Source organism: Calothrix sp. UHCC 0171, assembly GCF_034931845.1.
GTDB lineage: Bacteria > Cyanobacteriota > Cyanobacteriia > Cyanobacteriales > Nostocaceae > Brunnivagina.
The window spans coordinates 22,891-80,561 of record NZ_JAYGHN010000006.1; the positions used below are offsets into that span (position 1 = coordinate 22,891).

Below are 57,671 nucleotides of genomic sequence, written 5' to 3' on the forward strand. Positions count from 1 at the left end.
CCCATCTCCCCATCTCCCCATCTCCCCATCTCCCCATCTCCGCGTCTCTTTGAACACTTCACAACTTCCCATAACATAAATTAATATTCACAATTTGTAATAAATATCTCTCCAGAAGCATACGAGAATTAATAATATGGAGATGGTAAACAAGCAAAAAATCACAACGACCGAGCTTGTGGGTTTTTTGGTTTTCGCAGATATTACGGACAATTAACTCTTTGTTATTTTTTTTAATTTATCTTAACATCTATCCATAAACTTTCTCAGGTAATATTTTTGTTAATTGGGAAAGATTCTTCAATGGCTTTTGCTTCAGTATCACGATTAGGAGTTGCTTTATTTGAGGAAATATTGATGAAATATTGAGGATGCAGCTGCTGTTGGACTTGTCACCAGGTTGCTCCAAAAAGAGATACAAATCAGAAATTACTGGGTAATGGCAGAATGATGTTCAAGTCGTAATTCAATATTACGGAGATTGAAAACATCAAGTAGCGAGTGGGTAATTGGTAATACTAGTGAAGCACATAAAACTAGTAATTAATACCCAATATCTAAAATATTTATTAACCACTAGTTGCCCACACTTAACTAAGTAACAAGCTTAAATATCACTTTTAATCAGTTGATTTTTAAATTGACAAAAGTAACTAGCACATTGTCATTAAAATCACAAATTTCTGTGATAGACAAATACGCGATCGCTTGGGAGATATTGAGTACAATGTTAGTTAAGTAGCTAGGTTTAATTAAATATCAAACCCCAAGAGTAATTTAGTATGCCCCCTCTTGATTAGTTTTAATTTTCACCATGTACTTACCAGCAAAGAGGGCAACAAATCCAAAATATTCAGCGTATTAGGAGGAAAATTATCAGCGTTGCTGAAATTAATTAATGTTTTGCGTTGAGTTAACTGCTGACAAAATTGAGTATTAATTTGATTGTTAACGAGATTGTGAACATTTGCTTCACAATTCAATGACTAGTCAAATAAGCAGCTTATACTGTTACGCGCAAATAGAATCATATTACGTACAAATCAAATCTTCATGAAATTAGAATCAAGAAATTCAGCCAAGATTCTAATTGACGGGACAACTGCTGTGCTATGTCAAATTTTTCTGCGATCGCTCAGTCAGAGTACGTAATATTAATGACAGTAATTATTCCTTGGGAGGCAATTTAGATGTACGGTATAGCAAGTGACTACAACAGTCGTACAGTGTTGGTGGAAGTGACGGGTGCTTCACACAAACAGGCGCGAAATAGCAGCTACACGCTTAAAGTTCCTTTAAATCGGTTGTCTCAAACTATGCAACGTATTGCCAGGACAGGGGGAAAAATAGTCAATGTCATCATGCCTTCATTGGAAGTTACAGAAATAAATCCAAAGGTAGAAACCCCAGTACATTCACAACTTTTAGAAGTTGAAGTTTCCCACTCAGAATCAAGTTCTGAAGTCCCAACAACAGAGGAAGTGGCGACAGTACAGACAGCACAACCAGAAATAGAGAAAACAGAAGCGAAGAAGCCAGAAGCGAAAAAAGCAGAAGCCCAAAACAAGAGTTCTCAAAGTTTGGCAAAAAAATTGAGTGAGAAACTACCAAAAACGAGTAAACGTGCCAAAAAAACTCGCAGTTAATTGTATTACTCGATTTGATTTGGTTTGCTCGAACAGTTCCGTTATAACTTTTATTTTCAGCTTCTGAGACTAAGTTAAATATGGGCATGAGTTCGAGCGAAATATTCATTTCCGAGTCAAACAAGTAAAATCTATAGATTGGGAAAACAAAATACTTAAATCTGACGAATAGATTTAGTCTGAGCAAATATAAATTCAAAAACACAGGATTGTAGAATTTTAAGCTACTGTTTCAAAACAGTTTTGTAATGAATATTACCGAATTCTTTGAACTTTCATTTGGAAGATGGCGATCGCAAAATAGTTGACATCACCTTGCTTTAGCTTCTTTGGCATCATAAATTCGCTCTCCTTCTCATATTTAATGCTCTCTCATCTGAGAATTTTGAATAGTTGAGAATCCAAAATTTACAATCCAGAATTTCCGATGAATAAGTGCATTTACTCCGTTATTTTTGAGTAGTAAGTTCAAAAAAGATAGATTATCTACAAGAAAATAACTTTTTACGGTTATTCGCAATTATTGAATATTAAGAAGCATTAATTCTCACCCCTGACTTCTACCTCTATTTAGGCTAAAACATTATAGGAAGAACATATTTTTTGCTTTCTCCTCTAAAGGGATAACATGACTATATCGTTCAATAATCATGGAACAAACACAAACACTAGTGATTTAATTGTCCTCACACAATGGATGGCTGGAGATTGTAGCAATCAAAAGCAAGCATTTGTAAATCCCACACAATATGCTCACATCCATATCTTTTCTCGTCTATTACCATTTGAATTTTCTTCAGGAATTGGTTTTTATTCCTGTCTAATTCCCCGTAATGGTTGTCAGACACATTTCGTCAGTGAATTGCAATTGACTGAAAATACTTGGAGTAGCCTTAGTAAAGGCATGGATATCGAAACTCACGAACAGGTTTACTGTTCGACTGCTGAACCTTTATTTTTTGAAAAGAAACAAAGCTTTGCGGACGAAATATCTGTAAGTAATGTGGGTGAAACACTATGTTAATCCAAGTTAAATCAAATGAAATTGTATTTCATGAAATTCCATCTGATGAAATTAAATCTCATGAAATTAAATCTGATGAAATTAAATCTCATGAAATTAAATCTCATGAAATTAAATCTGATGAAATTAAATCTCATGAAATTCCATCTGATGAAATCAAATCTGATGAAATCAAATCCGATGAAATCAAATCCGATGAAATTAAATCTGATGAAATTACATCTGATGAAATTACATCTAGTCAAATCAAAATGCTACCTCCACAGGCTGAAAAAAAGATGCGCTGTTGGATTCGTACCCGGCATTTAATTTGTTCTGGTCATTTCTTTATTCTGGAAACAGTTGAATATACAACAATTGAGCGATTCGCTGAATGTGTCAAATCTTTAGGAGGTACTTTAATATCGGTTGAACCGATTAATAAAATTTGGATGGGGGCAAACCGTAAAGTGATTTTGTATCAAGCAAAAGCTAGTTTACATACTCCTCATCACACGTTAAAACAATACTGGATTAAATACGGTGGTTTCTATACACGATTTGATGAGCGTTGTTAATGATTAAATAGTTTGATAAATCGCTAATAAATAATAGCTGATTATTGTTTTTATTTACTGAATAAAATTGAATGATTTGTTATTATTTATTAGCCCAGTTCAATTTGATTATATTTTGTCATTATTTTAGATATAAGCTTTGCTTAATTCAATACATAATCAATAAATAATATTGGTAAATGCCATCGATACAACGCAATATTTGATTCAAACACCAAAATATCTAAAGATTTGCAAGATATAATTTGCAAGATATAAAATGGGAATTTTTGATTTTTTCTTATTTTTTTCAATTAAATTATAGTTAATCTACCCTTCAGCAAAAGCTACAGATAAAAACTTACTTTTCCCTGGATTCATTAAACCATAAGGGTCTACCATTTCTTTAAATTTTAAATGTTCTGGAGCAATAACTCGCTTCCAACCGTCTTCAATGAAGTAACTATGAGGATTAGCAATAAATACCCCCTTCTCTTCGTGATAGCGAATAATTTCATTTAGACGCTCCTCAGAAGTATATCTGACTAACTGTAATGCCGGATTCGCAATTTTACCACCAGCACGAATAAACTCCAAATGCATCATCACTTCATCACCAAAATGATGATACATATGCTCAATTGTTTGCAGATTATCAGTAGGAAATATACTTTGTAGATAGGTGATAGAAGAGTCTACAGTTCTCGCATGTAAAGTTGTATGATTCCAAGTATATTCTGCTAAATGGCTACCTTTTAAAGCTTCCTGGGCTGATTTCTGATATGTAATTTGTCCTTGATATTCCTGGATTAAGTTCGGCAAAAATTCTAAACTCGGTTCTGCAATAATTAATAATGCAGCGTGTTTATCTTCAGGAATGTATTGGCGTAAACCAGTAAAATATTGGGGAATTGGCTGGGCAAAAACACCAATTTCTTTTTTAATCATGCCATCAGATAAAGCCAATGCTTGCCCAAATTTTGCCGCTTGCATAAACTCATCAAAAGTGACAATGAGTTCAGCCCAAGGATATGCAGGTGCGAGGGGAATTTCTATTTCTGTAATAATGCCATTAATACCCCATGCGTGGTTAGCTTTTTGCACTTCGTCTCCCCGTAATTCGATAATACGGGGTTCATCTTCGAGGGTGACAATTTGCAACGCGATGAGATTTCCCCTTTCTCCCATTAACCCATAATTAATCGAACCGATTCCCCCACTACCTCCAGCTATAAATCCACCTATTGATGCTGTACGGTAAGTAGAAGGAGCCATTCGCATTTCCCAGCCAATCTCATGGGCTTTTTTGTCGAGTGCAGCAAGTTTCACTCCGGCTTCAACTCTGGCAATTCCTGGTTTTACCCAGCAGATATTGTGCATTTTGCTCATGTCTAAAATTACGCCACCATACAGAGGCACACATTGCCCATAATTGCCTGTACCTGAACCTCGCGAAGTGATGGGTATTTTGTACTTAGCACAGGCTGCTGCTACTTTTAATACTTCGCTTTGATTCGCTGGACGAATGACAATATCTCCAACTTTACCTGCTAATTTGGCGGTGAGGATGGGGCTGAAGGTATGGTAGTCTTGGGATAATTTGCTAACTTGAGATATATCAGTAATAATTTCGATGTCTGCGAGCGAGGAGACTAAAGCCTCGATGTTAAATCTTTTTGGTGTATTCACTATAATTTTGCCCCTGCTGTGCTGCCGATAATACCTAATATTTTGGCAGAGTTATGAATAAAAGAATCATTAATTTTCATTTTTAATGACGCTTTCATGCTGCTTACTTAGAAGCGGAGCGCAACGTATTGACTGCATAGGGAAATCAATTGCATTCAATCCATTTACTTTAGGTAGATAATTATAGTCTTGGTAGATGCCTGTAGTTACAGCTTCATAAAATTCCCCATGTTGGGCTGACGCGAGCCAATTCGTTCCAAAGGTTTTTATCTAAATTTTTTCCCGATACTGGCTCTGAAGATTGATTTTGTTGCCCACAAGCTGCAATCATAGCTGCTTGTTAAAAACACCGAACCATACTGAAGAAAATATCGGTGCTTGATACTATTAATTGCTGTGACATACTTGTTACATACTTTTTATTTATACCCGTGGAGGTTCTGAATTTTAGCCCTAACTCAAGCGCATCGTACATTCTAAAATCAATTTTTGATTTACCAGAGAAAAAGGTTGAATTTCTAATGCTCGACGGAATGATTTGATTGCTTTTTCATACTCACCAGTGGCAGCATAACACAAACCCATACCATGAAGTGCGCCAAAATGTACGGGGTTTAAAGCCACTACTTTTTGACAGTCAATTAACGATTTTTGATAATTGCCAGTCGTGTAATAAAGAAATGCTCTACGATTCCAAGCTTCAGCAAAATCGGGCTGTTCACGCAGTAATTTAGTCAGTGCGGCTTCGGCTTCCGCAACTTTTCCTGCATCTAGCAGCTTTTGGCTGCGATCAATCATTTCCAAACCTTTAACTCCTTTTTGCTGGAACCAAATTCGCCATAGCTTGCGAGTCGCCTGGTCGCGAACAGATTCATCGGGATTTTTCAAATCTTCAAGTAACGAATTGATAAATAAAGAATCCATGAATTTGACAATCGCTATAGTACACTTATAATTCAATTTCGCACAAAAATCCGTAATAAAACCCTTGTTTACTTACTCTTAAATTTTCTCCTCAGAATTGCAAAGTCTAGTACGTGGTTTTTCTGTGTTCTATAATACGATCTTGCGATCGCATTGACCGATAGAGTCATAAATAATCATTCTGAATAGTTCCCCGATTAATTATCAATGATTGGTCTGGCATACTACTGTCTTGACAAAAACGCGAATAAACTATTGATAGTTGATAAATCCCAATTAACTTAAATAAACAATCAAAAAATAACTAAGCTCATGACAATGCCAAAACAAAAAAACGTTTCCAGGCATATTGTTCTTACTTCACATCCCAGTAGTTTTGGACCTAAACCTGTTCCGATCAAATGGGGGGCAGCTGACCCAATGGAAAGGGGACCCATTATTGCTACACTAACTAAGCAGACGCACCGGAATGTAATTGGTACTCATTCTGGAAGTTATGCTATTTATCGAGCGCTGGCGGTAGCAAGTGGGGCGCTGCAATCTGACCATCGAGCGGATTTGACCAACACATCACCTGTTGCCCGTATTGGACCTCATCCAAGTTGGTTTGATGCCGAGAAAATTGTTTCTCTTGACCCTTTTGGGGCGATTATTGGCGAAGCTTTCCCATCATACTATGAGCAGGGTTATGATATTCGCCCGACGATCGCCGTTACCCAAGCACATATTAATATGCCCGAACTGCAAGAAGCCGCAGCCAAGGGACGCTTGCAAATCGACGGGAAAATCATGAAACCAGGTGGTGATTTAGTTGTCACCAAAGCTGCGATCGAACCCGTGTGGTATTTACCAGGGGTCGCCAAACGCTTTAATATCTCCGAGGGTGACTTACGCCGTGCCTTGTTTGAGCAAACTGGGGGAATGTTCCCAGAGTTAGTTACTCGTTCCGATTTAGAGGTGTTCTTACCTCCTATTGGGGGTGTAACTGTATATATTATTGGCGATGTCTCCGCAATTACCGACCCTAGTAAGCCTGTGGCGGTACGTGTCCACGATGAATGTAACGGTTCTGATGTCTTTGGCTCCGATATTTGCACCTGTCGCCCCTATTTAGTTCATGGAATCGAAGTCTGCGTGCAAACGGCTCAGGAAGGTGGTGTTGGTATTATTATTTACTGCCGTAAGGAGGGGCGTGCCCTGGGGGAAGTCACCAAGTTCTTAGTGTACAACGCTCGCAAACGTCAGGAAGGTGGAGATACCGCCAATGCATATTTTGCGCGGACTGAGTGCGTTGCTGGGGTACAGGATATGCGCTTCCAAGAACTCATGCCCGATGTATTACATTGGTTAGGTGTGACGCGAATCGATCGCATGGTATCAATGAGTAATATGAAGTTCAATGCAATTACGGAATCGGGAATCGAAATTGGGGAACGGATTGCAATTCCTGAAGATTTGATTCCTCAAGATGCCCGGGTGGAAATCGAAGCAAAGAAAGCCGCAGGTTATTATACAGAGGGTGAGGTATTAGATGATACGGGTTTGTCGGAAATTAAAGGTAGGGAATTAGTGGATTAGGGGGAATGAATATTATCATGTCCGGCTGAATACTTATGATTAAGACTGACACGGAGACTTAGAGACGCGGGGACGCGGAGAAATTTCAATTGTCAGTGATTAGCCGAACACGATAGAACTTCTAGTTTCTAACTTTTGTGGGTGTCATCGATACGGGAGTAGTTAACAATGGAAATGGGAATTGCAGTCAACCCAACAGGTGAAGCAACTGCGAAATTAGTTGCTTATTTACGATCGCCTCTAGCAATTCGGGCGCGATGTCGGTTATTGTTTGAGTATGCGATCGCTGGGAAGTCGCGTTATTTCGATTGTGATTTGACACAAATAGAACATGTTGCCGACTATGTGATTGAGGTGATACGTTCGGATTACCCAGATTTGCAGATTCCTTTCCATAGTCGTTGGCGACATTTTGAAGTTGGGGGCATACCTCGTCTAGCACAACTAAATGAACAACTCGCAGGATTGTCAGCAGAAGCGAAAGCCATAGCTAAATACGATTTAGCAATCATTAGTGTGTTGCTGGATGCTGGTGCTGGAAATAATTGGTACTACCACGAACAAGATACGAATTTAGGTTTTAAACGTTCTGAAGGTTTGGCTGTTGCTAGTTTCCGCATGTTTTGTGCAGGCGCATTTTCCAACGACAAAAATCAACCTTTACGTGTCGATGCTGAAAAATTACAAAATCTCACTCACACAGAATTGAGTAACGGCTTCCAAGTCACAACCGAAAATCCCCTCGTTGGTATCGATGGCAGATTAAAATTACTACAAAAATTAGGTGAAGTTGTCGCCGCATCCCCACAATTATTTGCTGATTTTGGTGATTTGGATAAATCAGGTAAAAACAACCTTCGTCCAGGTAATCTAGTTAAATATTTAATTAACCAAACTAGTAATCATCAAATCGCCGCAGCAACGGTTTTAGAATCAGTATTATCTAATTTTAGTGAAATTTGGTCAGGCAGGCTGAAAATAGCGAATGTTAACCTGGGAGATGTGTGGTTTCATTCCCATATTCAGGAAGTAGAAAAAGATGGCTTTGTCCCATTTCATAAATTATCCCAATGGCTCACCTATTCTCTTCTCGAACCTCTAGAAGAATTAGGATTAGAAATTACAAATTTAGATGAATTAACTGGACTACCTGAATACCGTAACGGAGGTTTATGTCTAGATTTAGGATTGATTCGTCCCAAGCATCCCCATATTCTTCATCAAACTCACTCTATCGCATCGGAAATGATTGTCGAATGGCGTGCCCTCACAGTTATTCTCTTAGATGAAATTGCCAAAAATATTCGCCAAAAGCTAAAAATGGGTGACACAGAACTGCCATTAGTTAAAATTCTCCAAGGAGGCACCTGGACAGCAGGTAGAAAAATCGCCGCAGAATTACGAAATGGCGGGTTTTCTCCATTACAAATAGAAAGTGATGGTACAGTATTTTAGGTGAGAGTTATTAATAGTTGATTAATAATTAGTAATTAATTGTATTCGTGTAAAAATAAATTGAACAAGTAGTGTGGAGAGGAGTTTCCGGGGAGATGTTCTTCACGGAAAAATCCGGAGCCGGAAAGCCCACCTTTGGGAAATAGCAAGCGAGACGCTTATACTACTTATTTTTACATGCTTAATTATAAACATGTACTTACCCCATAGCGAATATTCAAACATTTAATTAATATGAGCAATCAAGTAACAGTAATTGAGCATCCATTAATCCAACATAAATTAACATTAATGCGAAAAAATGAAACCAGCACTGCAAAATTTCGCACCTTACTCAAAGAAATTAGCTTACTTTTAGCATACGAAGTCACACGAGATTTACCATTAAAAACAGAACTAATTCAGACACCTATTGCCGCCATGCAAGCCCCCGTACTGGCACCTGATAAAAAATTAGTTATAGTAGCTATTCAACGTGCCGGACAAGGTATTTTAGATGGGATGTTAGAGTTAATTCCTTCCGCACGAGTCGGACATATTGGCTTATATCGCGACCCCAAAAGCTTAATTCCTGTAGAATACTATTTTAAAGTTCCCCATGATATCGACAAACGCGATATTCTACTAGTAGACCCCATGCTGGCAACTGGAAATTCGGCGATCGCAGCTGTGGAACGACTCAAATCTACTAATCCCCAATCGATTAAATTTGTTTGTTTATTGGCAGCGCCAGAAGGGTTAGAGCATTTCTGTTCCGTACATCCCGACATTTCCGTATACACAGCTGCGATCGATGACAAACTTGATGAATTGGGCTATATCATACCAGGCTTAGGTGACGCTGGAGATAGATTGTTTGGCACCAAATAATTGATGTCTAGCTATTAACATTATTCCCCAATATTCCCCAATATTCCCCAATTAAAGTTCTGGATAATCATGGGAAACAAATGGTATTTCCACAACTTCCCCTTCACTATCACCAACTGTTACTTTTAAACCAGCACCACCAGCCTTGCTACGAATATAACCTAGTCCAAAATATCCATCGGGAGTTTCCGTAATACTAGTCAAAACACCGACTTTTTCTTCACCGGAATTAATCATATTTCCAGGTTCGACTAATGAATTTAATTTAATTCCCCAAAGATATGTTTTCACCCCTTTATATGTGTTTAATCTAGCAATTGTTTCTTGTCCGATGTAACAACCTTTATTAAAGGAAACAGTTTGCCATAAACCAACTTCCAGGGGATTATAATCATCAGTTAATTCCTGTTCAGGGATGGGACGACCTTGAGTTACCCGTAGACTTTCCCAAGCTGTTTGAGTCATTTCCAGCGCCCCCATTTCTAACAGTTTATTCCAGACTATTTCTCTATCGGTGACTGGAAAAATTAAGGTGTAGCCAGGAGATGCCAAACCACTACCAACAGCGATGCGAACTCCTTCTGCAACCCCTTTCTCTCCAGAGATGGAGTATACTTTATGACTATTTTGAGGTTGGGCAATTAATTCGCCTGCGGTTAATTTTTCGATAATTTCGTGGCTTTTAGGACCAATGAGACTAAATGTACAAGTATATTTTGTAATATCTGCAAGTTCTACTTTGTCAGCAAAAAAAATGTATTTATCCAGCCATTGCATCAGATATTCGCGACGATTTGGGGAGACGACGAGAATTACGGCATCATCGCGGACGTAGGCTGTTGCCAAGTCAATAGTTCTGGCTGTGGAAGTGACAAAAACAGTATCACAACCCTGTCCGGGTTTAAGACTTTGAAAATCATTCGTACTTTGGTTATGGAGAAAACGGAGTCGATCATCACCAGATATTTTAATCCGTCCCCAGTGAGTGCGATCGCATATGACAACGCTTTCATTAGCAGCTTTAATTGCTATTATGTCTTGTGTATTCATGTGGTATGTATTTGGGATATGTGTATTTGGATATGTATATCTTAGATATGTGTATTAGATATGTATATTTAGATATGTCTTTCTAACCAATCTGCTAAATTGTCTAAGACCTCTTTATAATTTAAATCATCTTGGATGCAATGATAACTTTCTGGATATTCTTGTAATTCTTTATCTGACAAATTTAGCTGTTGAAAAAACGCGCGACTATCTTCTGGAAAAGTCACCTTATCTCCCCCAGCAATCACCATCAAAAATGGTACATCTAACTCACTAGCATGTTCTTTTACCCAAGCCAGAGTGCGAAAAAATTCTGTAGATAAACGTGCAGTTCCCATAGTATGTCTTAATGGGTCTTGAGCATAAACCTTGACAACTTCTGGATCACGAGACGCTAGGCTTAAATCTATGCCTGTATTGAGGGAAAAACGGGGATAAATACGTGATAAAAGTTTCCCCAATAACAGCTTGATGAGTGGAACTCCAGGTTCACCTAATGCCGGAGTTAAATTAATTAGACCTTTAATTTTGGCTTGCTTTTCTATTTCACCAGCAGAATGCAATACATAATCTAGAACTATTAAACCACCTAAACTATGACCCAGTAAAAAAATTGGAATCTCTGGATTTTGACTAGCAATAAATTTGAGAAAATTACTGACATCATCACGATATTCATCCCAAGAATTAATATAACCCCGTTGACCAGATGACTTTCCATGTCCACGTAAATCAACGGAGTAAATTGCAAAATCTTTGGGTATTAATTGATGAACAATATTACCGTATAAACCACTATGCCCACCCAAACCATGTACTATGGCTAGAATTCCTCGTGGTGCATTATTTGGATGCCAAGACTGGTAGTATAAACACATACTACCATTGGTAACTATATTTCCTTCTTGATGCTGCATAAGGGTTTTCCGGTGATATAGGGTAAAAGGTAAAAGAGGAAGGAACTGTTTACATCCTTGGTGATGAAATTTTTGAGCATGGCTAACTCCTAAATTCTTATAGGAAATAATACATTAGAATTTTTGAATATAGACATAGGAAACAGAAGAATGTCATTTTTGGACGCAAATGCAAGTAAAAATCATCCTATCAATACGCTGGTGATTGGTGCTAGTCGAGGTATTGGTTTAGGCTTTGTGGAAAAACTCTTGTCAGATAGTAGAATTAACAAGGTCTATGCAACTTACCGCAAGCCGGAATCTGCATCTGGTTTATTAGCGCTTGTAGATGCTTATCCACATAAATTGACTTGTATTTTAGTTGACATCATTGATGAGATACAAATTGCTGAATGCGTCGGGAAAATACGTGCAGACACCGACAAGTTACATTTTGCGATTAATTGTGCCGGATTATTGCATGACGAGAACCTGCAACCAGAAAAAAGTCTGCGTCAAATTAATCTCGACAACTTAACCCGTTACTTTCAAATTAATAGTATTGCCAGCGTACTGTTAGCAAAGCATTTACAACCACTTTTCAAGCATAAAGAAAATAGTGTATTTGCCAGCATTTCAGCAAAAGTTGGTAGTATTGTTGATAATCAACTTGGTGGCTGGTATGGTTATCGTGCGTCCAAAACTGCATTAAATATGTTGATGCGAAATGTGTCGATTGAATATGCGAGAACCTGCCCCAAAACAATTGTCGTCACATTACATCCCGGCACAACTGATACAAATCTTTCGCGTCCATTTCAAAAAAATGTCGCACCAGAAAAATTGTTTACAGTCGAACGTACAGTCAATCAATTACTAACAGTCATTGAACAACTTGAACCAAGTGATACAGGACATTTTTTCTCATGGGATGGAAGTAAATTACCTTGGTAAATTTTCATCCTCATTCACAGTTAAATCTGACTATAAATATGAACCAAATAACTATATTAAAATCAACAAAATCGCCAACTTCAACTAGAGCAAATTACTATCCTTTAAGTATCGCCCCAATGATGGATAGAACAGACCGTCATTATCGATATTTTATGCGACAAATTACCCGCAGAACTTTACTTTATACCGAGATGGTGACTACTGCGGCAATAATGCATGGAGACAGAGAGCGTCTTTTAGGCTTCTCACCCGAAGAAAAACCGCTTGTTCTGCAAGTAGGAGGAGACAAGCCCCAAGAACTCGCAGAATGCACCAGAATTGCCGCAGAAATGGGCTATGACGAGATTAATTTGAATGTAGGTTGTCCGAGCGATCGCGTTCAGGATGGTAATTTTGGGGCGTGTTTAATGGCACAACCACAAAAAGTAGCTGATTGCGTGGCGGCAATGATTGCGACTGCAAATATTCCTGTTAGTGTCAAACATAGAATTGGAATTGATGAGCATGATAGCTACGAAGATATGTTAAATTTTGTCCGTGTAGTTTCTGAAGCTGGCTGCAAAATATTTAACGTTCATGCTCGTAAAGCTTGGTTAAAAGGATTAAGTCCGAAAGAAAATCGCGATATTCCACCTTTGCGTTACGCTGATGTACATCGTTTGAAAGTTGATTTTCCGGACTTATTTATTGAAATTAATGGTGGATTAAAAACTGTCGAACAAATCAGCGAACAATTGCAATTTGTGGATGCTGTAATGGTAGGGCGTGCTGCTTACGATAATCCCTATCTTTTTGCTGTTGCCGACTCACAATTTTACGGTGAAAATATAGCACCACTCACACGTCATCAAGCAGCTGAAGCGATGTTTCCTTATATTGATAAATGGGTTGAAAAGGGGTTGAAATTGAATAAAATTACCCGTCATATGCTGCAATTATTTGCGGGACAACCCGGAACTCGTGCTTGGAAACAGCATATTACTGAATATTCTTGTCGTCCGGGAGCCGATGCAAAAGTCGTAGCGCAAGCATTAGCCTTAGTTCCACATTCTGTAGAGGTAGGTATGATTATTTAAAGAAAAAAGACTAAAGAAAAAAGGCGATGAAATCATTACCATGAAATCAGCCTTTTTCCTGACTATTTATAGTATTAGTTGGCGATAGTTGACTAGAGTTTGCGATCGCATTTACTGCAAATATTTCCTGGTTAATTCGTTTTGCTCAAAAATATCCATATCATAGTCAACATTATCCAGGAGAATTGAAAAATTCGTGCGATTATATTCGCCTTCAAAAAATGTTTCCATAATTAAGTTTGTCTCCTCCTCGTCTTCACTAATATATGCTTTGATGAATATCAATTCAGAATTAAGTTGGTTTACATATTCCAACAAATTAATTCTTTTAACCTCTGGCTCACAGGAATATAATGTACTGATTAAGACACCCCTATCCGCCACATGTCGAACAATTAAATTTGGTTTACGTGAATGACGACATATCAGTAATTCCTCATCTTCTTGTATCTGATAGCCGTTAAATTCGAGATGGTTAGAATATTTGGCGAGAGGATGAGCAGTCGTATCGCTAATATTGATGTTTGTCATTGATTTTTTGTAAATATTTTGTCAAAGTATTTTTTAGCTTTTTTAGCTAATCTTAGTATTCCCATCTAGTCACCAATTACAACATGGTCTGTTTAAGCAATTATTGGCTGATGAAGTCAGAGCCCGATGTTTACAGTATTACCAACCTTGAAAAACAAGGTAAAACCGTTTGGGATGGCGTACGCAACTACCAAGCGCGTAACTTTATGCGACAAATGCAGCCAGGAGATTTAGTCTTTTTCTATCACTCAAATACCAATCCTCCTGGTATTGCTGGGTTAATGCGTGTCGCCGAAACAGATATTATTGATCCGACTCAATTTGACCCCAAGAGTGAATATTACGACCCCAAATCAACCCCAGATTCTCCACGATGGCAGACAGTTTTAGTTGAGTTTGTGGAGACTTTCCCTCATTTAATTTCGTTATCAATATTGAGAGAAAAGTTTAACTCAGATGAACTAATTTTATTGAGGAAAGGAAATCGCTTGTCAGTAATTCCCGTGACAGAAGATATCGCTACCCAAATTTTAAATATGAAAAATTAGAATTAAAAATGAAAATGAAAAATTAAATTCAAATAATTATCAAGTCCAGCTAACCAGCTATGATTAATTTCTCTCCGCGTCTCCCATCCCCCATAAATTTTATTATCATGATTTCAGCGAACCTGATAAGCTGTCGCGTATTTAATTTGTATATGAGACGCAGGCAAGATGCCCCGGAGTTTTCCGTGAAGAACATCTCCCCGGAAACTCCTCTCTGCACTACAGTAATTTGACGTTTTCGTCTTATACAATTTAGCTGCACATCAGCTTATCACCTCTTTCCCACAAACTCCTTAACTATATCCATCGCATCGGCAGGAATTTCTGTAACTAAAAGGATAGGGAATGCTTCAGTAGAGGAAAACTTAGCGTAATCAGGAGTGAGAAACACTTCGTAATTTTTGGCATCCGGTGTCAATTGAGCCGCAAATGCCAATATCACCGCTTTGATATACTTGCGAACATCTGCTGCTTCTGCCCCGACAATTTCCCCACCACTAATGGGAGTGTTGATTTTACCACGTTGATCGATTGTAGCACTGGGGTCTTTAACACTGAGATGGGTGGCTCCAATTATACCCACAAGCCATTTAAGCGATCGCATTTTTTCAAAGCCAACTATTTGTTCTGTCAGTGCGGGTGTTGTTTTATCCGCAGATGCCGCCAACATCAGTGTCGGAATTTCGACTTTACTTAAGCCTGTATTGCCAAATAGAAGTGATGTTGTGGGGTTAAGGGCAATAATTCGTTTGACTCTGGCATCACGCCATTGATAGTTATTTTCGGGTAATTCTTGGGCAATACATTGGATTCCTTCACCCAAACTGAAAACGGCGATATTTTCTTGACAGCGTTGTTTGAGTTGTGCGAGTTGATATTCTGCGCCACCAAGAACTAGGGCGGTACTTCCCCCAAATGAATAACCAAGGACTAATGCATTGTTAGTTGCTAATTTACCCGCCAGGGGAAAATTGGGATGGCGATTTTTGGCTGCCAGTTCGTCCAAAATAAAACTAATATCCTGGGGACGTTCGAGAAATTCTGGCGGCTTCATAATACGATTTTTACCAGCAAGCGCCGAATTCAAGTATGCTTCATTGCTACCGGGATGCTCGAAGGCAACGACTGCATACCCATGTGATGCTAAATGTTCGGCTAAATATTTGATTTCGCTACGCACAGAACCCAAGCCATGAGTAAATATAATTACAGGCTTGTCGGCATTGACATCACTCGACCAATATAAATCGACAGGTAATAATCGCTGACGTTTTTTGTCATTCAATGTCAAATTTATTACCTCAATCTGCGCTTTCCCCGGTTGCGAAGGGTCAAAAAGTAACTTTAAATCGGTTTTACGACTACTGAGACGAGGTGCGATCGCTTCCATAAAGCGCTGTGTCTGCCAAAATGCTAAGTTAAAATTACCCGCTACTTGAAAAGCTTGTTGTAAGTCAATTTCTAACTGGTTGCTGGGATAGGCAGCAATAAAAGACAAAACTGATAATCCTTGGGGTGTAGAGGAACCCAAAACTAAACCAGCACGTAATGCTTGTAAACCAGCATTATCTTTCCGCCTCACAACCTTGCTTAAGTCGCTGAGAATGGTTGTACCGATGCGAGTATTCAACAGCCGATTCACGGTGACAACACCCACAGGCATATTTGTTTGCAGCGCGGAAATTACTTGACTACGCTGCTGAGGCGAGAGTCGTTTCGTGTAAATTTCGTAACCCTGGGGAAATTTTCCAGTTTCCGCGATCGCTTGTAGTTCTGCTAATGTAATTGATTCGGAAAAAGCACCAAATCTCACCACTAACCTATCTGCTGCCTTTACTGGGGAAATTCCCCAAATTTGGATTCCGGCACATGTAGCCAAAATACCCGCAATGAACTTGATTATTTTCCGGCTTTGTCCCATGAATATTGTCACCCTGAACTGAAGTTAAGACCGCAAAAATACGTATTTCTTGCCGCAGCACCGGAATTATATAATCAGTATTCTCTTTATGTCCACTACATAACACCCATCTCCTCTTAAATCTGTCCAAGTGACGTTAAATTTAATTTTTCTGTGCGTTCCCCCATCTCCCCATCCCCCCATCTCCCCATCCCCCCATCTCCCCATCCCCCCATCCCCCCATCTCCCCATCCCCCCATCTCCGCGTCAACTTGATCGTAATTATTTCAGACGCACCTCATATTATTCTGAAATTCTGTCTTGGTAATACTACTCGAAATAGAGGGGAACACCGAACCAGTTAATTGCACGCCTCTCTTTACAATAAATATATAAAGAATAAATATTACTTATCTCCTCACAGGCAATTAAGCCTGCTGCCTCGTATCCTGGTAAAGCCTATGCAACCTACTAACCCGAACCAATTTACAGAAAAAGCCTGGGAAGCGATCGCGCATACACCCGATATTGTCAAACAATATAACCAGCAGCAAATTGAAAGCGAACACCTCATGAAGGCGCTGCTGGAACAGGATGGTTTGGCAAACAGTATTTTTACTAAACTCAGTGTGAGTGTGCCCAAGCTCCGCGATAAAACTGACCAATTTATCCAGAGACAGCCAAAAGTATCGGGAAGCAGCACTTCAGTCTACTTGGGACGCAGCCTCGATACATTATTAGACCGCGCCGAGGGCTACCGCAAAGAATTTCAGGATGAATTTATTTCAATTGAGCATTTATTACTTGCTTATGCCAAAGATGATCGATTTGGCAAAGGTATCTTTAAGGAATTTGGTGTAGACGAATCCAAACTCAAAAATACAATTAAACAAGTGCGGGGGAGCCAGAAAGTGACCGACCAAAGTCCAGAAGGTAAATATCAATCCCTGGAAAAATATGGGCGTGACCTCACTGAAGCTGCCCGTGAGGGTAAACTAGACCCAGTAATTGGACGGGATGATGAGATTCGGCGCACAATTCAAATCCTCTCGCGGCGTACCAAAAATAACCCTGTACTCATTGGTGAGCCTGGTGTTGGGAAAACTGCGATCGCTGAAGGTTTAGCACAGCGTATTGTTGCGGGTGATGTGCCCCAATCCCTCAAGGATCGTCAATTAATCGCCTTAGATATGGGTGCATTGATTGCAGGGGCAAAATTTAGAGGCGAATTTGAAGAACGCCTCAAGGCTGTGTTAAAGGAAGTTACCGAATCCAACGGCAATATTGTTCTTTTTATTGATGAAATTCATACTGTCGTTGGTGCGGGTGCCACCCAAGGTGCAATGGACGCAGGTAATTTACTCAAGCCGATGCTGGCACGGGGTGAATTGCGCTGTATTGGGGCGACAACCCTGGATGAGTACCGTAAATATATTGAGAAGGATGCAGCCCTAGAAAGACGTTTTCAACAAGTATACGTAGACCAACCCAGCGTTGAAGACACAATTTCCATTCTGCGTGGGCTCAAAGAACGTTATGAATTACACCACGGTGTCAAAATAGCCGATAATTCTTTAGTCGCAGCCGCCACATTATCTAGTCGCTATATTAGCGATCGCTTTTTACCAGACAAAGCGATCGACTTGGTAGACGAAGCTGCCGCACGCTTGAAGATGGAAATTACCTCCAAACCGGAAGAACTCGACGAAATTGATCGCAAAATTCTTCAGTTGGAGATGGAAAAGCTATCTTTGCAAAAAGAAAGTGATGCCGCATCTCGTGAACGGTTGGAACGGTTGGAAAAAGAACTGGCAGACTTGAAAGAGGAACAGCGTACTCTTTCGGCACAATGGCAATCTGAGAAAGATATCATTACCAAAATCCAGTCGGTAAAAGAAGAAATCGATCGCGTCAATTTGGAAATTCAGCAAGCCGAGCGAAATTATGACCTCAACCGTGCTGCCGAATTAAAATATGGTAAACTCACCGATTTGCATCGACGTTTGGAAGAAACCGAATCCCAACTTGCCCAAGCACAAGGTAGCGGTAAATCTTTGTTGCGGGAGGAAGTCACCGAAGCGGATATTGCTGAAGTCATCTCCAAATGGACGGGAATACCCATCAGCAAATTGGTGGAATCCGAGAAGGAAAAACTATTACACCTTGAAGACGAATTACATCACCGCGTTGTCGGACAGGATGAAGCAGTCACCGCAGTCGCCGATGCTATCCAACGTTCCCGTGCGGGACTTTCCGATCCCAATCGTCCCATTGCTAGCTTTATTTTCCTTGGTCCCACGGGCGTTGGCAAAACCGAATTAGCCAAAGCATTAGCAGCCTATATGTTCGACACGGAAGAAGCTTTGGTGCGTATCGACATGTCCGAATACATGGAAAAACATGCCGTTTCCCGCTTAATTGGCGCTCCTCCTGGATACGTCGGCTACGATGAAGGGGGACAGCTAACCGAAGCAATACGTCGTCGTCCCTACGCAGTCATTCTCTTCGACGAAATCGAAAAAGCACATCCCGATGTGTTTAATATCTTCCTGCAAATCCTTGATGATGGTCGGGTTACTGATGCTCAAGGTCACACGGTAGACTTCAAAAATACCGTAATTATCATGACTAGTAACATCGGCTCCCAATACATCCTTGATTTAGCTGGAGATGATAACCGTTACGACGAAATGCGGCATCGCGTTATGGAAGCCATGCGAAATAGCTTCCGTCCCGAATTTATCAACCGCGTAGACGAGCAAATCATCTTCCATGCATTGCAGAAGAAAGAACTTCGCAACATCATCAAATTGCAGGTGGAAAGATTGAAAGGAAGATTGGCAGACAGGAAAATGTCCCTCAAACTTGCCGATGCATCCCTTGACTTTTTAGCAGAAGTAGGATATGACCCTGTCTTTGGGGCACGTCCATTGAAGCGAGCAATTCAACGGGAATTAGAAACGCAAATCGCCAAAGCCATATTGCGTGGTGAGTTTAGCGATGGGGATACAATTTTCGTGGATGTGCAAAATGAAAGATTGTCTTTCCAACGCTTACCTGCGGAGTTGATTACCACTTAATGAAGTTGGGTTTTTACCTCACCTCACGTAAAATACCTGGGAGTTTTTCCTCCCTGCGGCTTCAGCCCAGGGAGGAAAAACGACTCGTGCAGATTTATCTGCATTCAAAAATGCTAAACTACTTGTAGCAAGTAGGAATAACCATCTACGTGATGAAACACCCTAGTAAGGTGAAATCCCTGATTTACCTCGTTCCTGAACAAGTTCAGCCCTGGGTAAACAAGCAATGGCAGGATGTTGAGCGTACCAAACTGGCATGGTGATGGACTCGGAACGCAACGAAATTTAAAAAGTAAGCGCAATTGCAGCATCTTTAAAGGTAGTTGTTTTGAGCGTCTAGGGGGATATTTGACTATCCCTTTTAAGCAAGTCTTAAAGAATCTGCCTCTCTTCAGAGGGCAGAGTGTCAAAGAAAAAGCATGATTTTTAGATATCCCTGATTTTTGAAAAAGTCGGGGATATTTTCTATAAAACTGTTTTGTCGTTATCCGAGAAAAGAAGAGAGATATCTAACGATTGAATTGCCTAATTCTTAAGACTGATGAAAAATTGCGATCGCTTCACTTCTATAGTCAGATGAAAGTGCGATCGTGAGTTGCTATCTTGATGGTATGACGCATCTTTTTTTGAAGTTTTATTGATGATCAATACTATCTCAGAATTGTAGAAAATCGAGATATGCAATTAATTAATCATCTTTTTTGGAGAATAAAAAAATGAATAAGCACATTACAAAGTCTCATCATTCAATTCAATTAGCTAGTGCAATATTTGCTGGATTGCTAATTAGTTTGCCGACAATGTTGCAGTCTGCACAAGCACAACAACAAACCGTAAACCGTCCAGGTTCAAAAATTAATCCCTGTCCCAGCATCTTTTACGAAGAACCCCACAATAATCGGGTTCCAGTTCCTCAAGGATGCCCTGCAAATGCATTTACAAATAGAATCAATAGTTCCAGTTCTCCTAGTTCTACTTACAACTCGAATACGGGAATAACTAATACTGAAATCAATCCTTCAAGTTCCCAAATTCAACAAGGGGTTGGTGGCGAAGCGCCTAATTCTAACTCTATGACTCAATCCTCCACCTCTCAAATCACAGTCGTACCTACTAACAGATACAATAATGCAGTTGCGGCAGTTAGTCCAACCAATGGGAGAGTCAGTATCTTGCTAATTAATCAAACTAACGCACCAATTATTTATCAAGCAATTGGTGATACTCAACAACGTATTTTACCAGGGCGATCGCAAATAACTCTACAAAACTTACATACACCTGCCAATGTTAATTTCTACCGTCAAGACAGAGGACTCTTAATGGCGACACCACGAAGTTCTCGCCAAGGGACTTTGCAGCTGACTCTACAAGAAACCACAGACTTCGCCATGGATAAAACCTCACTCCGCATCGAAAATAATGGGGCAGTGTACCTCAATTAGGTGTACCTAAAACTCAAATTAGGGCATAAGGGAGAATAATTATTGAGAATTATTAAGCAAGAAAACTCTCGTTCTTCTCCCCTGCCCCCGCCCTATTTCTTCATTATCTGCGTCAATTTACTGAGCAATATGACTTCTTTCTGACTATCCTCAAGGGTACGAGATAAAACGATCGCTCTTTCATAGAAATTACGGGCTGTTTTATAGTTACCCTGCCGCTCGTAAAATGCAGCGTAGGATTCAAAGGTTCGCAATTCTTCAGGGATGTTACCCAATTCCCTAGCTAACGTCAAACGCTGCGAAAGTAAATCAGATGCTCGCTCCTTCCGCCCTACCGAATTATGTGCAGCAACTAACCCATCAATAGCACGAAATTCATTCATGCGATCGCGTGTAGTTTTGGCTAATCTCAGGGCATAGCCAAATGTACCAATGGTATTTTGGTAATCCCCCACAGCTAGATATGCTTCACCTAAATTATTGTAAGTGTTGATTTCGGCTAGCGGATCATTAACGAGACGGCGATAGGTTAAAGCTGTTTCATAAAGCTTAATCGCCTTGTTGTAATCACCTAGCCTTGCCGTTGCCAAACCCAAATTGCTTAAGGATAAACCCTGAGCCTCATTGTTCTTAATTTTACTAGCTATCTCCACCGCTTCGACAAAAGTTTCTCTCGCCGCCACAGTTGCACCTTGCTGCAACAATAAGCTACCAACATTATTTAAACCAAAAACCTGCCCCCGAAAGTCTTGCGTATCTCGTGCGATCGCTAGTCTACGACGAATTGCGTCTTCGGCTTCCTTATTTCGACCTAATTGAATATAAGCCCTACCAAGTAAATCGTAGGCTAAACCCTGTGCCTTGAGGTCGCGAATCGAATGATAAAGCTCTAGCGCCGCTAATAGGGAATCAATAGCTTTTGCTGGAGTTTGCTGTTTTAACTGTTGTTCAGCAATTTTCACCAAACTATCAGCCTCATTTCTCGCATCCCGCGACACCCGTTGAGATTGTGGGTAATGCAATTGCTCAGTCACATCAGCTGCATTTGCTGCCACTGGCATCAACAAACAAGTAAAAAGAAAGATGTAAAAAGTGTAGATATGCTGATTTTGATAGCGTTGCCACATTTTCAGTGGAAACACTGGCTGTATTTGCCCTGGTAATAAATTTTTTTGTTTCATAAAAAAAATCCCCGTGAGATTTCGGGTTTCAGTAGAGGCTGGAGAATAAATACTTTTGTGACATGAAAAACACCTAAATAAAGTGTTTTTACTGAGTGCTAGCTGGAAGAATATTTTCGCCCAAATATATAGCACGTATGTCTATTGGCAATTTCTCCTCAAGCATACGATAGCCTTCCTGGAGAAAATTGGCTACATCATGTGGAGCAATTCCTTCACCTTCAGCTTGGAGGTACGCAGCAATCCTGGTTTCACTCCAATGAAAAGTTTGCGCCATTAACACCATTAACCGCAGCATTGGTGACAATTGCTCCAAAGACTGTTCCACATAGCACCACAACGGGGGCGAAGTCGCCTTTAAAGAATAATGAATTGCTTCAGTCGGTGGTAGTTCAATTTCGTTAATACAATATGCCGTCATATTAATCAGCCAATTTTGGAGTGTGAGCTTCTCGTTACCGGGCTGACTTAAATTGAGTCCAGCAAGTTCGTTATAGATATGCTTCCAAGTCAAGGCAAACAAATAATCGGCTTGTACAGGAGAGCGAGCCGAATGACGAATCAAAGTGTAAACTATAGGACTATAGCGGCAAAAAATCGCCGTGAAATACTTACCAGAATCAGGGTTAAGCTGAAATAAATTAATCAACTCCAAGTCACTGTGGTGAAATAACGACTTGACAAGGGGATGATTCGCTTCTGGGAAATGGGGAATTTGCATAAACTTGAATACAGTTAGAGTTAATCCTGTTAATATTGACTAAAAATTTAGCAGAGTCATAGTTAATCGCATATTATTTTGATGACGGTAGGATGTTGAGTCAACCGTCAAACTTGTCCATAATTGATACACTGGAAACACAGACTTATAATTTAAGTCCGATTTCATCAAAATTGTCATTGGCTCCCTTGTACAAAAATTTAATGGTTTCATGGATATAGCAGTTAGTGTGACACCGTTCCTGCTTTCGCCTTTCACTTTAGGCTCATTTTTACCTTCATTACCCTTGGATAGCCTCATGTCTACCCAGGGAGTCATGGTGATGTTGTTGGCTGCCTATGCTGGCGCTATGTGGATGTTTTTGACAAGTGCGCCCAAAGTATACACGGTAATGGTGTCGGATTTAGAAATTGCCCGGCAATTATACGAAGGATTGCTCGACTTACCAGCTGCCGAAGTTCCTTTACACTATTACTACAACTACGAGCAAACCATTGGTGCGGCAGGAATTGATCCCCTTTATATGTCCACTAGCCCCAGCTATTCGGGCAACCGCATGACAAATGCTAGCGAGGGACTTTGGTATCAATTAAAGAAAAATACCCAACTGCATGTGATTACAGGTGCAAGTTTGGGAAGTAAAAACCAACAGCGTCACGTCTGTTTTGACCATGATGCTTTAGAGTTAATTTTAATGCGGGTGGAAGTCCGGGGCTTAAAGTTTAAAATTCGCGATCGCAAACCTTTAAATTTCTTGGTTAAAGATTATGATGGGCGTGTTATCGAAATGGCAGAAGTCGCAAATTAATTGATTTTTGTGATTTGGGAAGTGTTTGTGATGGAGAAATCCAAAACATTTACTGTTGGGGTGGGAATCTCTATGTCATCAAGGCAAGAAACTCCTAACCCTATTTATTTTAATATGGCACTTTGCGATTCAATTCAGTACAGAATGTCCCTGAAAAAGCCACGGTATCAAGCCTGTTGACTTCCTCATACTGTATGTTTAGCGATGAGTATACTGTATGTTTAGCGATGAGTATGTTGACTTTTCGTTTACTTGGCACAGACTTTTAGCCAACTGGCAACTACAACAGTAATAACTATAAAAACTCAAAACCCAGACATCAGTAGCAATAATGCCAAAAATATTACAATTATTCACTCCTGAATTTTGGCAGATATTCTCAGTGATTGTGAACGGGAATTATTCAAATAATCATTAATCCTAGATTCTGCGTTCCTGTACTAGCACATGGAATTACTCACTCTAATTTTATCCGGTTTGCTAGGCTCAATTTCCCCCGTCGGACTAATTGTAGAGCAGACTGCTGAAAATGCAATTCGTTCTCAATTTGCTCAAGTCGAAAAATTACAAGTGCGTGTAGATAATGCACCGACGCATCAATTACTACAAGGAAAAGTAGATCGGGTGCGAATCGCCGGACGTTCGCTACAATTAAAGCGCCAGGACATTCGCATCGCCTTGTTGGAATTAGAAACCGACAATATTGAACTTGATACTCATACCATTGGTAAAAAACGACCGAAGTTCAAACAACCATTACAAGCGGGTTTACGGCTGGTTTTAACTGAAGCAGATGTAAATAAAGTTTTGAAATCTCCGGAATTTTTATCCCGTTTGCGAAAACTGAATGTAATTTCTACCAATCCAGCAAATAAGGACTCTAACCCCGTATACCTATTTACCAACCCTAAAGTAAAATTTTTAACCAATCAACGGGTCAATTTACAAGTAGAAATACAGGAGGAAGGTCAAAGTGAATCGGTGTCTATAAATTTAGAAACGGGACTAAACATAATTTCCGGACGCAGCTTGCAGCTCATTAAACCAGTTGCCAAAGTGAACGAAGAGGAAGTACCGACCCGGTTTTTAGATGCTATAGTAAACAACCTCAATCAACGTTTAGATTTACGCAGCTTAGAAACTGACGGCTTATTAATGCGAATTATAAAATTAAAAATGAAACCAGGTGAATTAGAAATAGGTACTTTTGTCAGAATTGAACCATCTGCAAAATTCTGGAAAACTATCAGATTTTAATTGCTGTTGGCATTCAAGCTTACCGCTCATAATTCCAGTTGGCTTGAAGATTGAGAATAAAAACAAAACTACACAAAGATATGGAAACCCTCTGACGCAGGAATGTTTGAATCGTCAGTGATTAGTCCAACGTGATACCACAGGTACATTGATTTAGCGATAAGGAAGGTCGAGTTATTATGAGAGATGAACAAAGAAATAATCGTATCTCTTCAGGTGTAATTGCGGTTGTATCTGCTGCGGTTATAGCTGTAAGTGGAGGTGTTGCTTGGTTTACTTGGAACACGATTAATAATCAAAGTCCAGTTATTGAAAATTCAGGTAATCCGAATAAAAACAATGTTGCCAACGAGCATACAGCAGAAATTTATTTGCTCAAGGATACCGGGAAAAATTTTGAATTAGTTGCTTTGCCGGTTAAAGTCGCTGCCAGCAAAAACCAACCTAATGAATTTTTACAAGCTGCATTTAGTAGTTTGTTGACAGCCAAAAATGATGGCGATACTAGCAGTGTCATCCCATCGGGAACTAAAATTTTAGGTGTAAAAGTTGAAAACGACGCTGTTCGCGTCGATTTATCAAATGAATTTACTAGTGGTGGAGGTAGCGCTTCGATGGCTGGGCGTGTGGGACAAGTTGTTTATACTGCTTCTAGCCTGAATCAAAATGCCAAGGTTTACATTAGTGTCAATGGTAAGGAACTTGATGTATTAGGTGGAGAAGGCTTGGAGTTAGAACAACCCTTAACTCGTGAAGGCTTTAAGAAGGATTATCAATTGTAATTAATGGTTAACGGGTAGTGGCTAATAGGTGATAACCAATAACTAATAACCAATACCCTACTTTGTATTCAGTATCCGAAAATTTTGGGCTTGTTGTTCAAGCCTGGTGGCAAGGCGATCGCACACTCGATTGCATAAATCAAAAATCATGTCGTCCTCAACTCGGTAATAAGCGCAAGTTCCTTCGCTGCGACGACTCAAGATACCAGCCTGCCACATTACCTTTAAATGTTTGGACACGTTTGCTTGAGAAGTCTGTGTTGCCTCCACCAATTCTTGTACACATTTTTCATCCTCCCGCAGTAGATGTAACAGCCGCAAGCGCATCGGCTCGCTCAGTAAACTGAAGTATTCAGCTACTTGTTGCATAACTTCTGGCGGTACAGGCAACATTTGCTTCATTATTGTTTTACCCGCGTTTCCCTAGATTGACATTATTTGCAATTCAAATGGTTAGCTATATAGATTCATAGCTGCTAAAACAATGGATACTTATACCATTATTTTTAGTTTGCAAGCAACCTTGGTGGGTAAGCCAGCAAACCCTTGATACCTCAAGCTGTTGATAGCTAAGGGAAATCTTTATATTTTAAATATTGCCGGTGCTAAGAAAACATCAGCGTTTAAAATAGTACCACTTTTGCTTATGTACAATCTACGCATGGGCAAAGAAGCGCGTTGGCTGATTTTATTGGCGATATTGTCAAATTCTGTTGGTTTTTCAGACCGCATATTCTTGTTAAGTGCTGTGTAAAAACAAGCTTGCGAGTCTGAAAAATTGTGATTTTGCCAGCAACATATTCCGCGCAATCAACTAAATCTTCTGGTTTGATCACATACTAACTTAATTAATCTCTTGTGGAGAAATTGCGCGAATTTGCTATTGCCTAATCGGGATGTATTCTCACCAATGGTTGTCCGTATTCTACAGGTTCACCATTTTCTAAGAGAATTTCTACCACTTGACCTGATATTTCGGTTTCGATTTCGTTCATTAGCTTCATAGCTTCGATGATACAAACTACATCACCTTTACGAACTCGACCACCTACCTCGATAAATGGGGCTTCTCCCGGTGCAGGAGCGCGGTAAAACGTTCCAACCATTGGCGATGACACCTCAACGTATTTTGATTCAATCGCGCTGGGAGGAGGCGAAGACGGTGAAACATCAACGCTACGGCTCGCAGCAGCCTCTGCAATTGGGGGTGTCGGTGGTGCATTGAGCGCTAATCCCGCACTTCCCACACCGCCTAACCCCGCTTGTCCGATGGACAGTATTTGCTGAGGAGCGCTAACAGCTTTGCGTACCGTTATTTCAAAGTCATCACTTTTGAGCGTTACTTCTGCAATATCTGTTTGTGCAATAGTTGTCAATAATTGGCGGATTTCATTAAAGTCCAATGGCACAGTTTTTATTACCTCATGCAATTAAATACGATTCAAAGGCATATTCGTTAAATAGAATCGCAGATGGGGCTAGGAGTTTCCTCCGATTGGTGGGGAAATCGGGATTCGCTCTTTGCCTTGACTACTCCCTACCCATGTATTTATCGTCCCGTGTATCAATGCGGATGCGCTCGCCTTGGGTGATAAACAAAGGAACCATTACCGTTGCCCCTGTTTCTAACTTCGCAGGCTTACTTCCACCCGTAGCAGTATCACCTTTGACACCTGGGTCTGTCTCTGTCACTTCCAAAACTACTGAGTTAGGAAGTTCAACTTCCAAAACTTGTTCGCCCCAACGAATGACGTTCGCTTCCATACCTTCTTTAAGGTACTTGACTTTGTCACCAATTTGTGCAGCGCTCAATCTTCCTTCCTCGTAGCTTTCCATATCCATGAAAACGTATTCATCACCCTCTTTATAGGTGTGTTGCATGACGCTTTTTTCGAGATTTGCTTGGGGAACAGTTTCACCTGCACGGAAGGTTTTTTCTACGGTATTCCCAGTTTGAACGTTTTTCAGCTTTGTTCGCACAAAGGCTGCACCTTTACCAGGTTTAACGTGGAGGAATTCTATAACTCGCCATACAGAGCCGTCTAGTACAATCGAAACACCAGGTCGAAAGTCGTTACTGGAAATCATGAAACTTTCTTTCTTTTGAAGACAATCGGCATTTATTGTACCGCTCAAGCGGTGGATTTAGTCAGTTGTAATGAGCGAATTAGTGGGAAAAGGGAAGTTTGGGGTTGGGAAGAAGCGGTTCAAAAAGTAGGATAAAGGAAAAATGCGATCGCATATGTGTAAGTTTTTACTGTTTTTGAGTGTCGTTTAAGTCGTGCGTGTGAAGAAGATTGCGGCAAGTACGATTAAGCTTAACAGTGTTAAAGGAACCCAGAGGTTAGGTAAATCTGAAAGACTCATTTTTATATGGGGGCTGGTGGAGAAATAAGGAATGTAGATGTCAGGTTTGCGAATGTGGTATTTGCTGAGATAATTTTTCTATACAGCACTGCTGAGTGGGAGAAGGGATGTGGCATCTCCAGATACGGTAATTTGGCTACAGGAACGCACGACTTTAGGAATTTTGTCAGATGAGGTGTTAGGTGCGATCGCATCTGAGATTACGGAAACAATTGTACCTCCAGATACGCCAATAGTCACTGAAGGAAGTCTACCGGAAGCGCTTTATATCATCAAGTCAGGACGCATCGAAGCAACTAGTGCCAACCCAAAAAATCCAGCTTTGTGTTGTGGTTTGCTCCCCGGTACTGCAATTAATCTCAAAGAGTTACTTTTGAATGAAGCGACACCAAGTACAATTAAAACCCTGACGGAATGTCATTTATGGGTTGTTTCAGCCAAAAAATTCCGCCAAATCACCAACCAATATCCAGAAATTGCCCAATTTGTATCTCGTTTGCTCGCAGCCGAAATTGCCCAACTCGCATCAGCCTTTACCTACGAGCAAGAACGTTCTTTAGAATTGCGCCCCTATCTTGTGACTAAAGCGCAACGGGGTATAGTTGGTTCGAGTCGCTATGCCATGAAATTACGTGAGCAAATCCGTGCAGCTGCCAATACTCGCAAGTCTGTGTTAATTTTTGGCGAACCTGGTTTGGAGAAAGATAATATTGCTGCTTTAATTCATTATGGTTCGACTTCCCGTCGCCAACCAATTATTAAAGTTAACTGTGGGATTTTACAAACTAGTGGTGCTGATTTGTTTGGCAGAGTTGGCGGTAAACCAGGGCTATTGGAATATGTGGGGAATGGAACTTTAATTCTCAATAATATTCAGGAATTACCCCAGGAATTATTGCCTGGAATTATACATTTATTGCAAACAAATACGTTTACACCTATTCATCGTTCTGAACAGGAAATTCCCGCATCTCGCATTAGTCATGCCCGCATCATTATTATCTCGGAAAAGGCAATTTCTCTAGTTGAACGTAATGTTGAACATGCCATAAAAGTACCACCTTTGCGAGTCCGAAAAGCGGATATTCAGGCACAAATTGAATATTATATTAGTCTGTCTGCTCGTTATCGCAGGCTACAAAAACCGCAGTTGACACCAGAAGCATTACGCCGCTTGCAATCCTATGATTTTCCTGGGAATTTGCAGGAGTTAAAAAGTCTTGTTGAACGGGCAATAGTCCAAGCCGAAAATGCAAAAGAACTTACGGAAGAAATTTTTTGGGCAGCAGAAACTAAGAAAAAACGATTTCGTGTTAATTTATTGAATCTTTATCCAGGATTACGGAGATTTTTACGAAGTGATTGGTATCCGGATCGAATTAATTATGGTGTAACTACAGTTGCATTTGCTTTTATTGTTGCCGTTTTATTTATCGGACCACAAACAAGGGATAAAAACTTTGTTTTAAATATATTTTGGGATTGGTGGTGGGCTGGTTTTCTATTTCTTTTTCCCTTTTTAGGGCGGATTTGGTGTGCATTTTGTCCGTTTATGATTTATGGAGAAATTACTCAAAAACTTTCTTTAAAATTATTTCCTCGGCAATTAAAAAAATGGCAACGTGAAAAAGCGGAAAAATGGGGTGGCTGGTTTCTTTTTGGCTTATTCAGTTTAATATTTTTATGGGAAGAACTCTGGAATTTAGAAAATACGGCTTATCTTTCGGGATGCTTGCTGTTATTAATTACTGCTGGTGCCGTTATCTTTTCAGCAATTTTTGAACGACGATTTTGGTGTCGATATCTATGTCCTATTGGCGGAATGAATGGGTTATTCGCTAAGTTATCGATGACAGAATTGAGGGCACAACAAGGTATTTGTTCGGCAACCTGTACCACCTATCAATGTTATAAAGGTGGAGTCGCTAAAGGTGAGGGACTGGAAACAAATGGTTGTCCTTTGTATTCTCACCCCGCACAGTTGGAAGATAACCGCGATTGTGTTTTGTGTATGACTTGTTTGAAGGCTTGTCCACATCGTTCAGTAGAATTTAATTTACGTCCTCCGGGAATAGAACTGTGGACAACACATATCCCCCAAAGTTATGAAGTTGCCCTATTGTTTTTACTTTTGGGTGGTGTATTTCTCCATCGCTTACCGGAAATACAGATTTGGTTGGGTTTGAATTTTGGTTTAAATTTTGATTTAAGTAATTTTTGGCAGCATTTAGAATTATCTTTACTCGCTTTGCTGGTTCCGGTGACTATACCTTTTATCGCTTATGGTTTGATGTTGGGTTTTTGCTGGTTGCAGAATCAAGTCAAGCATAAAAACCGCATGGTTAGACAGCAGGGTAGACAAATTCAAATTAAACCGAAAAAATTCGTGGAATTGGCTTATGGCTATTTACCATTGGTATTGGGAGGAAATTTAGCTCATTATTTGCGATTAGCTTTGGGTGAAGGTGGACGAATTTTACCTGTGACTTTTGCGACTTTCGGGTTAAATGGAGGTTCTCTTCCTGTATTGGTAGCACATCCTGCGGTAATTAGTTTTTTGCAAGCAATGACTTTAATTTTTGCTATCTTATTTGCTGTGATATTAACTCAAAAGATTACTCGGCAATCTGTACGCAATTTGTGGTTACAACATGTAACTATAATTATTTTGGGCATTAGTATGTGGGTGATTATTGTATAGTAGTCAGACTTAAAGACTGAATTATTATTGAGTCAGTGTTATGACTTGTTGCATACTTTTAGCAAAGCCACAATTAAATCGAATCAGTGAAATTTAATTTTCTCTAACAAAGCAAAAAATACTCTAGATAGAAAGAGTTTTGTGTTCTTTAATGTAAATAATTGTAAAAATGCTTGATTAGGGACTAGAAAGCAGCTTTTTAGATAGCTACACTAACAACAAGTGTATGTTTGTTCTAGTCAATCCCAATAAAGTCAATTTGAAAAAGAAGGTGTGGCGCGAAAGCCTCAATGATTCCAGTACAACTGACTCTCAAAAACTTCCTTAGTTACCGCGATTCAACATTAGATTTTCGTGGTTTACATACGGCGTGCATTTGTGGCTCAAATGGCGCAGGAAAATCTTCGCTTCTAGAAGCTATCACCTGGGCAATTTGGGGTGAAAGTCGGGCTGCGACTGAAGATGATGTAATTCATACTGGCTCGAAAGATGTGCGGGTTGATTTTGTTTTTCAAACTAACCAACAAGTATATAAAGTGATTCGGACTCGCAACCGAGGTGGTAGCGGTGGGTTGGAATTTCAAATCGAAACGCCCACTGGTTTTAAGGCTTTGACAGGTAAGGGTATTCGAGCAACGCAGGATTTGATTTTAGAGCATGTCAAACTCGATTATGATACTTTTATTAATTCGGCGTATTTGCGTCAAGGACGTGCTGACGAGTTCATGCTCAAACGTCCGGCTGAACGGAAGGAAATTTTAGCGGAATTGTTAAAGCTGAACCAGTACGATGAATTGGAGGAACGAGCTAAGGAATTGTCGCGCCAATTTAAAGTTAGGGGAGAAGAAATTGATCGTTCTTTAGATGCGGTTAAAGGGCAACTACAACAGCGAGAAATTATTACCCAACAACGAACCGATTTAGAAAACGAACTCAATCAACTGCAACAGACGCAACAATTTGAAAATATTCAATTACAAAGTTTGCAGGTTGTCCAGCACCAGAGGCAAAATTGGGAGGAACAACTTGGCTTTGTCAGACAGCAATTTACCAACTTAACTCAGGATTGCGATCGCTTAGAACAAGAAAGGTTAAGTTTGAGTAGTCAGTTGCTAAATCTGGAGGAATTATTAAACCAAACAGAAGTAATTCAAACTGGATATCAGCAATATCAAAATTTACAAGTACAGGAAGAAGCATACGCTGCCAAATTTCAAGCATTTAACCGTGCCCAACAGCAACGACAGCAAAAACAACAGCAACTTCACCAACAAATTCATGCTTTAGAACGACAGCTACAACAAGCTCAAGCACAGTTAGAAGCATTATTACAGCAAGAACGGGATATTCAACAAACCCTAAGTAAAGCAGAGGAAGTAGAAACAGCTTTAGGGCAATTAGTCGCCGCCAGGCAAAGATTACAACATCTTGATGATTTACAAATGCGTGTTTCCCCCGCATTACAGCAACGTCAACAATTACAAAGTCAAATCGATCGCGTCCAGGCAAATTTAGCAGCACGACTCGAACAACTCACAACTAGCGAAAACCAACTCCAACGAACTTGCAAACGCCAACCGCAAATCCAACAAGCGGTGTTAGCAGTGGCAACGCAGATTGAAGAACTGGAAAAAACACGAGTTTATTTGCAGCGAGTTCAAGAAAAAGGACAGGAACGACGACACTTTATTGAACGTTTGCAAGCCCAACAACGGGAATATGAGCGACTTTTAGGGGAATTGGAACAAAAACTGCAAATGTTGCGGACTCCTGATGCCATCTGTCCTCTCTGTGAACGTCCTCTGGAGGAACATGACTGGAACCGCGTTGTTGATAAAACTGAAGCTGAATATAAAGACACTGAAGGACAACTTTGGGTATTCCGCGAACAGATGGCTGTATCCGACCGAGAAATTCAGATATTACGCCAGGAATACCGCGATATTTCCCAAAAATTAGCCCCCTACGATACTCTCCGCGAACAAAGGGGACAATTAGCGGCACAATTGGAATCGAGTAGTGATGCCGAGCAGGAATTACATAATATTGCTGCCGAAAGAGCAAAATTAGAGCGGGCATTACATTTAGGCGATTATGCACCCGATAAGCAAGCCGAATTAAGGGAACTCGACGAATATTTACAGAGCTTAAATTACAACGAAAAAGACCATGCTTTGGCGCGTCACGAAGTCGAACGTTGGCGTTGGGCAGAAATTAAACAGGCACAAATCAAAGATGCAGCCAAAAATCAAGCCAGACTCCAACAGCGCAAACCCGAACTCGCAGCCCAAATTAAAGAAATCGAAAGTCGGATTGCCCAGGAAGCTGTGGAATCGGCAGTCGCTCATGAAATTGCCGAAATAGATAGATATATTGGCGAACTTGGCTACAACACCGACGAACACAATAACCTTCGCAATCATCTACGCAAATCACAGGGTTGGCAGTTGCGCCATCAACAATTAGTCAATGCCCAGCAGCAACATCCGCAATTAGCCGCGCGATCGCACGATTTACAGGAGTCTCTACAAGCCCGTGTGCAGGAACGCCAGAAGCTAGGGGAGCAAATCGCCACTTTGACACAGCAATTGCAACAAACAGCCAACCCCGTCGCCCAAATTCAAGAATTAGAAGCACAATTAGCTCTACGTCGTCGTCAACTCGATGAATACTTAGCGCATTTAGGACGACTCGAACAGCAAACCCAGTATTTGGATAGATTGCAGCAACAACAGCAGCAACAACAGCAAGAACTCCAAGAAACTCGCCAGCAACACCGAATATATCAGGAATTAGCGCAGGCATTTGGTAAAAATGGTATCCAGGCACTGATGATTGAAAATGTCTTGCCACAACTTGAAGCTGAGACAAATCAACTACTTTCGCGTTTGAGCGCCAATCAATTGCACGTACAATTTATTACCCAAAAATATGGACGGAATGGTAAATCCACCAAGAAAAACGCCAAACTGATCGACACCTTAGATATATTGATTGCCGATGCCAGAGGTACTCGTGCCTACGAAACCTACTCAGGAGGAGAAGCATTTAGAATTAACTTTGCGATTCGGTTAGCATTAGCTAAATTACTAGCCCAGCGTGCAGGCGCAGCCCTACAGTTATTGATTGTCGATGAAGGCTTTGGAACCCAAGACGCAGAAGGATGCGATCGCCTGATTGCCGCCATAAATGCGATCGCGCCAGATTTTGCTTGTATCCTGACTGTAACCCACATGCCCCATCTCAAAGAAGCTTTCCAAGCGCGGATTGAAGTCCATAAATCTCAAGGTGGTTCACAAATACAGTTATCAGTGTAATTGCTGGGGAATTTTAGAAGCAGCAATTGGATGATTGAGGCTGAGTTGGAGATGGGGAGATGGGGAGATGGGGAGACGCGGTGATCATTTTTTGCAACTTCCCAAACTATCCGGCAATATGCAATGCCCAGAAATCTTAGTATTTTTGATTTCGTTACATCAAGCCCATGGGACACTCAGATTACAGACACCAAATGGGATACTCTAATTTAGATTTGAGTTATGCTGGTTATGGCACAATACAGTTCAGCTAAGAATATAAATCAATTACTGCAAACAAAACAGATCGACTTTTTTGGAGGGGGTTTGGGGGAGAATCCCCCAAATCTTGGTTCTCAACAAATCGATTGATTGACAACCTTAACTGAAACGTATTGAGTTATGGCAGATTATGGATAAAATTAGCCTTAATTAATTGGTAAAGATTACAAATAATGCAAGTTCTAAAAAGAACCATCAAACCAGAAACCTATATTTCCTTCCTCCACATCTATCCCACTACTTGGGGGAAAGCTGGTGATATCTGTTTAATTCGCGAATCTGTAGCTAATTCCAGTGTATCGAAGTTTGTCGGTCACAAAGTCAAATTAGCAATTCCCAAACGCCTGGAGCGCGATCGCATCATTGGTTTACCTATAATCAAGGTTGCTGGTAATGTCGGTGATGGACATCCTAAAGACCACAAAGATGAATGGGAAGTTTATGAAGGTATTGCCAAGGAAATAGCTATAGCCGCTCTCAAGCCCTGGGGTTTCAAATTAATTGAATCTGAAGAGTAGAGAGCTATTTAATTACAAATGTCACGGTGAGAGCATCAGGCGATCGCATTATTTACGGTATTGTTTTTTAGTTTTGTTGGTTAATCCAAATCTTAAATTTGAGATTTGAGATTATTATTCTCTTTGTGAATTGTACTTTTTCCTGCTTCCCCTTCCGGCTTGACTTTGGTACAATTCATGCAGCAAAAGATAAAAACCATGCTTCAAATTCGTGGGTTAGTCAAGGCTGCTCAGAAAGCACAAGAACAATTAAAGATTGGAGTTGCACCTGCTGAAGTGCCATCATTCCAAAAATTTGTTCTCAGTTCAGTAGAAACTGTAGAAAGATTATGTGCTGACGCGAAAGTAACACCTCATCAATTGCCCGTGCGATCGCGTCACGCATATTATTTTTTAAAGAACATTGATTTACATAATTTACCTGCATCTACATGTAATTTAACAAGAACTCAGGTGCAGACTATAGGTATAAAAAATATTAAGACTCAGCAAAGGGCAATATTGTGGGAGATTTCACAACTAGCAGTTTCTGCAAATCTTGCTTCAAAGCGGAAACAAGAAAGTTTAGAAGATATCAATACTTCCAGATTAATTCACACAATTAACGAGGTTGTGATAGCCATTGAAAATATCTGCACTAGCCAGAATGCCACACCAGCGAATTTGACAAGTTCTTCTCGACAAATATACGCTTGGATGAAGTTTTTGATGGTCGAAGCTAATTTAAAATTACATTTACAAACTACACAGCGTTTGCAGTTAATCGCTCAATCTTTTTGTCGCGATTACGGTCATGATACAGTCAAGCATGTAATTGAAATTACCAATCTTTCCGGCTTATACCGCAGTCGTTGGATTGGGGATAATATTAATTTGATTATGAGTGAGGGTTTTATTAATGCCAATGAAGATGTTTTCCAAGCATTAGTTAAAATTTCGCTGCAAGGAAAAAGCCCAGAAGCGACAAGAATTATCCGTGAGTATGCTAGTTCCGATGAATACAGTGATATTTTATTAGAATTAGATTTGATTACAGAAACATCCACCGAAGATAGCCAAGGAAAGCATTACAACTTAGACAGATTATTTGACAAAATAAATTACGAGTATTTTGGTGCTAAATTAACGAAACCTCGTTTGATGTGGAGTCAATTTCAGACTTACCGTAAGTTCGGACATTATGAACCAGCAAGGGATAGAATTGTCATCAGTTTAGCTTTGGATGAAATTGCTATTCCTGAGTTGGTTGTTGAATTTGTTTTATATCACGAGTTATTGCACAAGTATCATGGTGAAAAGTGGGTAAATGGTAGAAGAATGGTGCATACACCGGAATTTCGCTATGATGAAAGTCAATTTAAGTTTTATGATGAAGCGGAAGCATGGTTGAGTAAATTGGCTTCACGTTGAAACTTTTCCCGCACTCAATTACTTTCCACAATCCCTTGATTCAGTTCCTTACACTTGGCTTCCGCAGCTTGGTGAGCCTCCAAGTAAGCTTTATCACCTAACATTACATCTCCATAATATTCATATGGGGCATTGCCGTAAATTGGCAAAGGGTCATCTTCTGGATAATCTTCTTGGGATTCTTCGATTATGGATTTCAGTTTTTTCACTGATATTGATTGTGCGGCAAAGTACACTAAATCATCAGCATTTTTTTTGATATGCGGTAGATTTGGGTCAATAATTGTGTCATTGACTTCAATCCATGCATGTTCTAGTGGGCGGAATGGTTTACCGACAGCAACTAAAAATCCCTGAACGTAACTTGCCCCTGCTGTTGCTAATGCGGCTTTATAAGCATTATCAAACGGTTTTTTTGACTTACTTTTGATTGTTTGAGCGACTTCGAGAGATAGTGCTTTATCTAATTGTTTACTCATTGCATCTTCATTTCTTAATTGCGAATTGCGAATTGCGAATAGCGAATTGCGAATTATAGCACTTGACACTGTCCATGATTCCTCAATAAATGGTCGCATAATACCAAAGCTAGCATTGCTTCCACCATTGGCACAGCACGGGGTAACACACAGGGGTCGTGTCTTCCTTTACCAGCTAAAACTGTCTCTTCCCCCTCTTTAGTAACCGTTTTCTGCTCTTTACGGATAGTTGCCGTAGGTTTAAATGCTACACGAATAATGATATTTTCACCGTTAGAAATACCACCTTGAACACCACCGGAGCGATTCGTGACAGTACGAATGTCTCCATTTTCATCGGTATAAAATTCATCATTATGTTCAAAACCCGTGAGCAAAGTGCCAGCAAAACCGGAACCAATTTCAAACCCCTTACTTGCCGGAAGCGACATGACAGCCTTAGCAATATCTGCCTCTAGCTTGTCAAAAACAGGTTCACCCAAACCTTTGGGAACGTTGCGCGCCACACATTCCACCACACCACCGATAGAATTACCTTGCCTGCCAGTTTGCTCGATTAATTCAATCATTTTCTCGGCAATTTTGTCATCGGGACAACGAACTATATTGCTTTCGACTTGTGCTAATGTGACATTCCCGGAATCAATGACAGCTTCTAAATCCTTGATACGCTGAACGTAACCGATAATTTCCACACCAGCCACTTGGCGGAGAATTTTTTTAGCGATCGCACCTGCTGCTACTCTACCAATTGTCTCACGCGCCGACGACCTCCCACCACCTTGCCAGTTCCGAAAACCATATTTAGCATCATAGGTGGCATCGGCATGGGAAGGGCGATATTTTACCGACATCTCATCATAATCTTGCGATCGCGTATCTTTGTTACGCACCAAGATGGAGATTGGTGTACCCAGTGTTTTGCCTTCAAAGACACCAGAGAGAATTTCGCATTTATCCTCTTCCTTGCGTGGTGTCGTTATTTTACTTTGTCCTGGTCGGCGGCGATCGAGTTCAAACTGAATTTCTTCACTGGTAATCTCCAGTCGTGGCGGACAACCATCAATGACAACTCCCACGCCACCACCGTGAGACTCGCCAAATGTCGTAATGCGAAACAGATGCCCAAATGTATTGCCCATGATCATTCCGGAAGCGCCAAGCCTTATACATTTTACCGTGATGTTTGCAAATATGTAGCAAGATCGAGTTTTTCCCAGTTTTTCCCAAAAATTGCCGATGAGGAAACAAATCAGCAGAGCTTAACCAGTTGATTCCGCATATTTCATCACTCAATTACCTAGTATTATTACTGATGAGTTTTGTCAAAATAGAGAACATTTCCATAACAGCTTGATTGTCAACCAATAACAGAATATTGCTCAGAAAAATACACAAAATACAGGTATAAATCAAGAAAATAACCTAACCTTTGCTATTCCTCTTTTTGACTGAGAGGTTATTTATAAACAGATGAAGAAAACCTACGCCACAATTGATGGTAACGAAGCGATCGCACGAATTGCCTACAAACTTAATGAAGCGATCGCTATTTATCCTATCACGCCTTCTTCGCCGATGGGAGAATGGGCGGATGCTTGGTCTGCTGATGGGCGCAAAAACCTCTGGGGTACGGTTCCCAGTGTGATTGAGATGCAAAGTGAAGGCGGGGCAGCAGCAGCAGCACATGGGGCTTTACAAACGGGTTCCTTAACAACAACTTTTACGTCTTCGCAAGGGTTGTTATTAATGATTCCCAACCTCTACAAAATTGCTGGGGAACTTACTAGTGCTGTTATTCACGTTGCTGCTCGTGCTTTAGCAACCCATGCGTTATCGATTTTTGGTGATCATAGTGATGTGATGGCTGCCCGTGCCAGTGGTTTTGCTCTGCTATGTTCTGCTTCTGTTCAGGAAGCACATGACTTTGCTCTCATTGCTCAAGCTGCGACTTTGAAAGCACGTGTACCTTTTATGCATTTCTGTGATGGCTTCCGTACTTCCCACGAAGTGCAAAAGGTGGAATTGTTACAGGATGATGATTTAAAGGCGTTAATTGATGAAGAGTTAATTATTGCCCATCGCCATCGGGCACTAACTCCAGACCGTCCGGTGTTGCGGGGAACGGCACAGAATCCCGATGTATATTTTCAATCGAGGGAAGGTGCAAATCCTTATTATGAGGCTTGTCCGGGAATCGTGCAGGAAGCGATGGATGAGTTTGGTTTGCGTACTGGTAGATATTACAAGATATATGAATATTATGGTGCCAGTGATGCGGAAAGAGTAATTATCATCATGGGTTCGGGATGTGAGACGGTGCATGAGACGGTTGATTATTTGAATATACAGGGTGAGAAGGTTGGAGTGGTGAAGGTGCGGTTGTATCGTCCTTTTGATGTCCGCAGGTTTGTTGAGGTTTTACCAGATACGGTGAAGTCGATTGCGGTTCTGGATAGAACTAAGGAACCAGGTAGTGCTGGGGAACCGTTGTATTTGGATGTGGTGACAGCAATTCATGAGGAATGGCTAAAAGACAAGGAGAGAAGGGAAGAAATGTCTGGCTCTTCGTCTTTTCCGAAAATCATTGGTGGTAGGTATGGATTGTCGTCGAAGGAGTTTACTCCGGCGATGGTGTTGAGTGTGTTTGAGAATTTGATGAGGGAATTACCGCAGAATCACTTCACTGTGGGTATTCATGATGATGTGAGTTATACTTCACTTCCCTATGACTCGAATTTCTCGACTGAGTCTGATAGGGTGGTGCGAGCGATGTTTTATGGATTGGGTGCGGATGGAACAGTTGGTGCAAATAAGAACTCCATCAAAATTATTGGTGAAGGAACTAATAATTACGCTCAAGGTTATTTTGTCTATGACTCGAAAAAGTCGGGTTCGATGACGGTTTCCCATTTGCGATTCGGTTCACAACCGATTCGTTCGACTTATCTCATTAACAAAGCGAATTTTATTGGTTGTCATCAATGGGTATTTCTGGAGCGGGTTGATATTCTCAAAGATGCTGCATATGGGGCTACTTTTCTGGTAAACAGTCCTTATGGTGTAGATACAGTTTGGGAACATCTGCCGGAGAAGGTACAGCAACAAATCATTGATAAAAAGCTAAAGTTTTATATCATTGATGCCAATAAAGTTGCCCGTGAAAGTGGTATGGGAGGGCGCATCAATACAATTATGCAGGTGTGTTTCTTCGCCTTAGCAGGTGTATTACCCCAGGATGAAGCCATTGAGAAAATAAAAGATGCGATCGCTAAAACTTATGGTAAAAAAGGTGCAGATGTTGTTCGCAAAAATTTGGATGCGGTTGATAATACCCTGGCAAACCTCCATAAAGTCGATATCAAACCTGTAATTTCATCACTCCCTACTACCCAACAACCTTTCCCTCCTGCCCCCGAATTTGTCCGCGATGTCCTCGGTAAAATGATGGTGTGGGAAGGCGATAGTTTACCTGTCAGTGCCCTACCTGCGGATGGGACTTTCCCCACGGGAACAGCGAAATGGGAAAAACGCAACGTTGCTGAAGAAATACCCGTATGGGATACCGATGTTTGTGTACAGTGCAGTAAATGCGTCATGCTATGTCCCCATGGTGTAATTCGCAGTAAAGTTTATGACGAAAGTCAATTAAGTAATGCACCTGCAACTTTTAAATCTACAAACGTCAAAGATAAAGACTTTGCGGGACAAAAATTTACGATTCAAGTAGCGCCAGAAGACTGTACTGGGTGCGGTATCTGCGTTGATATTTGTCCGGCGAAAAATAAAGCCCAACCGGAACGCAAAGCTATCAATATGGAACCGCAGCCACCTTTGCGGGAACAAGAAAAGGAAAATTGGGACTTCTTTTTGAACTTACCAATTCCCGATCGCACTAAGTTAAAATTAAATCGGATTAACCAGCAGCAACTACAAGAACCATTGTTTGAATTTTCCGGCGCATGTGCAGGTTGCGGAGAAACCCCATATTTAAAATTACTAACACAATTATTTGGCGATCGCTCTTTAATTGCCAATGCTACAGGTTGTTCTTCCATCTACGGCGGCAATCTACCAACAACACCCTATACAACCAATATAGATGGTAGAGGTCCCGCTTGGTCGAATAATTTATTTGAAGATAATGCCGAATTTGGTTTGGGTTTCCGACTTTCTGTAGATAAACATGCAGAATATGCAGGAGAATTGTTAAAAGAACTGGGAAATCAACAAGAGTTTCATAACTTAGCTCATGGGATTCTCAATGCCCCACAAAATACCGAAGCCGATATTTGGGAACAACGGGAACGGGTTTATCTCTTGAAACAGCAATTACAAAATGCTCTGGATACGGGAAAATGGAGCCAAGGAGACAGGGAAAAATCCAAAATCCAAAATCTCCAATCAATTGCCGATTACCTAGTGAAAAAATCTGTATGGATAGTCGGTGGTGATGGTTGGGCTTATGATATTGATTTTGGCGGACTCGACCATGTTTTGGCTAGTGGGAGAAATGTCAATGTCCTAGTTATGGACACGGAAGTATATTCTAATACAGGCGGACAGTCATCCAAAGCCACACCCAAGGGGGCGATCGCTAAGTTTGCAGCCAGTGGCAAACCCGCAGCCAAAAAGGATTTGGGTCTAATTGCCATGACCTATGGTAACATCTACGTAGCTAGTGTAGCAATAGGCGCTAGAGATGAACATACACTGAAAGCTTTCATCGAGGCGGAAGCCTACGATGGACCATCATTAATTATCGCCTACAGCCATTGCATTGCCCACGGCATCAATATGACAACAGCCATGAACCATCAAAAAAAATTGGTAGATTCAGGACGATGGTTACTGTATCGTTACAACCCCAATTTACTCAGCCAAGGTAAAAATCCTTTGCAAATAGACATGAAGCAACCCCAGCAATCTGTAGAAGCATCAATGTATCAAGAAAACCGCTTCAAAATGTTAACCAAAAGTAAACCTGAACTTGCCAAGCGCCTGCTCGATGAATCACAAAATGAAGTGAATGCACGCTGGAAAATGTATGAATATTTAGCAGCCAGACAAGTTGCAGAAGCAAAAGAATAATCAAAATAGCTTGCTTTTATTACTCTCTGCGTTTTCTCCATCTCTGGGGTATAATCTCTTGAATTTTTAAGTTCTGTGGGTAGATATATCTGCCTATTCTTAGTTTTGCTCTATATCAATGCCATCAAAGATTATTCCTATATTTTTGCTGTGTAAGCAGTTGTAAAAGCAGCTTTGACAGATTATGAAGCTGTAGATATTTAGTTTGCAATTCTCATAAAAATATTATTTACAAATTCAGTAGCATTCCTAAGTAACTTTGTTCTCACAAATGATTGAGTTGATTGATTGTTAGGCAATTTACATTGTCAATATATATCTACAAAATTGGATAAATACCTGTAATTGCTTGTCAAATAAACATTCTTCGATTTGACTGGAAGGAAGTAGTCATTTAAAGCATCGGAAATTAATATTAGGTAAAATCACAATTAATGGATTTGATATCTTCAGTGAAGATACGAAAACTCAAAGCTGAATGCTGTTGATAAATGTCTGAAATCAAATATTTTCAGTGATAATACTGCGAATATCCAATCAAAGATAACTAACATAACACTGTAGTAATTGTTTGATTTAAGTAAGAATTCGGAAATCTGCTTTTAATAAATTAAAGATTTTAATTTGCTAATTTATTCCACAAGTCTCTGTATGAAATACTGATAATATGATGCCTGTAAGAAAATTGATTTCTACTTCTAGACATAAGCCTTCAATCAAAACTAAAACAGTGACATATCAAACAAATGATTTGTCACAAACGAGAAGTATTAATCATGAATAACAAACTTTTTGCTGCTTTATTTACTGCCACTGCTGTGACTGGAATGATGACTATTACACCAGCAAGTGCAAGCGCAACTACAACTGTAACCCCGTCTCCAACTATTAAAAGTCGTGACGAAGCACCCGACTATTTCAAAAATAATCTTCAAAACATGAAGGACTTCGTTGGTAAAGAAGCACGTAAATTAGATTTAAAAACAATTAATGCTCAAAAAGTAGACCTTTCCAAGTTCATTTTGAAGTACCAGCATGATGTGAATGTGTTTTTCCTTGGGGAAACTGCGGGTGGATATCGCAACCGTTTAGATTATCAAGCTACTTTCAACGGTAACACTAGTACGGGTAAACTTTTTGGCGATACTTCTTGTAGTAATAAAGATAGTATTACCAACTTTGGTTCTTTTTGTGCTAACCCTAATAATGCTATTGCAGGTCGATCAAAAACTGATAGTCCTTTAAATGTTGGTGACTGGGTAAGTCTTGGGACTCAAAAAGCTGGTACGCAATTAGACTTCTTGCTGCACTCAAACGATATCAACGGTGGTATTTACGGTACAAACGTCAAAACAGGACAAGCAAATACAAAAGGTGTATGGAGTCTCAACGATTTACTGAACCCAGACGGTTTACAACATGCGATGGCTTACTATTACAATGATTTGTTGGTAGTTGGTTTTGAGGATTTATGGGGTGGTGGAGACAAAGACTACAATGATACCGTTTTTGTAATCGATGTAGGTAAAAATAACGCACGGGTACTTGCAGGTATTCAAAGTGTACCAGAGCCTTCTGGAACTGCTGCATTATTAGGTATGGGTGCAATTGGATTTTTGAAATCCCGTCGTCGTTCGACTCAAACAGTGAAAAAATAAGCTTAAATCTGAATAATTAATTGCAATACAATATCCCCGGATTTTCCAGAAATCGGGGATATTCTGCTTCTATTTTGATTTAATTCGCTTTTGGAATCGCATGAGGATTACGAACTACAGGAGGTTGCTCCAACACCACAATCATAGCAGTACGTCCAGATGCTAGACTGGTATGGCTAATTAGTTCGACAATGGGTTTATTAATGACCTCTTCAATTGTATTTTTAATCTGAGGCTTAATAATTTGATCTAAATCACATCGAACCTGTTCTGCTAAATGTTCTTTTCCGGAATTTAAAAGAGTTTGCTCCGCTAATGTCACAGAATCCTCAATTGTAATTGCCAATTGTTTATCAAAAAAATGGCAGATGATTTTGCCGATACGCTGCCCAAGTTGAGCATTATATAAAGAACGAATACGATTTGAAATTTCTCTCTCTAGCTGTCCAATTGTCGGTTGTTCCATGTCTTGTCATCACATTAGCACCATAATACATATACAATATAAACAATCTTTTATACATTTTTAATAATTAAAATATTGTAAATCTTCTGAAGATAGATATTAGAAGAATAGTCATTATTATTTATTAGTTTCCTTTCTTCAGAAACTAGGATAATATTTACATCAACTTGCTTGCCATGATTATGATGTGAATTTTCGCGCAGCGAACATAATCTGTAACATCCCTCAAGTGAATAATCAATTAATTTAGAGATGTGATGAAATAGGATGAAATATGTTAAGGTGGAGAAAAATATAACCCATTCTCTAGTACAATACTTAAAAAAATTAGAGCTAGTTGATTAAATTAATCACAAACTGTCGCCTAGAAGTAATTTAGGCGATCGCTATTTTAATTGTCATTAATATCTATGCTATTTATTAGCAAAATCAATCGATAATTTCCAAATTATTTATTAACTTAATCAGATTTTTTTATCTATTTTCATACTCACCATCAAATAGTTTTTCTCTGCTAGATTATTCTGTCCTCGATTATTTTAATTCTGAATCAAATCAAAATAAGTTTGTTGAAAGACTTGACTCAAGTAACCATTTATTAGCATTATATTTGCTAGACAATTAGCTAGCTTGTAAATTTTCCCTATAAACAAGCGTGAACTAGCAACCTAGCAAGTAAAAGTTAACTCTCTCTCTGAATTCCATTCACATTTAGCTGCTTGGAATTAGACTTATGTATTTTATGAACAGAGAAAGAAGATTTTTAACCCATGCTCTGGTGTCTGTTTTTGTGTGTTCTTGATGTCTCGATTTTATGGTTTACTTATGTCACAGCAACCCAAAATTTTGGTAATAGATAAGAGTCCAAACGACCTGGAATGTATTAATTCTTGTCTCAAATCGTTGAATGTCGCCTGCATTTGTGCAAAAGAAGGAGTCAGAACATTAATCTTAGCGCAGTTACATCAGCCAAATATTATCTTTTTGGATACAACGCTAAGTGATTTAAGCACTTCTAAAGTAGTCAAAAATCTCAGGTCTAATACTAAAACATTAAACATTCCCATTGTCGGTTGTATCCCTGCGAAAACACAGCAAAATATTGATAGTTTGGTGATATCTGGGGTAAATGATTACATCCGTAAACCCTATGATGTCAGCAAAATTGAAGCTTCAGTCAATCATTTTTTAGGTTGGGAATATTCCTGTGTTTAACCTACCAATTTAATCACTGGAACAATTGAGTGATTTCTCAACTAAATTGTGCAGATGTGGTTTGATGATTGCATTTAGTATTCGTATAAAAATAAATTGAACAAGTAGTGTGGAGAGGACTTTTCGGGGAGATATTCTTCACGGAAGACTCCGGGACATCTTGCCCACCTTTGGGAAATAGCAAGCCATACGCTTGGGAAATAGCAAGCCATACGCTTAGTAAATAGCAAGTCATACGCTTGGGAAATAGCAAGTCATACGCTTGGGAAATAGCAAGCCATACGCTTAGTAAATAGCAAGCGAGACGCTTGCACTACTTATTTTTATATGATTCATTATGCGACTTCAGACTACTTCTGCTCAATAAATATAAAAATATAATTAGATATTATTGAACAAACTAAACACAAACGCAAAAATAGGGAACTGAGGAAGAACTTTCGTATATTCCCCAATCCCTTATTACCAAATCAACCAATTATCAGATAGAAATTAATACTACCCAAGCATTCCTACATTACTTGGGGTTCCCAATGTTCTTACTTTTTCAGTGCTGCGTCTTGAGAAGCAATTAATTTTGCTGCATTTTCTTCGCTTTCAAGAATACCAAACTCAATCAACAATTCTTCCAACTCTTCCATCTCGATGGGTGTGGGAATATCTAATTCCTTGTTATTAATGATTTTCTTCGCAAGTGTGCGGTATTCGTTACTTTGGTTGCTTTCAGGAGCATACTCGTTTACTGTCATCCGACGCAATTCTGCGTGTTGAACAATGTTGTCACGAGGTACGTAGTGAATCATTTTTGTATTCAACCGTGATGCTAGGGTTTCGATCAATTCGATTTCCCGGTCAGTGTTACGGCTGTTACAAATCAAACCACCTAAGCGGACACCACCTGAGTGAGCATACTTAAGGACACCACGAGCAATGTTGTTAGCAGCATACATCGCCATCATTTCACCTGATGTGACAATGTAGATTTCTTGTGCTTTACCTTCACGAATAGGCATAGCAAAACCACCACAAACAACGTCACCTAATACGTCGTATGATACGAAGTCGAGGTCTTGGTAAGCTCCGTTTTCTTCCAAGAAGTTGATCGCGGTGATGATACCACGTCCCGCGCAACCAACACCGGGTTCTGGACCACCAGATTCTACGCAGCGTACACCACGGAATCCGGTAAGCATGACTTCTTCAAGCTCGATATCTTCAACTGCACCACGTTCCGCAGCCAAATGTAACACGGTGGTTTGTGCTTTGGAGTGAAGCATTAAACGGGTACTATCTGCCTTGGGGTCACATCCAACAATCAGAATGCGTTGTCCCATTTCAGCCATTGCAGCTAGGGTATTTTGTGAGGTTGTGGATTTACCAATACCACCTTTACCGTAAAATGCTATCTGTCTAATATTGTCTTGCGACATGATGGGTTTTTCTCCTGTAATTGTTGGATTTGGTTGGTATTTTGAGTCGAAGCGATCGCATTTTCATGCCATTTCCATCGTTCTCGATAAATCTGCTTGATGATGGCGAAATCACAAAATGCAGATAATCAAGTGCAATATCTACAAGTATTTGCAGAGTATTTGCGATCGGAAATGAAGATGATTGCGGTATACAATTACACATCAACTGGATGACAGCTAATTCTTCTGTAGAAACCGATAAGTTGCGTCTCTACAGCTTTATATGCATCATGTTTCTGTTTCACTGTTGGAAAGAAAATGTCCTAGACAAATTGTTTCCCATCGACATAATTTGAAGCAATTGGCAATAGTGCTAGCGTCATTAGGTAATTCAAACCAGCGACACTATGTTGGGGAATCTAACTGTAACGTTCAGGAGCCTACCCGGAACTATTTTCTGTATTTCTCAGATTCGCGACTTAACCATCAGTCGGAATTTTTATTGATGTGAAAAACATGTGGGCTTGTATTTCTCTATTAAAGTTAACCGGAGAGACTTTAGCTGTACATGTTAATACAAATAAAATCTTTTTAGATGTATCTGAATTTGCTGTCAATCATTTGCCTAATCATAATTATGGCAGTTGTTAGGTATTTTTCTTTTGGGATATATGATTGTAAATAGATATTTACTAGGTATTAATCGGGTTTTTAATTATTTATTATCTAATTAAAAAAATATGGTATTACCACAGTCACACAGCTTTTCATTCACAATAAAATTTGATAAATATTGAATTGAGCGCTTATATGCTGTAGCGGTTCTCGCTTGCAAATACACTAACCTAACCCCCAACCCCTTCCCTTGCAGGGAAGGGGAGCAAGATAAACTTCAATTTATTTTTATACGAATACTAAGAGTGATTTATAACTAATTCATCAGTCGCAGATAAGCTATCTATAGGCTCCATATTCACCTGACGCTCACTAATTTCTGGTAACAAATGCTGGTGTAAAGTCATTGCTTGTAAACAACTATTGATTGCTGATACAGCTTGGTTATAAGTATTAACTTTTTGAGCGATCGCCTCTAATAAACGCTGATTATGGAGAATTTTATCCTCAGCTTCTTTTTGCAAAGTTTTCTCTAAATAATTACGGGCATTGATATATTCCTGTAAAATTAATTCGGCGTGTTTATCAGCCATTGGTAATAATTGTGTTTTCAGGGTTTGATTAATTATTTGGCGAAAGCTTCTGCGAATTGTTTCTGATACTTTCGGATCAAAATCTAACTTTAAAAGTTGACGAATTGCCGGCTCCGCTTCAACAACACTTTCACTGTCATAACCTTGAGAAGTTTGCATTAATGTTTGGCGAAATTGGTAGATTGAAAAAGTTCCTTCATCATAGAATCTAGGACTTTCGCGCACAAAGCGATCGCATTCCACCCGTGCAGCATTAATTAGGGCAGAAATGACTTCTTTTTCGATTTTTTCGAGTTCGTTTTTGATGCCAGCATCATTACCAAGTAATCGATATAATTGACGGTAATATTCTGAGGTTTGCACTCGTTCTGTTAAACCTTGAAATAAATTTTTAATTACTTCTAAGGTAGATTGAGCAAGAATATTTTCTAATTGATTAGCGAGATAATAAAAAGCTTCGACTAAAATTGCTAATAGTGGAGCCGTTGCATTGCGAGGATGACTAATTGTTGCCTGTCGGTAAGCTTCGGCGACTGAAAATGTATCTAGTAATTCATCTAAGCGACGAATCATTTTTGACTGAAGTTGTCGAAAATCAGCTTCAAAACTATGACAACCACTATTAACTATATTATTTACTTCTTCTGTAATATGCTGTTGAAACGCATTACCTGCTTCTTGTAGTTGCGAATTGAGACGCTGCAATTCATGGGCTTTCATTGCCTCAATTTCATGGGGTTGACTATCCAATTCTCGTTGTGTTGCTTGGTAATGATTTTTGAGTTTAATACAAATATGCTCTAAGTCATCAGCAAGATTTTTAAAAAGCTGTGGACGTTTTTCTTCCGTTAAATATTTCGTAATTGCATTTCTAAATTCCTCTACGCCACTATCACGAATTAATTGATTAATCAGTGGTGTTCCCTGCTCGCTTAAAATCCGCAAATAATTCTCATTGGGAGTTTCATAGCTATTTACGGAAATTCGGAATTGATTCGGAGATAATTTTCCCGAATTAGCACAATAGCGGTTAAATTCATTGACAAATTGTGGTGTTTCTTCCTCTCCATGCAAACTTTTAATACTTTCTACAAAAACAGAATCTAACCCAAAGCGATCGCTACGATTTGTTTGTTTAATTTGACTGCCATAAAAACCTAATAAACCACTAGTTTTATAGACTCTATTACTATCGCGAAATTGTGAGTTAATTAAATCATCTAAACGCTGGCGTAGCTGTGTATTATACCAAGTTTCATCAATACGATTAAAAATATAAAAAACGCGATCGCGTATTCCCGAATTTTCTCGCATTGTCTCTAACAATTCAGTTTCTTCTTTTGTCATTTCACCTGTTGCCGCAGGTTTTAACACACATACCACCGCAGAAGTGTCGGGGTGCTGAATTTTTGCATAAGTCAATTCTGCGTCTTTGACAACGGGCGCATCAATTCCTGGAGTGTCAATAATGGTGTTTCCATCTTCTAATAAAGGATGATGACAATAATATTCAATTCGCTTTAAAACGGCGCTATTACTACCCCGGCGTGCATATCCAGCAGCTTCTTTGAGGTTGCTAAAGTTAAAAGCATCCATTGAGTATGTGGCATTATCAAGAGTATGAATGCTTTGTCGATTTGTGACATATCCTTCTAATAATAAAATTAAAGCTTTGGCTTGTTTGGCACGCTCAGATTTACTTTCGCCTCCTTCCTGCTGAATAATTGTTTTACATCCCTGCTGTAAGAGTTCAATTACTTCAGTTTGGTTGATATTAGTAACAGTGGTAAAACCCAATTTATTACATAACGAAATCGCTTGTTCGCGTATTTCGACTTCACTTAAAAATGTTAAAATTACTCTTTCTTTATCTGCCTCTGCATATTCAATTTTACATTCTGTTCCCGTTGCATGTCCCTCGGCACTGTAAAGTAATTCACGTTCTAGAAGTGCATTAATTAACATTGATTTTCCGGCACTAAACGCACCTGCAAACACAATTTCAAATTTAGGTGCGATCGCTTTATTTAAAGAAGTTTGTACTGCTGAAATATCGTGAGAACGCAATGCTGTTTCTTCATTTAAAAGTTCTAATAGCAACTCGACTTGCGATTTCAGATTTTGACATTGTGGAGGAATCAATGGCATTTTACACACCTGAGAATAATTGATGACTTACTGACTTTTATTGTAAGAATGATTGTCTCTTGTCCGGTTCAGTATAATTACACAGACAAAAATAAATAATTCCATCTTTAATTATTTAATATTTAGGTAGGTACACCCTTAAAATTTAGTCCAAATCACTTTTTTTAGTATGTGACTAAGGTTGCAATTCCTGAATTTGTTTATTTTCTAATTCTTCTAATCTCACAAAATCTGTGGGGATTTCATTGACTTTTAACTGAGTGAATGAAGGCATTTTATTCATTCTTTCAGTTTTGTTTATCTGTGGAAATTTTTTGGAAGCATTAATTTTTATCTGGGTAGAATCAGACACTTGAGAAATATTAACCAATCGCTTAACTTGATTATCAGACTGAGAAATATTAGATTTAGAATTATTCACAACTAGTAATTTCTGTGGCTGACTTTCCAGTAGAGATTTTTTTTGTTTCCATAGAGCCATTTGTTGGTTGGCTTGTTGATACAATGGTCGCTCTTTACCAATAAGACTCGCTTCATTAATTGCCATTTCTAAAGAAATCGCATCATTTTTTGCTGCTAATTTTTTGGCACTATCTAAGTAAGAACTATCTTCCGAAGTTGCAATCTTATGTTCAATAGTCTGGATTAATTTATCAGCTTGCTGACGGTGTCCCTCTGAGATAACCATACTTGCTTCAATTAAAGCCGATCGCATATCATCTATGTTGCTAGAATTAGCTAGAGTACGGGCTTTTTCTAGTTGAGCTTCGTCTTCTTGTAATTGACTAGCATCAAATATCGATGGATTGCTATCAGTTTCTGATTTTGCCAGATTTGCCTCCTGTTCAGCTTTTTCTTTTGCTTCCTTCGACTCCTTCGCACTTTGGATATTGTAGATTAATTCTTGATATTTTTTAGATGCCCAATATTGATTATTTAATTTTTTTAATTCTTGAGCTTTGACAAATATCAAATACGAAGTTTTTGAGTCATTTTCTTCGTCTATTTTGGCAGCTACAGTTTTATATATATCCTCTGCTGTTGACCAAATATTTTGCCATTCTTGAGTTTGTTTTTTGGCAGACTGATATAGAGTTAGATGCCTGGGGATTACTTCCACTAGCTTGATTGCTCGTTCTAAATTACCTTCATGAAAAGCATTTTCGCTCAAATTTAAAAGTGCTTGCGACCATTTTTTGATTAATTGTTCGGCATTGGGACGCAAGGGATTATCTTTGGGAATTGAATTAGCTAATCGAATTGCTTGAGATAATTTTTCTGCATTTTGTTCGTCAGCAATTTTATTTGCACAATAAATAATTGTACTCGCTGCATCTTCCGAAAGTGAATCAGATTGGCAATTGGCAACTTCTGGCGATCGCGTTAAATACACAAATGCAGCTACTCCAACACCAGCAGTCAAGAGAAACATCGCCACAACGCCGACTACCCACCATTTGATTAGCTTGAGATACTGTAGATTCATAGATTACTCTGGGGAATTAACACTCTGATTTAGTGTTCCCATCAGTGGAGCAAATGTAACTACAAACTTTCATCAACAAATAAGGAAATAATGGTGCAAAATTATTATCCCCAAAGGGAAAAATATTTACCCATGAAAACAATTATCATCGGGGCTGGAATTACTGGTTTAACTTGCACTCGTGATTGTCTTGATGCAGGTATTGAGGTTGAAGTTTACGAAAAACAAGACTTGGAATCGATGCTTTCTGGTGCTTTTTGGGAACTCAAATTGGAAAAGTCTCTTAGAGACCTGGGGACACTAAGAAATAAACGGGCATAATCTCAACTCAAATTGTCACTAAATCACCTTCAATTAGCGAACTTAAAAATGTCCACAATTGCAAGTCTGTAAAGTCGGGTATTGCCATAAATGCACCGAGTTCACATAACTTTTGCGGGTCGTGGGTAGAAGCAATGCCAATTGTTTTAATCCCTGCACCCACAGCAGAACGAATCCCCGAAGGGGAATCTTCCAGAGCGATCGCATGTTCTAAATTCACTCCCAAGCGTTCGATGGCGACAGTATACGGGGTTGGATCGGGTTTGGCTGCGGCTTCGTCTTCTGCCAGAACAATTAGTTCAAATGTGGTTTCCAATCCCAAGATTTCCAACATAAAGATGGCATTGGCGCGGGGTGCATTTGTCACTAATCCAAGTTTGATTTCCTGGGATTCTGCCCAAGCTAAAAGTTCAGTTAATCCCCCTAATCGCTGTAAATTGGGAGTCATCTCTCGAAACATCGCCTCTTTCTCATCCGCAAATTCCATCGCTTCATCTGGTGATAATTGCGGCAAAATATTGGCAATTATTTCTGGATTCAAACCACCACTTATTTTTCTTTGATAATAGCTTTCATCAATCTCCATCCCATATCTACTCAGCATCTTCTGCCAAGCTAAAAAGTGGATGGGGTCAGTATTAACTAGAGTTCCATCTAAGTCAAACAGAAGTGCTGTTAGCATCGTATTGGGGCTATATGAATAATTATGAATTTTAATTACATAGTTTACATGATTTTCGGCGATCGCATTCACCGCACTCGGCGATACTATTCGATTGCGGGGACAAAATTATAATGAAGCTGCCATTTACAACTTGCCCACAGCCCTATGATTGCCCCTAAACACAATTTTCGCGTTGATCAACTCCAAGTAAATATTTACAATTCGGAAGCTGAGATTGCCCAAGGTGCAGCCGAAATAGTATCTAAGTATTTACATAATCTTTTATTAGACCAAGAAAAAGTTAGAGTATTATTAGCTACTGGTAATTCCCAACTGCAATTCTTAGAAGCTTTAATAGCCATTAATGGTTTCGATTGGTCGCGGGTCACTTGTTTCCATTTAGACGAGTATTTAGGAATTTCTGCCCATCATGCTGCGAGTTTTCGCTATTATTTGCGGGAAAAAGTCGAAAAAAGAGTTCATCCTCAAGAATTTAACTATATTCAAGGCGATACATTACAACCATTAGCAGAATGCGATCGCTATTCGCAACTTTTACAAGCACAACCAATTGATTTATGTTTACTGGGAATTGGGGAAAATGGGCATTTAGCTTTTAATGAACCATCAGTTGCAAATTTTACCGACCCTTATGGGGTTAAAATTGTGAAATTAGATGAATTAAATCGGCAACAACAGGTGAATACAGGGTATTTTGCCCATGTAGAAAATGTACCGCAGTATGCATTTACGGTGACAATTCCCATGATTTGCGCCAGCAAAAAAATAATTTGTCTCGCACCAGGACAACGCAAAGCGGAGATAATTAGAACTATGTTGCAAGGGGAAATTACTGAAGCTTGTCCAGCATCAATTTTACGTCAACAACAGCAAGCAAGCTTATTGTTAGATGTTGATTCGGCAAGTTTAGATATTAACAATCCCCATAACGCATAATTTTCAAAGAAATAATCGGGAAAATTCTCGTTATTAATTGGGTAAAACCAAACTTGCGTTTCAAGGGTGGTGGTAAGTCTGGTAATGACACTTCTACAAAACCCAAACGACTATAAAAACTGACTAACCAAGTCGCGCATTCTAAATAAAGTGGTTTTGTTGCTTGCTGAATGAGATGCTGGGTTAAATAGCTGCCGAAACCTTGTTTGCGCCATTTTTTTGCAACCACCAAACTACCGAGTTCCTGGGTTTCTCCATAGGAGCGTAATTGTCCACAAGCAATAATTTCTCCTGCACATACAATTACCCAAAAATTTAACCAGCGTAATTGTGTCGGTTCCAGTTTAGCAGAAAAAACTAATTGACGAATCTTCCAGATATCGCCGATATTTGCTGGACGCAGGTGACAGTTGGCAGGTAGATTTTGCATTGTGTGGCAGTCAGAAACAGTGAGATGATTTTAAGCCCCTAACTATGGGTTTGCTCAACTTCCCCATAAGCTTTCAACAGCGCTAAAAATTTCCTCCGCATCAAAATCCCCGGTTTATCGGTCATCATATGCTGTTCTTTACTAATATCAAGTGGCACATCAAAATCAGTAGTTTCTAAAATTGCCTTATCTTCTAAAGTTACCGCGCGATCGAAACTAACTACACTTTCGGCTTTAGTCTCGGCTTCAGTATCATTACGTAGACAAAACTGGACAATTTGTGAACTAGAATCATCAATGGGAACTGCGGTATTCACCACAATATGGACTAAACCATTGGGATAACCTATCCGTAATTGAGCGGTAAAAGGCATATACCAAGTCATGTGCATGGTTCGCACTGTTTTATTGGCTGTTAACTTTAAATTTTCTTGCTGCAACTTGGGATTTGTCACACCCAAAGTAGACCAAAATTCAATTCCCCATTCCCTTTCTTGTAATTCCATTCTATCGGGGGTTGGGTGTTCTTCACTACCAAAAGTTGTTGTGTGTACAAACGTTGGATGGGCAGTGTCAAATTCATTTTCCATTACCCGCAAACCAGCACATTTCCAAGTTTCATAAAATTCGGGAATTAGACGATAGTTAGCGTCTGTAGCTTCGGGAATATTAGGAATATCGCATAAAGGTTCACCCATACATACCCAGACATAACCATAACGCTCAGTACAAGCATAGGCACTAACTTTGTAGCTAGGGGAAATCATGCCTGCTTGCAATTGTGGTACATGGGTACAATTTCCCGTGCGATCGAATCTCCACCCGTGATAGGGACATTGAATGCAACCATCCGTGACTTTTCCCTGGGATAACTCAGCAGAACGATGACAACAGCGATTTTTGACTGCGGCGGGATTGCCTTGAGCATCTCGCCAGATGACAATTTTTTCCCCCAACAGGGTAAATTGTTGGGGAATACCATCAGTTAATAGATTTATCGGTAAAACTGGATACCAAAAGCGTTTGAATATCGGTTGTTTTGTGACCAACATAATGACAAGAAATTTAATCTACGTGTTTTTTATAATTAATATTCATTGTAATTCCCATTTGAGGAAAGTACATAGCTAGGACGCAATACCTTATACCCATTTACAATTTCAGCAGCATCAATTTGCTCTCCCAAATATTCTCTATACAGAGATGAACTAGTTTTTCTCTTGGTATCTCAATCATGACTCTTTGCTGATTTAATCATGATTTTGTTATAGCCTGGAGCTAGAGTTTTTGTAACGTTTTGTCTCTCAATTCCCAAGTAGATGTGACAATGTATGTAACATAAAGCGAAAGTAAAATTACAAAACTTAAAAAAGGAAAACGTTTATGCCCTACACAACAGAAGAAGGCGGTCTTTTGAATAACTTTGCCAAAGAACCCAAGGTTTATACAGCAGAAGCCCCTACTGATGGGCAAAAACGCAACTATATATTTCTGGGTATTGCTGCCGCTTTATTAGTTGCTGGGTTGATTGTTGTTGCGTACTCTGTTTCAAATTTTAGTTAAAAATAAACCTTAAAAGTAAAAATCTACTTAAGTAGTTAACAATAGGAAGCTAGCATCCAAAAACAGAATCATTTCTCCTGGCTCCTACTTTCCCTCAAAACTTGCTATCATTTTCAGGTTCCACATTCTGTGTGAGCCTGCTTTTTGTTTGGGAAACTCCCATAATCAACAAAGTGTAATTCAATACATTGATATTTACGAGAACTAAAATGCCTATTTATCCTGAGCAATGCGATCGCCAGATGAAAAACATAGACAGAGTCAGCCCAGTCTGCGGGTTTCCCCGGAGGATAACAGTTATCGGCTATCTGCACATATCACAACAGTGAAAATAAACTGCTATTTGGCGGTGATGCAACTATGAGCGTGAATGATACTACACACCCTGATAATTTTACCTGGAATAAACAGGTATATCACCGTCTCAAATTAGCTTTGGGTTTGGGTTTGCGGCGACAAATGTTTTTGGCTGTGTGTGACGATTTAAACCTGCGAAATCAGGTAGCGGCGAGGTTACACTCAACTCTAGCATACCCGGTGGGACAGGTTTTATACCAGCCAGCGAATTCATTGGAAACAAGTACCCCAGCATATCCGCGTTTGGTGACGCTCAGGTTAAATTTAAGTGACCCCAATCCCATTGCCCAAATCAATCAATGGCTAACTAATTACCCGCCGCCAATTGTTGGTGGCAGCAAAGATACTCCGGGTAGACCTTTACCAATTCCAGCATTTCAGATAGTTGGTACGGAACAGTTAACGCGCCAACCAGTGGCGACACAAAGATTATTTTTGCATTATTTGCGGTTGACGGAACAGCATTTGTCAGCCCCAGAGTCGAATTACTCCTTAGAATCAAGTTTATTACTGTGGGTTCCCCGTCCCTGGTTACATGCAATTCAACAATCTGCACCGCAGTTTTGGCGATGTCGGACTGGTGTATTTACCTTTGCAGGAGAACCGACACCAACCACTAAAACTAAGGGTTCTCCCGAAAGGTTTTCGAGTTCGCGGGTATTGGATACAGGTAGTCTGGAACAAACAATTCTCGATGATACGACTCCACCGGATGATTTTGATTTTCCCCTAGCCGATAAATCTACACACCGTAGTCACAAACCACAAGAACCAGCACCAAAATCTGAAGAGATGGCGGTGTCTGTATCCCCGGAAGAACCGCCCCAAGTCAAAGATATTTCGTCGGCGGCAACTGCAACCTCTGGTTTATCCCACATCACCCAGGAGTTAACGGAACTGGTTTTGGCTACAGCAGGTACATTTACCATCCAAAATGGGGAAATGGAACTTGCACCACAGCAGGTTTTAGCAGAAATCGAGAATTTGCATCAGCAGAAAGCTCCGGCAGAAAGTTTGGCAATTGCCTATCAAAAGTTGGGTAATTTGTATCGTTTGCAGATTGAACAAGGACATACCAACTTAGAAAATTTGATGGTGGCGATTATTGCTTATCAAGAGGCAATTACCTACGATGAAGCTTCACCCCAAGTTCCTGATGTTTTGAATGACTTGGGCACATTGTATTGGATGTTGTATCGAACTCCCCCTAATTCGGAAGAAGGACAATCTTATATTGAACAGGGAATCGAATTTTATCAATTAGCGTTAAAATTAATTTCCCCCGAAACCCATGCCGATACCTATGCGCGGGTGCAAAATAATTTAGGAACAGCCTATGGGGATTTGGCAAGATTTTCCAACCCCGCCGAAAACTGGCAGCAAGCTGTAGCCGCATATGGGGAAGCATTGCGGTATCGGACTGCGGAAATGGAACCACTTAAATTTGCTGCCTGTCAGAATAACTTGGGTACAGCATACTGGCATTTAGCGCAGTATAACTTACCGGCGGTACATTTGAAACGAGCGATCGCCGCCTATGGATTTGCTTTAGTTCACTATACACCCAAGACTGAGCCGCTAAAATACGGCATGATTAAGAATAATATTGGTACCGCATATTGGAATTTGGCACAGTATGAACAACCCAGCGAAAATTTACTTTTGGCAATAGAAGCCTATAGCGAAGC

The 57,671-nt window shown here is 39.7% G+C and carries 46 protein-coding genes (1 of these 46 running past the window's edge); 25 read left to right on the forward strand and 21 right to left on the reverse strand.

The features are described 5' to 3' along the window. The first annotated feature begins 1,190 nt into the window (after positions 1-1,190). The 3 genes from VB733_RS06670 (at position 1,191) to VB733_RS06680 (ending at position 3,227) form a co-directional block, all read left to right on the forward strand. The gene (locus VB733_RS06670; RefSeq protein WP_323339307.1) at positions 1,191-1,646 is read left to right on the forward strand and encodes a phycobilisome linker polypeptide; all 456 of its coding nucleotides are present in this window, start codon (positions 1,191-1,193) and stop codon (positions 1,644-1,646) included. Positions 1,647-2,274: 628 nt separating this feature from the next. After that, complete coding sequence (locus VB733_RS06675; RefSeq protein ID WP_323339308.1) at positions 2,275-2,670, forward strand: CpcT/CpeT family chromophore lyase; 396 nt, start codon at positions 2,275-2,277, stop codon at positions 2,668-2,670. Beyond that, on the forward strand, positions 2,664-3,227 hold the full coding sequence (locus VB733_RS06680; RefSeq protein WP_323339309.1) for a hypothetical protein: 564 nt from the start codon (positions 2,664-2,666) through the stop codon (positions 3,225-3,227). The genes VB733_RS06675 and VB733_RS06680 overlap by 7 nt, the downstream gene beginning before the upstream one ends. Positions 3,228-3,536: 309 nt before the next feature. On the opposite strand, the gene VB733_RS06685 is transcribed toward VB733_RS06680, so the two are convergent. Both VB733_RS06685 and VB733_RS06690 read right to left on the reverse strand, forming a co-directional pair. Beyond that, positions 3,537-4,898 (reverse strand): FAD-binding oxidoreductase, encoded by a 1,362-nt coding sequence (locus VB733_RS06685; RefSeq protein ID WP_323339435.1) that lies wholly within the window; start codon positions 4,896-4,898, stop codon positions 3,537-3,539. Between the two features lie 450 nt (positions 4,899-5,348). Beyond that, positions 5,349-5,819 (reverse strand): tetratricopeptide repeat protein, encoded by a 471-nt coding sequence (locus tag VB733_RS06690; RefSeq protein ID WP_323339310.1) that lies wholly within the window; start codon positions 5,817-5,819, stop codon positions 5,349-5,351. Positions 5,820-6,137: 318 nt separating this feature from the next. Here VB733_RS06690 and VB733_RS06695 point away from each other — a divergent pair, with 318 nt between their 5' ends. The 3 genes from VB733_RS06695 (at position 6,138) to upp (ending at position 9,722) form a co-directional block, all read left to right on the forward strand. Further along, positions 6,138-7,397 carry a GTP cyclohydrolase II gene (locus tag VB733_RS06695; RefSeq protein ID WP_323339311.1) on the forward strand — a complete coding sequence of 420 codons (1,260 nt, stop codon included), beginning with the start codon at positions 6,138-6,140 and terminating at the stop codon, positions 7,395-7,397. A gap of 168 nt (positions 7,398-7,565) precedes the next feature. After that, the gene (locus tag VB733_RS06700) at positions 7,566-8,852 is read left to right on the forward strand and encodes a URC4/urg3 family protein (protein ID WP_323339312.1); all 1,287 of its coding nucleotides are present in this window, start codon (positions 7,566-7,568) and stop codon (positions 8,850-8,852) included. A 234-nt stretch (positions 8,853-9,086) separates the two neighbouring features. Further along, the gene (upp, locus tag VB733_RS06705) at positions 9,087-9,722 is read left to right on the forward strand and encodes a uracil phosphoribosyltransferase (protein ID WP_323339313.1); all 636 of its coding nucleotides are present in this window, start codon (positions 9,087-9,089) and stop codon (positions 9,720-9,722) included. A 51-nt stretch (positions 9,723-9,773) separates the two neighbouring features. Here upp and VB733_RS06710 read toward each other — a convergent pair whose 3' ends face one another. Both VB733_RS06710 and VB733_RS06715 read right to left on the reverse strand, forming a co-directional pair. Continuing rightward, positions 9,774-10,772 (reverse strand): YgfZ/GcvT domain-containing protein, encoded by a 999-nt coding sequence (locus VB733_RS06710; protein ID WP_416336297.1) that lies wholly within the window; start codon positions 10,770-10,772, stop codon positions 9,774-9,776. 68 nt (positions 10,773-10,840) lie between these two features. Continuing rightward, positions 10,841-11,689 carry an alpha/beta hydrolase gene (locus VB733_RS06715; protein ID WP_323339314.1) on the reverse strand — a complete coding sequence of 283 codons (849 nt, stop codon included), beginning with the start codon at positions 11,687-11,689 and terminating at the stop codon, positions 10,841-10,843. 150 nt (positions 11,690-11,839) lie between these two features. On the opposite strand from VB733_RS06715, the gene VB733_RS06720 reads away from it, so the two are divergent. After that, the gene (locus VB733_RS06720; protein ID WP_323339315.1) at positions 11,840-12,622 is read left to right on the forward strand and encodes an SDR family NAD(P)-dependent oxidoreductase; all 783 of its coding nucleotides are present in this window, start codon (positions 11,840-11,842) and stop codon (positions 12,620-12,622) included. Between the two features lie 38 nt (positions 12,623-12,660). Then, positions 12,661-13,701: a tRNA dihydrouridine(20/20a) synthase DusA gene (dusA, locus tag VB733_RS06725; protein WP_323339316.1), complete on the forward strand. Its 1,041-nt coding sequence runs from the start codon at positions 12,661-12,663 to the stop codon at positions 13,699-13,701. A 111-nt stretch (positions 13,702-13,812) separates the two neighbouring features. On the opposite strand, the gene VB733_RS06730 is transcribed toward dusA, so the two are convergent. Then, positions 13,813-14,232: a YbjN domain-containing protein gene (locus VB733_RS06730; RefSeq protein ID WP_323339317.1), complete on the reverse strand. Its 420-nt coding sequence runs from the start codon at positions 14,230-14,232 to the stop codon at positions 13,813-13,815. 83 nt (positions 14,233-14,315) lie between these two features. Here VB733_RS06730 and VB733_RS06735 point away from each other — a divergent pair, with 83 nt between their 5' ends. Then, positions 14,316-14,780, forward strand: a complete 465-nt coding sequence (locus VB733_RS06735; RefSeq protein WP_416336298.1) for an EVE domain-containing protein — start codon at positions 14,316-14,318, stop codon at positions 14,778-14,780. A 271-nt stretch (positions 14,781-15,051) separates the two neighbouring features. Here the strand turns inward: VB733_RS06735 and VB733_RS06740 are convergent, their stop codons facing one another. Both VB733_RS06740 and VB733_RS06745 read right to left on the reverse strand, forming a co-directional pair. Continuing rightward, positions 15,052-16,701, reverse strand: coding sequence for an alpha/beta hydrolase (locus VB733_RS06740; protein ID WP_323339319.1), 1,650 nt, complete (start codon positions 16,699-16,701; stop codon positions 15,052-15,054). Positions 16,702-16,817: 116 nt separating this feature from the next. Continuing rightward, positions 16,818-16,940: a hypothetical protein gene (locus VB733_RS06745; protein ID WP_323339320.1), complete on the reverse strand. Its 123-nt coding sequence runs from the start codon at positions 16,938-16,940 to the stop codon at positions 16,818-16,820. A gap of 201 nt (positions 16,941-17,141) precedes the next feature. On the opposite strand from VB733_RS06745, the gene clpB reads away from it, so the two are divergent. Then, on the forward strand, positions 17,142-19,760 hold the full coding sequence (clpB, locus tag VB733_RS06750; RefSeq protein ID WP_323339321.1) for an ATP-dependent chaperone ClpB: 2,619 nt from the start codon (positions 17,142-17,144) through the stop codon (positions 19,758-19,760). 716 nt (positions 19,761-20,476) lie between these two features. Then, a complete protein-coding gene (locus VB733_RS06755) occupies positions 20,477-21,205 on the forward strand; it encodes a hypothetical protein (RefSeq protein WP_323339322.1) in 729 nt (242 codons plus the stop codon). A gap of 92 nt (positions 21,206-21,297) precedes the next feature. Here VB733_RS06755 and VB733_RS06760 read toward each other — a convergent pair whose 3' ends face one another. Both VB733_RS06760 and VB733_RS06765 read right to left on the reverse strand, forming a co-directional pair. Then, entirely contained in the window at positions 21,298-22,386 is a 1,089-nt protein-coding gene (locus tag VB733_RS06760) for a tetratricopeptide repeat protein (RefSeq protein WP_323339323.1), read from the reverse strand. 88 nt (positions 22,387-22,474) lie between these two features. Continuing rightward, positions 22,475-23,107, reverse strand: coding sequence for a sigma-70 family RNA polymerase sigma factor (locus tag VB733_RS06765; protein ID WP_323339324.1), 633 nt, complete (start codon positions 23,105-23,107; stop codon positions 22,475-22,477). 211 nt (positions 23,108-23,318) lie between these two features. Here VB733_RS06765 and VB733_RS06770 point away from each other — a divergent pair, with 211 nt between their 5' ends. The 3 genes from VB733_RS06770 (at position 23,319) to VB733_RS06780 (ending at position 25,954) form a co-directional block, all read left to right on the forward strand. Then, positions 23,319-23,915, forward strand: coding sequence for a glyoxalase-like domain protein (locus tag VB733_RS06770; protein WP_096615386.1), 597 nt, complete (start codon positions 23,319-23,321; stop codon positions 23,913-23,915). 447 nt (positions 23,916-24,362) lie between these two features. Then, positions 24,363-25,172 (forward strand): DUF2993 domain-containing protein, encoded by an 810-nt coding sequence (locus VB733_RS06775; RefSeq protein WP_323339325.1) that lies wholly within the window; start codon positions 24,363-24,365, stop codon positions 25,170-25,172. Positions 25,173-25,351: 179 nt separating this feature from the next. After that, the gene (locus tag VB733_RS06780; protein WP_323339326.1) at positions 25,352-25,954 is read left to right on the forward strand and encodes a GerMN domain-containing protein; all 603 of its coding nucleotides are present in this window, start codon (positions 25,352-25,354) and stop codon (positions 25,952-25,954) included. A gap of 57 nt (positions 25,955-26,011) precedes the next feature. Here the strand turns inward: VB733_RS06780 and VB733_RS06785 are convergent, their stop codons facing one another. The 3 genes from VB733_RS06785 to efp all read right to left on the reverse strand — a co-directional run bounded on the left by VB733_RS06785 (position 26,012) and on the right by efp (position 28,042). Beyond that, positions 26,012-26,356, reverse strand: coding sequence for a metalloregulator ArsR/SmtB family transcription factor (locus tag VB733_RS06785; RefSeq protein ID WP_323339327.1), 345 nt, complete (start codon positions 26,354-26,356; stop codon positions 26,012-26,014). A 485-nt stretch (positions 26,357-26,841) separates the two neighbouring features. Beyond that, positions 26,842-27,363, reverse strand: coding sequence for an acetyl-CoA carboxylase biotin carboxyl carrier protein (accB, locus tag VB733_RS06790; RefSeq protein ID WP_323339328.1), 522 nt, complete (start codon positions 27,361-27,363; stop codon positions 26,842-26,844). Positions 27,364-27,484: 121 nt separating this feature from the next. Beyond that, a complete protein-coding gene (gene efp / locus VB733_RS06795; RefSeq protein WP_096615381.1) occupies positions 27,485-28,042 on the reverse strand; it encodes an elongation factor P in 558 nt (185 codons plus the stop codon). A 388-nt stretch (positions 28,043-28,430) separates the two neighbouring features. On the opposite strand from efp, the gene VB733_RS06800 reads away from it, so the two are divergent. The 4 genes from VB733_RS06800 to VB733_RS06815 all read left to right on the forward strand — a co-directional run bounded on the left by VB733_RS06800 (position 28,431) and on the right by VB733_RS06815 (position 36,528). Continuing rightward, positions 28,431-31,022, forward strand: a complete 2,592-nt coding sequence (locus VB733_RS06800) for a sigma 54-interacting transcriptional regulator (protein WP_323339329.1) — start codon at positions 28,431-28,433, stop codon at positions 31,020-31,022. A 290-nt stretch (positions 31,023-31,312) separates the two neighbouring features. Beyond that, complete coding sequence (locus VB733_RS06805; protein ID WP_323339330.1) at positions 31,313-34,339, forward strand: SMC family ATPase; 3,027 nt, start codon at positions 31,313-31,315, stop codon at positions 34,337-34,339. A 434-nt stretch (positions 34,340-34,773) separates the two neighbouring features. After that, positions 34,774-35,118, forward strand: a complete 345-nt coding sequence (locus VB733_RS06810) for a hypothetical protein (protein WP_323339331.1) — start codon at positions 34,774-34,776, stop codon at positions 35,116-35,118. A 198-nt stretch (positions 35,119-35,316) separates the two neighbouring features. Continuing rightward, a complete protein-coding gene (locus VB733_RS06815) occupies positions 35,317-36,528 on the forward strand; it encodes a M48 family peptidase (protein ID WP_323339332.1) in 1,212 nt (403 codons plus the stop codon). A 14-nt stretch (positions 36,529-36,542) separates the two neighbouring features. Here VB733_RS06815 and VB733_RS06820 read toward each other — a convergent pair whose 3' ends face one another. Both VB733_RS06820 and aroC read right to left on the reverse strand, forming a co-directional pair. Beyond that, positions 36,543-37,007: a hypothetical protein gene (locus VB733_RS06820; RefSeq protein ID WP_323339437.1), complete on the reverse strand. Its 465-nt coding sequence runs from the start codon at positions 37,005-37,007 to the stop codon at positions 36,543-36,545. Between the two features lie 53 nt (positions 37,008-37,060). After that, a complete protein-coding gene (aroC, locus tag VB733_RS06825; protein ID WP_323339333.1) occupies positions 37,061-38,149 on the reverse strand; it encodes a chorismate synthase in 1,089 nt (362 codons plus the stop codon). Positions 38,150-38,480: 331 nt separating this feature from the next. On the opposite strand from aroC, the gene nifJ reads away from it, so the two are divergent. Then, positions 38,481-42,098 carry a pyruvate:ferredoxin (flavodoxin) oxidoreductase gene (nifJ, locus tag VB733_RS06830; RefSeq protein WP_323339334.1) on the forward strand — a complete coding sequence of 1,206 codons (3,618 nt, stop codon included), beginning with the start codon at positions 38,481-38,483 and terminating at the stop codon, positions 42,096-42,098. 776 nt (positions 42,099-42,874) lie between these two features. Further along, a complete protein-coding gene (locus VB733_RS06835) occupies positions 42,875-43,756 on the forward strand; it encodes a DUF4114 domain-containing protein (protein ID WP_323339335.1) in 882 nt (293 codons plus the stop codon). Positions 43,757-43,835: 79 nt separating this feature from the next. Here the strand turns inward: VB733_RS06835 and VB733_RS06840 are convergent, their stop codons facing one another. After that, positions 43,836-44,222: a DUF2294 domain-containing protein gene (locus VB733_RS06840; RefSeq protein WP_323339336.1), complete on the reverse strand. Its 387-nt coding sequence runs from the start codon at positions 44,220-44,222 to the stop codon at positions 43,836-43,838. An 825-nt stretch (positions 44,223-45,047) separates the two neighbouring features. On the opposite strand from VB733_RS06840, the gene VB733_RS06845 reads away from it, so the two are divergent. Continuing rightward, on the forward strand, positions 45,048-45,437 hold the full coding sequence (locus VB733_RS06845) for a response regulator (RefSeq protein ID WP_323339337.1): 390 nt from the start codon (positions 45,048-45,050) through the stop codon (positions 45,435-45,437). A gap of 539 nt (positions 45,438-45,976) precedes the next feature. Here VB733_RS06845 and nifH read toward each other — a convergent pair. The 3 genes from nifH to VB733_RS06860 form a co-directional block, all read right to left on the reverse strand. Further along, a complete protein-coding gene (nifH, locus tag VB733_RS06850) occupies positions 45,977-46,867 on the reverse strand; it encodes a nitrogenase iron protein (protein ID WP_323339338.1) in 891 nt (296 codons plus the stop codon). Between the two features lie 896 nt (positions 46,868-47,763). Next, on the reverse strand, positions 47,764-50,205 hold the full coding sequence (locus tag VB733_RS06855) for a dynamin-like GTPase family protein (protein WP_323339339.1): 2,442 nt from the start codon (positions 50,203-50,205) through the stop codon (positions 47,764-47,766). Between the two features lie 175 nt (positions 50,206-50,380). After that, complete coding sequence (locus VB733_RS06860; protein WP_323339340.1) at positions 50,381-51,691, reverse strand: hypothetical protein; 1,311 nt, start codon at positions 51,689-51,691, stop codon at positions 50,381-50,383. A 90-nt stretch (positions 51,692-51,781) separates the two neighbouring features. Between VB733_RS06860 and VB733_RS06865 the strand changes: the two genes are divergently transcribed. Continuing rightward, complete coding sequence (locus VB733_RS06865) at positions 51,782-52,012, forward strand: NAD(P)-binding protein (protein ID WP_323339341.1); 231 nt, start codon at positions 51,782-51,784, stop codon at positions 52,010-52,012. Positions 52,013-52,019: 7 nt separating this feature from the next. Here VB733_RS06865 and VB733_RS06870 read toward each other — a convergent pair whose 3' ends face one another. After that, positions 52,020-52,694, reverse strand: a complete 675-nt coding sequence (locus VB733_RS06870) for an HAD family phosphatase (RefSeq protein WP_323339342.1) — start codon at positions 52,692-52,694, stop codon at positions 52,020-52,022. A 147-nt stretch (positions 52,695-52,841) separates the two neighbouring features. Here VB733_RS06870 and VB733_RS06875 point away from each other — a divergent pair, with 147 nt between their 5' ends. Beyond that, positions 52,842-53,633 (forward strand): glucosamine-6-phosphate deaminase, encoded by a 792-nt coding sequence (locus VB733_RS06875; RefSeq protein WP_323339343.1) that lies wholly within the window; start codon positions 52,842-52,844, stop codon positions 53,631-53,633. Here the strand turns inward: VB733_RS06875 and VB733_RS06880 are convergent. Together VB733_RS06880 and VB733_RS06885 are read right to left on the reverse strand one after the other, a co-directional pair. Further along, positions 53,611-54,063 (reverse strand): GNAT family N-acetyltransferase, encoded by a 453-nt coding sequence (locus tag VB733_RS06880; RefSeq protein WP_323339344.1) that lies wholly within the window; start codon positions 54,061-54,063, stop codon positions 53,611-53,613. The genes VB733_RS06875 and VB733_RS06880 overlap by 23 nt on opposite strands. A 38-nt stretch (positions 54,064-54,101) precedes the next feature. Further along, positions 54,102-55,115, reverse strand: a complete 1,014-nt coding sequence (locus VB733_RS06885; RefSeq protein ID WP_323339345.1) for an aromatic ring-hydroxylating dioxygenase subunit alpha — start codon at positions 55,113-55,115, stop codon at positions 54,102-54,104. Between the two features lie 331 nt (positions 55,116-55,446). Between VB733_RS06885 and psb34 the strand changes: the two genes are divergently transcribed. Both psb34 and VB733_RS06895 read left to right on the forward strand, forming a co-directional pair. After that, positions 55,447-55,626, forward strand: a complete 180-nt coding sequence (psb34, locus tag VB733_RS06890; RefSeq protein WP_096615406.1) for a photosystem II assembly protein Psb34 — start codon at positions 55,447-55,449, stop codon at positions 55,624-55,626. A 360-nt stretch (positions 55,627-55,986) separates the two neighbouring features. Further along, a protein-coding gene (locus tag VB733_RS06895) for a tetratricopeptide repeat protein (protein WP_323339346.1) crosses the window boundary here: on the forward strand, positions 55,987-57,671 show its 5' portion. It continues 490 nt past the right edge of the window; only the first 1,685 of its 2,175 coding nucleotides appear in the window; the start codon lies at positions 55,987-55,989; its stop codon lies beyond the right edge, outside the window.

Bases quoted from the DNA above. Each gene is read 5' to 3' on its own strand.
- VB733_RS06805 (WP_323339330.1), top strand. From the start codon at position 31,313: ATGATTCCAGTACAACTGACTCTCAAAAACTTCCTTAGTTACCGCGAT.
- VB733_RS06765 (WP_323339324.1), bottom strand. From the start codon at position 23,107: ATGCAAATTCCCCATTTCCCAGAAGCGAATCATCCCCTTGTCAAGTCG.
- VB733_RS06675 (WP_323339308.1), top strand. From the start codon at position 2,275: ATGACTATATCGTTCAATAATCATGGAACAAACACAAACACTAGTGAT.
- VB733_RS06775 (WP_323339325.1), top strand. From the start codon at position 24,363: ATGGAATTACTCACTCTAATTTTATCCGGTTTGCTAGGCTCAATTTCC.
- VB733_RS06875 (WP_323339343.1), top strand. From the start codon at position 52,842: ATGATTGCCCCTAAACACAATTTTCGCGTTGATCAACTCCAAGTAAAT.
- VB733_RS06820 (WP_323339437.1), bottom strand. From the start codon at position 37,007: ATGAGTAAACAATTAGATAAAGCACTATCTCTCGAAGTCGCTCAAACA.
- aroC (WP_323339333.1), bottom strand. From the start codon at position 38,149: ATGGGCAATACATTTGGGCATCTGTTTCGCATTACGACATTTGGCGAG.
- nifH (WP_323339338.1), bottom strand. From the start codon at position 46,867: ATGTCGCAAGACAATATTAGACAGATAGCATTTTACGGTAAAGGTGGT.
- VB733_RS06710 (WP_416336297.1), bottom strand. From the start codon at position 10,772: ATGAATACACAAGACATAATAGCAATTAAAGCTGCTAATGAAAGCGTT.
- VB733_RS06870 (WP_323339342.1), bottom strand. From the start codon at position 52,694: ATGCTAACAGCACTTCTGTTTGACTTAGATGGAACTCTAGTTAATACT.
- VB733_RS06720 (WP_323339315.1), top strand. From the start codon at position 11,840: ATGTCATTTTTGGACGCAAATGCAAGTAAAAATCATCCTATCAATACG.
- VB733_RS06785 (WP_323339327.1), bottom strand. From the start codon at position 26,356: ATGAAGCAAATGTTGCCTGTACCGCCAGAAGTTATGCAACAAGTAGCT.
- VB733_RS06770 (WP_096615386.1), top strand. From the start codon at position 23,319: ATGGATATAGCAGTTAGTGTGACACCGTTCCTGCTTTCGCCTTTCACT.
- VB733_RS06745 (WP_323339320.1), bottom strand. From the start codon at position 16,940: ATGGGGGGATGGGGAGATGGGGGGATGGGGGGATGGGGAGATGGGGGG.
- VB733_RS06670 (WP_323339307.1), top strand. From the start codon at position 1,191: ATGTACGGTATAGCAAGTGACTACAACAGTCGTACAGTGTTGGTGGAA.
- VB733_RS06855 (WP_323339339.1), bottom strand. From the start codon at position 50,205: ATGCCATTGATTCCTCCACAATGTCAAAATCTGAAATCGCAAGTCGAG.
- efp (WP_096615381.1), bottom strand. From the start codon at position 28,042: ATGATTTCCAGTAACGACTTTCGACCTGGTGTTTCGATTGTACTAGAC.
- VB733_RS06835 (WP_323339335.1), top strand. From the start codon at position 42,875: ATGAATAACAAACTTTTTGCTGCTTTATTTACTGCCACTGCTGTGACT.
- VB733_RS06840 (WP_323339336.1), bottom strand. From the start codon at position 44,222: ATGGAACAACCGACAATTGGACAGCTAGAGAGAGAAATTTCAAATCGT.
- VB733_RS06755 (WP_323339322.1), top strand. From the start codon at position 20,477: ATGAATAAGCACATTACAAAGTCTCATCATTCAATTCAATTAGCTAGT.
- upp (WP_323339313.1), top strand. From the start codon at position 9,087: ATGAGCAATCAAGTAACAGTAATTGAGCATCCATTAATCCAACATAAA.
- nifJ (WP_323339334.1), top strand. From the start codon at position 38,481: ATGAAGAAAACCTACGCCACAATTGATGGTAACGAAGCGATCGCACGA.
- dusA (WP_323339316.1), top strand. From the start codon at position 12,661: ATGAACCAAATAACTATATTAAAATCAACAAAATCGCCAACTTCAACT.
- VB733_RS06815 (WP_323339332.1), top strand. From the start codon at position 35,317: ATGCTTCAAATTCGTGGGTTAGTCAAGGCTGCTCAGAAAGCACAAGAA.
- VB733_RS06730 (WP_323339317.1), bottom strand. From the start codon at position 14,232: ATGACAAACATCAATATTAGCGATACGACTGCTCATCCTCTCGCCAAA.
- VB733_RS06845 (WP_323339337.1), top strand. From the start codon at position 45,048: ATGTCACAGCAACCCAAAATTTTGGTAATAGATAAGAGTCCAAACGAC.
- VB733_RS06680 (WP_323339309.1), top strand. From the start codon at position 2,664: ATGTTAATCCAAGTTAAATCAAATGAAATTGTATTTCATGAAATTCCA.
- VB733_RS06740 (WP_323339319.1), bottom strand. From the start codon at position 16,701: ATGGGACAAAGCCGGAAAATAATCAAGTTCATTGCGGGTATTTTGGCT.
- VB733_RS06695 (WP_323339311.1), top strand. From the start codon at position 6,138: ATGCCAAAACAAAAAAACGTTTCCAGGCATATTGTTCTTACTTCACAT.
- VB733_RS06690 (WP_323339310.1), bottom strand. From the start codon at position 5,819: ATGGATTCTTTATTTATCAATTCGTTACTTGAAGATTTGAAAAATCCC.
- VB733_RS06860 (WP_323339340.1), bottom strand. From the start codon at position 51,691: ATGAATCTACAGTATCTCAAGCTAATCAAATGGTGGGTAGTCGGCGTT.
- VB733_RS06880 (WP_323339344.1), bottom strand. From the start codon at position 54,063: ATGCAAAATCTACCTGCCAACTGTCACCTGCGTCCAGCAAATATCGGC.
- VB733_RS06735 (WP_416336298.1), top strand. From the start codon at position 14,316: ATGGTCTGTTTAAGCAATTATTGGCTGATGAAGTCAGAGCCCGATGTT.
- VB733_RS06810 (WP_323339331.1), top strand. From the start codon at position 34,774: ATGCAAGTTCTAAAAAGAACCATCAAACCAGAAACCTATATTTCCTTC.
- VB733_RS06715 (WP_323339314.1), bottom strand. From the start codon at position 11,689: ATGCAGCATCAAGAAGGAAATATAGTTACCAATGGTAGTATGTGTTTA.
- clpB (WP_323339321.1), top strand. From the start codon at position 17,142: ATGCAACCTACTAACCCGAACCAATTTACAGAAAAAGCCTGGGAAGCG.
- VB733_RS06865 (WP_323339341.1), top strand. From the start codon at position 51,782: ATGGTGCAAAATTATTATCCCCAAAGGGAAAAATATTTACCCATGAAA.
- psb34 (WP_096615406.1), top strand. From the start codon at position 55,447: ATGCCCTACACAACAGAAGAAGGCGGTCTTTTGAATAACTTTGCCAAA.
- VB733_RS06700 (WP_323339312.1), top strand. From the start codon at position 7,566: ATGGAAATGGGAATTGCAGTCAACCCAACAGGTGAAGCAACTGCGAAA.
- VB733_RS06780 (WP_323339326.1), top strand. From the start codon at position 25,352: ATGAGAGATGAACAAAGAAATAATCGTATCTCTTCAGGTGTAATTGCG.
- VB733_RS06885 (WP_323339345.1), bottom strand. From the start codon at position 55,115: ATGTTGGTCACAAAACAACCGATATTCAAACGCTTTTGGTATCCAGTT.
- VB733_RS06760 (WP_323339323.1), bottom strand. From the start codon at position 22,386: ATGAAACAAAAAAATTTATTACCAGGGCAAATACAGCCAGTGTTTCCA.